Origin of the sequence: Denitromonas ohlonensis (genome assembly GCF_007625205.1) — a bacterium.
Lineage (GTDB): Bacteria > Pseudomonadota > Gammaproteobacteria > Burkholderiales > Rhodocyclaceae > Nitrogeniibacter > Nitrogeniibacter ohlonensis.
In genome coordinates this window covers 114665-169827 of the sequence record NZ_VMNI01000006.1, presented here as the reverse complement: position 1 = coordinate 169827, position 55163 = coordinate 114665, and the positions used below count along the sequence as shown (strand labels likewise).

Below are 55163 nucleotides of genomic sequence, written 5' to 3'. Positions count from 1 at the left end.
GCTCGAGCAGCCTGCCAGCAGGGCAAGAGCGAGCATGGAGGCGGCGAGGGGGTAACGCATTGAACAGACTCCTTGAGTCATAAAATACTAGCGATCCGCTAGCGGGGCAAAGGTCCCCAGGCGGGTTCACGCACGTCGGCGGCCTGGACCGAGAGACGTTGCTTGATTCGCCCGTCGGACGAAACAGCGGCAAGCACCCCCCGACCACCGATCTCCGTTGCGTAGAGAATCATGCGGCTGTTGGGCGCAAAGCTGGGTGATTCATCCCGACCGGTGTCGGTCAGGACGGCAAACTGGCGGGTGGCGACATCCATGATCGCGATCTGGAAGCCGTTGGCCGTCCGCGCGATGTAGCTCATGGTCTGGCCATCGGGCGAGGGGCGCGGCGTGACGTTGTAGCTGCCCTCGAAGGTGACGCGCTCCGCGCGACCGCCCTGGGTGGAGATCCGGTAGATCTGCGGGCTGCCGCCGCGGTCGGAGGTGAAGTAGATCCATTGACCATCGTGGCTGAAGGCCGGTTCGGTGTCGATGCTCGACGAGCTGGCCAGGCGGGTGACGCCCGAGCCGTCGGGATTGACGGTGTACATCTGCGACAGCCCGTCCTTGGTCAGCACCACCGCGAGGCGGCTGCCGTCCGGCGACCATGACGGCGCCGAGTTCGACCCCTTGAAGTTGGCCGCCACCGCGCGCAGGCCGGTGGCCAGGGTGTGCACATACACGACCGGTTTCTTGGCCTCGAAGGAAACATAGGCCAGGCGGGAGCCGTCGGGCGACCACGACGGCGAAATGATCGGCTCGTTGGAGGCCAGCGCGGTCTGCGGGTTGGCGCCGTCGGAGTCGGCGATCTGCAGTTTGTATTGCTTGCCGGACTTCACCACATAGGCGATCTGCGTGGAGAACACGCCTTTGAGCCCGGTGATGCGCTCATAAATGATGTCCGCAATCTTGTGGCCGGTGATCCGGTACTGGGCGGGCGTCATGGTCAGCGTGAGGGCGTCGAGCTGGGCTTCCTGGCGCGTGTCGTAGAGGCGCATGCGCAACTCGTACTTGCCGCTTTGGGCGGGCACTACGGTGCCGACCGCGATCGCGTCAGCGCCGCGGGTGCGCAGGTAGGCAAAATCGGGGGTGACCGTTTCGCCGACGGGCTTGGGCCCCATCTCGACCAGCGAAAACAGGCCGCTGCGCTCCAGATCGCTGCGCACCACATCGGTCACGCCGCGGGGCAGCTGAGACTCGCCTTCCATGACCGCAATGGCCACCGGAAAGCGGTTGGCGCCGGCGCCGGTAATCTCGATCGACAGCTGTGCCCGCGCCGACAGGGCGGTGGCGGCGAGTAGTGTGATCAGCAAATATCGAAACAAATCAGTCAGTTTCATCGTCTCTGGTTCCCGGGCGGATTATACCGAACCCTTTTTATTGTTCGAGCGGGCGAAATGTGAACGCTAGTGTACGGTTAAACAAAGATTGATCGTCGGGTTTCGGTAACGGACTCGACTTGCGGATGGCGCGTTCGATGGCTTCATCCAGCGCGGCATGCCCCGTGCTCTTCTTCAAACGCACCTCAATCACCGTACCATCGGGCAGTTGGTCCACGATGAAGGTGGCTTCCGGGTTGCCGCTGACCGCTGGCGGCAGCACGATGTTGCCCCGGACCTTGACCCGAATTGCGTTGATATAGCCGTCCAGCGCCCGGCCGCGGGCGGCCGACTGCATTTCCTGCTTGAGGATCTCCGATTCGCGGGCGCGCTGCGCGTCCAGCGCCAGCAACTCCTGTATGCGTTGGTCCTCGATCGCTTTGGAGCGGTCGATCTTGGGTTCGGGCTTTGGCGTGGGCTTGGGCTCCGGCTTTTTCGGTTCCGGTTTCTTTGGCTCGGGCTTCGGCTCAGGTTTCTTTGGCTCGGGCTTTTTCGGTTCGGGCTTGGGCTCCGGCTTCTTGGGCTCGGGCTTTTTCTCCGGAATCTTGATCTCGGGCGGCTTGGGCTCTGGCTTCGGCTCCGGTTTGGGTTCGGGCTTCGGCTCGGGTTTTGGCTCAGGCTTTGGCTCGGGTTGGGGGGCCGGCGGCGCTGGCTTGGGCGGCGGTGCGGCGCGCGTGGGCATGGACGGCATCGCGACCAGCGCGACCTGAACGGCCGCCGGCGGTTCGCTCTGCCAGCGAACGCCAAAAAACAGAAATGCCGCCAGCGCCAGATGTACCAGTGCCGCAAGCACAAATGAAATGCGTTTGCCCGGCTCCGGGCGGTCCTGCATCGGGTTCATCGTTTGGCGGTCGGTTCGCGTTCGCCGCGCTGCACGAGCAGGCCGATCTTGTCGACGCCCTTCTTTTGCAGCTCCGACATGACATTCAATACGGCATCGTAACGGGCGTCGCGATCGCCTGCGATCAGTACGGCACGGGCCGGATTGTCCTGCTGCATCTGCTGCAGCTGTGCAACGACGGCCTCGAGCGCCATGGGCACCGGCTCCTGCGCCGCATCGCGGAAGGCCACGCTGCCATCCGCTTTGACGACGATATACAGCGGCTCGACGGGCGTCTGCGAGGCCTTGCCGACGCTGGGCAATTCGACGCTGCCGGTCTGGATCATTGGCGCGGTGACCATGAAGATGACGAGCAGCACCAGCATCACGTCGATGTACGGCACGACGTTGATCTGGTTCATCAGGCGGCGCTCACGCATGGGAGGTCCTCGGCCCGATCAACGCAGCTGACGCTGCAGGATGTTGGAGAACTCTTCCATGAAGCTCTCGAGGCGGATCGACAGGCGGTCGATGTCGTGGGCAAAGCGGTTGTAGGCGACCACGGCGGGGATCGCCGCAAACAGGCCAATGGCGGTCGCCACCAGCGCTTCGGCAATGCCGGGGGCCACATGGGCGAGCGTGGCCGAGGTGACGTTGGACAGGCCGCGGAAGGCGTTCATGATGCCCCACACGGTGCCGAACAGGCCCACATACGGCGACACGGAGCCGACCGAGGCGAGGAAGGCCAGGTGGGCTTCGAGTTCATCGACCTCGCGCTGGTAGGTGGCGCGCATGGCGCGGCGGGCGCCGTCGACCACGGTGGCGTGATCGGCGTTTTTTGCGCGCAGCTTGGAGAACTCGCGGTAGCCCGATTCGAAAATGCGCTCCATCGGGCCGGTGTTGTGGCGGTCGTTACCGGCGCTCTGGTACAGCGCGTTCAGATCGCCGCCGCTCCAGAAGTTGCGTTCGAAGTCCATCGACTTTCGTCGCGCACTGCCGATGGAAAACCACTTGCGGAAAATCCAGTACCACGACATGAAGGAGAGGCCCGCGAGCAGGGCCATCACCAACTTGACCAGCAGGCTGGCTTCGGCGATGAGGGAGAGTATCGACAGATCTTGTGTGATTGGCATGGTCAGCCCGGTTGGCCCGGGGTCAGTGTTTTTCGAATGGTGTCGGGAATGGCGACGGCCCGGTTGCGCTTGGTGTCCAGGCAGGCCACAGAGACTGTGGCTTCAAACAAGAGTTCCGCATCGCGCCAAATTTTCTGCGAGAAACTGAGGCTGGCGCGCTTGAGTGTCGACACCGTGGTGACGACCTGAAGCGTGTCGTCGAGGCGGGCCGGACGCAGATACTCGCCCGCCACCCGGCGTACCACGAAGGCAATGCCGGTGTCGTCCATGAGTTGCTGCTGGTCGAAGCCCTGTTGGCGAAGCCACTCCGTGCGCCCGCGTTCGCAGAAGCGCCAGTAGTTGGCATAGTAAACAACGCCGGCTGCGTCGGTGTCTTCGTAATAGACGCGGACCATCAAGGATTCTGGGGCGATAGCGGCGGCCGGGTCGGTAGGGAGCATGCGCGCCATTTTAGCTGAGAGCGGGCTCGCTGTTGCGATGCAACTTGGTGCAATGCTTAACAAAACTTTTCGTAGTGAAGGCGCACAATAGCCAAAAGTTGCCGTGTCGCATGGCGGTGTCGCGATGTTATTCTGCGGGTCTGGCGCGTTCAGCGCCCAGGCGATGCGCCCGGTCTGCCGCGATGGAGAAGGCGGCGATGGACCGATGTCCGATAACGCGTTCGTCGTGTTGTCGAGGACTGTGCTTACGCAATCGCCGAGATGGAGGAAGGGATCTTGGTAGGGTCTTCACAAAAGAACAAATCTGCCGGGGCTGCCAGCAAGGGGCCGCGCTCAGAATTGTCGACGCTGGATTTCGGCTCGGCGGGCGGCGACGTCGCGCGCGCGCTGGCCGAGTGTGCCGGCAAGATCGAAGTGCAAGAAGGCGGCGATGCCTTTGCCGGTGTGGCTGAAGACGCTGCTGTGCTCTATGCCAATGGTCAGAACGACCTCGCCGCCCAGGTGCTCAGCGAATTTGTGACCGGCCTGACGCCGGGGCAAGGCGAGCCCGTGTGGCTGATGTTGATTGATCTCTACAAATTGACAGGCAAGCGCGCCGAGTTTGACGAACGGGTCATCGCCTATGCCCGCAGTTTTGAAAAATCTCCGCCGCCCTGGGATGGGGCCGACACGCCCGTCGCGGCAGGCAAGACCGCTGCGCCTGCGGTCGCGTTGGGCACCGCGCTGACCGACCAGGTGACCAAGCAGTTTGAGCGGGTTCGCGAAGCCGCCAAAAAGAACGGCGCGGTGAAGATTGATTTGTCGCGTCTGCGCTCGGCGGATGAATCCGGCTGTGCGCTGTTGCGCACCTTGATGTCCGACCTCAATGCGGCGTCGGTCACTATCCGTCTGTCCGGCGCGAGCACGGTCGCCAATATGTTGCGTGGGCAGGTGCTGGCGGGCCGTCGAGAAAATCAACAGATGTGGTTGCTGCTGCTCGACATGTTGCAACAGACTGACGACATTGACACCTTTGAAGAAGTCGCGCTCGACTACGCCATCACCTTCGAAGAGTCGCCGCCGTCCTGGGAGCCGAAAGCCGTCTCCGAGATGGCCTCGACCACCGCTGAACTGGTGACTGCGGTGCAGATGGATGATGGTTTCGTGCTCGAAGGCGATGTGCTGGGCACTAACGCCGAGCCGGTGCGTCAGTTGGCTGCGTTCGCCGCCGAGCGCTCGCGGGTGGATGTCGATTGTGCGCGGCTGCGGCGCATCGATTTTGTGTCGGCCGGCGCCATGTTCAACGTATTGGCGCAGCTTCAGGGGCAAGGCAAGCTGATCGTCCTCAAGGACGTCAATGCGATGGTGGCCGCCTTGCTGCGCGTGATGGGGATCGATCAGGTCGCCCGCTTGCAATTGCGCAACTAGCCCCCAGATGACCGGGATGGCGGGCGCGCGATGATCTCGTGCGCCTGTGGCGCACTCAACACGCCCCCAGGCGGGCGAATCGGATCAGGCATGGAACAGTATCACGGCACCACCATCCTCTCGGTGCGACGGGGCAGGCGCGTCGCGCTTGGCGGCGATGGTCAGGTGACGCTGGGCAACATCGTCATCAAAGGCAGCGCCCGCAAGGTGCGCCGCATTCATCATGACCGCATTCTCGCGGGCTTTGCCGGCGGCACGGCGGACGCCTTTACCCTCTTTGAGCGCTTTGAATCCAAGCTCGAAAAGCACCACGGCAACCTGCTGCGCAGTGCGGTGGAACTGGCCAAGGACTGGCGCACCGACCGTATGTTGCGCCGGCTCGAAGCCATGCTTGCGGTGGCCGATGAAGAAAACTCATTGGTGATTACCGGCAACGGCGATGTGCTCGAGCCCGAGCAAGGCATCGTCGCGATCGGCAGCGGTGGCGCCTATGCCCAGGCGGCTGCGCGGGCGCTGCTCGAAAACACCGACCTGGCGCCCGAAGAGATCGTCAGCAAATCGCTGAGCATTGCCGGCGACCTGTGCATCTACACCAACCAACATCACACCATCGAGGTGCTGGGCTGAGCCCCGGCACCCGAGTCGAGCAGACCATGACGCAAATGACCCCGCCGGAGATCGTCTCCGAACTGGACAAGCACATTGTCGGCCAGGCGCGCGCCAAGCGCGCCGTGGCCATCGCCCTGCGCAACCGCTGGCGTCGCGCCCAGGTGGCCGAACCGCTGCGCAGCGAAATCACCCCCAAGAACATTCTCATGATCGGCCCCACCGGCGTCGGCAAGACCGAAATCGCCCGCCGGCTGGCCCGGCTGGCGAACGCGCCCTTCATCAAGATCGAGGCGACCAAGTTCACCGAAGTGGGTTATGTCGGCCGCGATGTCGACACCATCATCCGCGACCTCGCCGAAATCGCGGTCAAGGACGGCCGTGAGCGCGCCATGGTCTCCGTGCGTGACCGCGCCTCCGACGCCGCCGAAGACCGGGTGCTCGACATCCTGCTGCCGCCGGCCCGCGCGGTCGGCTTCAATGCCGACGAAGCGCCCACGGCCGATTCCGGCACACGGCAGAAATTCCGCAAGAAGCTGCGCGAAGGCGAACTCGACGAGAAGGAAATCGAGGTCGAAGTGGCGGCGTCGGCCATGAGCGCCGAAATCTTCGCCCCGCCGGGCATGGAAGAGATGACCCAGCAATTGCAGGGCATGTTCCAGAACCTTGGAGGCGCGCGCAAAAAGAGCCGCAAGCTGCCGATCAAGGAAGCGCTGCGCCTGCTCGCCGACGAAGAAGCCGCGCGCTTGATCAACGACGAAGAGGTCAAGGCCGAGGCCGTGCGCGCCGTGGAGCAGAACGGCATCGTCTTCCTCGATGAACTTGACAAGGTCGCCTCGCGCTCGGAAATGCAGGGCGCCGACGTCTCGCGCCAGGGCGTTCAGCGCGATCTGCTGCCGCTGGTCGAAGGCACGACGGTGAGCACCAAGTACGGCATGATCAAAACCGATCACATCCTGTTCATCGCCAGCGGCGCCTTCCATCTGGCCAAACCCAGCGACCTGATCCCCGAGTTGCAGGGCCGTTTTCCGATTCGCGTCGAGCTCGATTCGCTCGGCGTGGATGACTTCGAATGCATCCTCACCAGCACCGACGCCTGCCTGACCCGTCAGTATCAGGCACTGCTCGAAACCGAAGGCGTGAAGATCGACTTCCAGCCCGAGGGCATCCGCCGCCTCGCCGAGATCGCCTTCCAGGTGAACGAGAAAACCGAAAACATCGGCGCGCGGCGCTTGTACACGGTGATGGAAAAGCTGCTCGAGGAAATCTCCTTCAACGCCGGCAAACCCGGCGTGGGCGATCTGGTGGTGAATGCCGCCTATGTGGATGACTGCCTGGAGGCCGTGGCCGAGCGCGAGGACTTGGCGCGCTACGTGCTGTAGTCACCGTGTTTGCCAGAAAGACAAAAGGCCTCGCAAAACGCGAGGCCTTTTTTGGGTTGAATCCGCCGCGATTCAGCGGGGTTTGCGCCGCGCAAGCTGTGCAATGAGACCGAGGCCGACGAGCATCATCGCCCAGGTCTCGGGTTCGGGGACCGGGGCAGCGAGATCGTAGAAGGTGCGCGAAGTGTTCAGGATGTTGCTGCCGTTCATGCCGAGTTGCGGATCGCGGAAATCCATAAGGCGAACTTCGACCGTGTAGTCGGCGGCGCTTTTTCCGTTCTCGAATAGTGTTGGCGATAGCTGGTAGCTGGTCATCGGCGGGATATAGGGGCTGAGCGCAGCGAGGTCGGGCGCGTCAGGATCGTTCAACAGGCCAAGTGTCCGGTCCCACACTAAGACGCGCACACCTTCAATGGTCGGGCCGGTGGAGGGGAGTTCCCAGCTGAGCATGCTGCTCGTAGTGTCGAACTGCACGTTTTGAGCGAAATCCAGCACCTGGGCACCGGCGGTGCCTCGTGTCAGGGCCATGCTGATGTCACCAGCGTTGTTGGCGATGATGGTCCACGGATCGCTGGTACCGATGTTGGTCGGCAGGATGCTGTAATACTCGTTTGGCGAAACGTGCGAGCTCCACCAGTTCATCGGGAGCTCAATCCCGTTTTGCTCGATGCTGACTTGGGTGCCAAAACCGCTGTTGGGGGTTACGCCCGCACCAATGTAATGGACGACGCCTTCGATGATACCGAGGGTGTTGCTACTGCGGTTGTCCAGCCGGTCCATCACGAACTGAAAGCTGGGCGTGATGGCGAGAGCCGAGGCGCTGACACTGGCGAGTAGTGCGCCGGCTAGTAGCGAATGGGTCAGAGTGCGCGTCGAAGACATGTCGAAGTCCTGTCATTAAGAGAATATCTATCGGGATTTTGACATGGAAAATGGGTATCCGTTATGGAATATTTATCAACCCCTTGAGGGTTTTGTGAGGCGCCTGCGGATTGTGCGCCAAGCATGAACGGCTCAGCCGCGGATGCGAGTGCGCTCTTTGGCCGGCGTGTCGCGCAGGTAGGCGGTCTGGCGCCACAGTTCGCCGGTTAGAATCGATGCTTCTGTTCCTCGGCAAAAATTCATGCTCCTTCGCATCATCGCCATCCTGTTCCCACTGTTTGCCATCGTGGCAGTCGGCTTCGTGGTGGGGCGTCGAACGCGTCCGGATCTGTCGCACGCCAACAAATTGAACATGGATGTGTTCGTGCCGGCGCTGGTGTTTGCGGCCTTGGCGAGCAAGCCGTTTCGGCCGGAAAACGACATCCCGCTGCTGCTGGCGACGGTGGTGATGGTGGTCGCGTCCGGCCTCGCGGCCTGGGCGCTGGCGCGTGCGGTGGGGGTTGCGCCCAAGACACTGGTGCCGCCGGTGATGTTCAATAATTCGGGCAACCTCGGCCTGCCGCTGGCGGTGCTGGCCTTTGGTGAGCAGGCGCTGGCGCCGTTTGTGGTGATGTTCATGGCCTCCAATCTGCTGCATTTTTCATTCGGCGCCTGGTTGCTGGACCACAGAGTCCGGCTGATGACGATCTGGAAAGTGCCCTCGGTGCTGGCGACCTTTGCCGGGCTGGCGGTTGGGATGAGCGGTGTCGTGGTGTGGGAGCCGCTGTTGATGTCGATCCGGATGCTCGGTGAGATTTCGATCCCGCTGATGTTGTTCGCGCTTGGGGTGCGCCTGAGCGACTCGCGGATCACATCGATTGGCCTTGGGGTGTTCGGGGCGATCGCGCGGCCGCTGATCGGCATGGCGATCGCGGGTCTTTTGCTGATGCTTGTCGACTTTCCGCCGCAGCAGCAAGCCTTGATACTGATCTTTGGTGCGCTGCCGCCGGCCGTGCTGAACTATATCTTCGCCGAGCGCTATCATCAGGAGCCCGAAAAGGTGGCCTCGATGGTGCTGATCGGCAATCTGGCGGCGGTGGTGTTTTTACCGATCGCCCTGGCCTTTGTCTTACCTTGATCGAACAAGAGGATGCTGATGACCGAACTGGTGTTTCGTGATGACGCGTATGCCCGCGAGTGTGATGCCGTGGTGGTGTCGACTGCGCTGGGCCGGATCGTGCTCGACCGCAGTGTGTTTTACCCCACCGGCGGCGGCCAACCGGGCGACACGGGCGCGCTGGTTCAGGCCGGCGGAACGGTGATCGACGTGCTCGGCACGGTCAAGGGCGAGGACGACACGATTGTTCACCTGGTGGATGAGGCGGCGAAGCTGCCGGCCGTCGGCACGCATGTCACCGCCCGCATCGACTGGGATCGGCGCCATCGGGTGATGCGCTTTCACACGGCCTTGCATCTGCTGTGCGCCGTGGTCGCGGCGCCAGTCACGGGCGGCCGGATGAGCGAAGACAAGGCGCATCTCGACTTTGATATCGATATGGATCAGCTCGTCGCCGAAGACATCGAGTCGCGCCTCAATGCCTTGGTGGCCGCGGATACCGCCGTCGAATGCGGTGCGATCTCCGATGCCGAACTCGACGCCAATCCGGGCTTGGTCAAGACCATGTCGGTGCAGCCGCCGCGCGGTCAGGGCAGTGTGCGCACCATTGAAATTCCGGGCGTGGACTTGCAGCCTTGTGGCGGCACGCATGTGCGACAGACGGCCGAAATCGGCGCGCTCAAGGTGGTGAAGATCCGTAGCGAGGGCAAGCGCAACCGACGGGTCACCATCGCCTTTGCCGAGTAAGGCGGCGGTACGTGTGACCATGTTTAACCTCATCGCCTTGTGACTCGCCGGGCGAGCAGGGATAGTGAATTGCCCGGGCCGTGAATCGGCCCGACGTTTTTGCCATCCCCAAGGAGGTTTGCATGAGTGTTGCACGTGTTACTGAAGTGATCGCCGAGTCGAAGAAGAGTTTTGACGATGCCATGAGCAGCGGCATCGCGCGCGCCAACAAGACATTGAAGAACGTCAGCGGCGCCTGGATTCAGGACCAGAAGCTGGTGATTGAAAAAGGCAAGATCAAAGCCTATCGCGTGACCATGAAAGTCACCTTTGTGCTGGCCGACTGATCGTCCGCTTCAGCAATATAAAACGGCCGGCGGCATGCCGCGGCCGTTTTTTTTATGGTGTGCTCAGGCGCGCGGCGTGCGCAGCAGCACCAGTTCTTCGGCGCTGGTCGGGTGCACCGCCAGTGTGCGGTCGAGGTCGGCCTTGGTCGCGCCCATGGTGATGGCGATGGCCAGCGCCTGAATGATTTCGCCCGAGTCCGCGCCGATCAGATGCGCGCCCAGCACCTTGTCGCTGCCAGCGTCGACGATCACCTTCATGTAGGCGCGTTCGGTGCGACCGGCCAGGGTGTGCTTCATGGGCCGGAAATCGGCCTCGAACACCGTGACCTGATGGCCGGCGGCGATGGCGTCGGGCTCCGACAAGCCGATGGTGCCGATGGATGGCTGGCTGAACACCGCCGTGGCGATGAGCCGGTGGTCGACCACGCGCGGCGTATTGGCAAACACCGTGTCGGCAAACGCCCGGCCTTCGGCGATGGCGACCGGCGTGAGGGCGGCGCGGTCGGTGACGTCGCCGACCGCGTAGATGGAATCGACCGTGGTGCGTGAGTCGGGGCTGACCCGAATCGCCCCGCTCTTGGCATCGACGTCGACGCCGACCTCCGCCAGGCCGAGGCCGTCGGTGTTGGGGCGGCGGCCGAGGGCGGAGAGCACCACGTCAGCCTCGATCACCTCGCCGTTTTTCGCTGTGCAGCGGATGCCGTTGGCGCTGCGTTCGAGCTTGACCGGCGCGAAGCCGGGTCGCAGTGCAACGCCGCGCTCGCTCATGGCGGTGGCCAGGCGGGTGCGGATATCGTCATCGAAGCCGCGCAGCGGCAGGTCGGCACGGTAAGCCTGGATCACCTCGCTGCCAAAGCCGGCAAAGATGCCGGCGAACTCGACCGCGATGTAGCCGGCGCCCAGCACCAGCAGACGGCGCGGCAACTCGGTGAGATCGAGCAGTTCGTTAGAGCTGATGGCCAGATCCAGGCCGTCGATGGCCGGTGCGCTGGGCGTGCCGCCGGTGGCGATGAGGATGTGCCCGGCGCTGACGTGACGCCCGCCGATGTCGACGGTGTGCGCATCAACCAGGCGGGCCTGGCCTTCGAGCAGGGTGACCTTGGCGTCGGCCAGCATCTTGCGGTAGATGGTTTCGAGGCGGGCCGTTTCGCGGTCTTTGGCGGCGGTCAGCGCGGCGAGGTCGAAGCTGGGCGGGACGATCTCCCAGCCAAAACCGGGTGCGTCGGCAAAGGCGTCGGCAAACTGCGAGGCGTACATCAGCAATTTTTTGGGCACACAGCCGCGAATCACACAGGTGCCACCGACGCGGTCGCCCTCGCAGATGGCGACACGTGCGCCATGCACGGCCGCGCGCCGGCTGGCGGCGACGCCACCCGAGCCTGCGCCGATGGTGATGAGGTCAAAATCGTAGTCGGACATGGCATTCCCCGTGCTGATGGTTTTGCCGGGGAGTGTAGCAGTCGGTCGGAAAACGGGGCTTCGTGCGTGGCGCTAGCGGGGAATCAGCGACTGGTCGGCCAGATCGAAGGCATACACGGTGGTGCGGCCGTGGCGCTTGACCACGGCGGCGCCGAGTCCGCCCATGGTTCGGCGCTCGCCATTGGGCTTGCCCTTTTTGTAATAGCGGGTCAGCCCCAGGCGCAGCACCGTTTGTGTGGTGTAGGCCGCGTCGCGGTAGAAGGTGGCGCTGGTGCCGTTCTCGATGCTGCTGCGCACTTCGCGGCGGATGCGAAGCATGCGGATATCGTAGAGCAGGCGCGAACTTGAGGCGCTGGCCTGGCTCACCACGTGCCCGGCGTGAAGGCGCTGCCAGGCGTCGGGGCTATCAATATAGGTGTAGCCCGATTTGCTGCCCTTCTGGCCTTTGATGTGACCAATCAGCCGGAATCCGACGCCGACGTCACCGAAGCCGGCAATCAGGTCGTCGGTGTCGAAGGCGTCGAGCGGAAAGTCTTTAGCGGGCCGAATGTTGCCCTTACCCCCGGCCTGGCGGATCAATCGCGCGCCGATACGCTCGCGCAGGCGTTGCTGCGCGATGGTGGCCTCGGGGCCGGCGGGCTGTTGTTCAAGGAAGGCGATCAGCTCCGGAATGCTGGCGTCGATCTTCAGTTCGTCTTCGTCGGTGGTGCCCACGGGAGCGGCGGCGGAGGCGTCCGCGGCAGAGACCGCCGGGGCCGGTGCGGGCGCCGGCGTGCTTGCGGCAGGCGCGCTGGCGGGCGGCAGCGGTGGCGAGGGGCGGGTTTCGACACGGCTCGTGGCGCAGCCGACGAGCGACAGGCTGATCAGAGCAATCAAAGCGAGGGGCAGGGCGCGCGGATGCATGGCGTGCGGACTCGTTCAAGTAGGTATGGCGGGAGTCTAGCAGGCCGGGCGCGCGCTGTCGGCCCCGATGCCAAGCGTGTTGCGATCGTTTACGCTTCTGCGTTTTCCTCACATCGAGACACTGCCATGTCGACGCTTGCCCCCGCCGCTGATCTGGAATCCAACCCGCGCGTGAAAGCGGTGTTTGATGACATCCGCGCCACTCGCCAGACCGAGTTCATCAACAACATGTGGCGCTACCTGGCCTTCGACGCCGGCCTGCTGGAGCAGACCTGGGCGGAGGTGAAAGCGGTGATGGCCACCCCATCGGAAATCGACCCGCTGACCAAGGAAATGCTCTACATCGCGGTGTCGATCGCCAACAACTGCGGCTACTGCGTGCATTCGCACACCGCCGCGGCGCGCGCCAAGGGCATGGGCGAGGGGCAGTATGCCGAGCTGTTGAAGATCGTCGCGCTGGCCGCCAAGACCAATCACCTGGCCACGGCCTTGCAGGTGCCGGTGGACGCCTGCTTCGACGCCGGGGCGCCGGGTGCCTGAGCTGTCACTTGTGGGGCTTGTCGGGCTGACGATGGCGGCCTTCGCTGCCGGCTTCATCAGCTCGATCGCCGGCGCTGGCGGCATGATCGTGCTGCCCTGCCTGCTGTGGGCCGGCGTGCCGCCGGTGCAGGCGCTGGCCACCAACAAGTGTCAGAGCGTGTTTGGCACCTTGTCATCCACGCTCAACTTTTTCCGCAAAGGCCATCTGCAATTGCGGCCCTTGCGCTGGGCCTTGCTCTACGCCTTGACCGGTGCCGCGATCGGCACGTTATGGGTGCAGCGGATCGACGCCGCCGTGCTCGACCAAGTGCTGCCCTACGTGTTGATTGTGCTCGCCGGCTACTTCGCGCTGTCGCCGCGTATTGCCGATGAAGACACCCCGCCGAGGGTGTCGTCGGCGGTGTTCGACCCGCTCGTCGGCGGCGGACTCGGCATCTACGGTGGCGCGTTCGGTCCCGGCATGGGCTCGTTCTCGGCCGCGGCGTTTGCCGGCTTGCGCGGTTTCAACATGCGCAAGGCGACCGCCTCCACCAAGCCGCTGGTGCTGGTCGCCAATGTGAGCTCGCTGGTGATCTTCATCGCTGGCGGCCATGTGGTGTGGTCGCTGGCGCTGAGCATGGCCGTAGCGCAGATAGTCGGCGCCCGGCTCGGCTCGAATCTGGTTATCACGCGGGGTGCCGCGCTGGTGCGGCCGGTGATTGTGGTCACGACGGCAGCGATTGCGCTACGTTTGCTGCTGCGCTAGTCAGCTGGAATGTTGACCGTGCGGCTTGGGCCTGGCGGTTCAGGTTGCTATGCTGCGGCTATGGCAAGCATCTTCATCAGCTACCGTCGGGACGACAGCCAGGGGTTTGCCGGGCGGCTGGATGACGATCTGTCGGAGCGTTTTGGCGACGCGCAGGTCTTCCGTGACCGCGAAATCCCCGCCGGCAGCGATTTTGCACGCCATCTCGAAGACCGCCTGAATGCCGCCGAAGTGGTGCTGGTGGTGATCGGTCGTGGCTGGATTGATCAGCGTGACGCGGAAGGCCGGCTGCGGCTCGACTCGCCCGACGATTGGGTGCGGATGGAGATCGAGCGCGCGCTGGCGCGCGATGTGCCGATTGTGCCGGTGCTGGTGGGGGGCGCGGCCATGCCCTGGCCGGATCAGCTGCCCGACAGCCTAGCGCCGCTGGCCGGGCGGCAAGCCTTCAGTGTGTCGGATCAACGTTGGTCGGAGGACATCGATGCGCTGGCGATGCAGCTATCGCGCGTGTCGCCCGAACTCACGCGCCAGCTCAAATCGCGCAGCGGCTATGGCGAGCGGGATCTGTTCGATGTGCTGCGCGAGCGTGTGAATGACGCGGCGCGGGCGGCAGCCAATGGTGAGCATGGCGGCAACGGCGGGTTTGCGCGCTGGGCCGCTGGCCGGCTGGGCAAGCTGTTTGGGGCGACGGTGAGCCTGGCGGTGATCTATATCCTGGTTCGCGCGCTCGGCGGCAATGAGGTCAACCGGATGATGGACCGGGTGATCGCCACCACCGTGGAGCAGATCAAAGCCTTGTTTTAAACCGCTTTCAGAAGTGCCAGCGGGCCTGCAGTGTCGGCGTATTGGTATCGACGCCTGGCATATCCTGGTTGCCGAATTTGTTGCGCCACATCTCGTAGCCGATGCCCATGAAGAAGCGATTCGGCGTGCTGCCCACGGCCGCGCCGACGTCGGCCATCAGGGCCGTGCGCATCAGGAATTCTTCGCCGACCTTGCGGCCGGTGTAGTCCTCGCCGGTGCGAAAGGCGTGCGCGAAGAAGCCCTCAAAGCGCACCGGCACGCCGCCCAGCGCAAAGGGCACGCGCCAGGCGGCATGCAGCATGGGGTAGGCGTCGAAGCCGATGTCTTCGTCATTGCCCGGCGCCTTGCACGGCGGCAGACCGCAGTGATTCCATTCCTTGGCCATCAGCAGCGACACATCCAGAAAACCCGGCGGGGCAATCTTGAAGCGCAGCGTCGGGCCGAGCACCAGCAGGCGCTTGCGTGGGGCAAAGCGGTTGTCCTTGCTGTTCCAGTCGAAACCGGCGGTGAGCGCCACATCGCGGATCGGGCCGACGGCCAGCGACTGGTCGAAGACCTTGCCCAGCGACAGCAGGTGGCGATAAACGATATAGAACTCAGTGGCGCCGTGCTTGCTGTCTTTGGCGGGGTCAATGTCGTCGGAGCGCAGCATTTTGATGCTGGCCAGGTTCATGCCGTGGCTGTAGCCGCTGACATGCACGAACTCCAGGATGTCCTTGCGCACCGGCGAGCGATTGGCGGGCTCGGTGAAGCGGTTGCCGGTGGTGTAGGTGAGCGAGTTGTCCTGCCAGTCGATGGCGTGGGCGGGCAAGGCGACGAGGCCGCCAGCGACAAGCGCGGTGGCCGTAATCAGGGTGCGCAGCATGGAATTCTCCGGATTTTTCGTCGCGGAGTATGCCTGCGGCTGCACCGGCTGGCTTTGATCTGAGTCGGACTTAGCCGTGTTTGCCGATTCGGCGTTCGAGATCGGCCACTACCACGGACAGCGCCTGGGTGGAGATCACCACTTCAACCAGCGAGAGCACCAGTGACACCGCCAGCGTGATGATCGACAGGCCAAACAGCCAGTGGCCGAGCGTGCTGTGCACCAGAAAGATCGCCAGCATGGCCAGTGCGCAGAGCAAGAAGCTGATGACCGCGAAGGTCTGCATGGAGCGGATCAGGCTGATGCGTCGCTTGAGGCCGGGGATCTGCGCCCGTGCCAGCGCCATGTCGCCGCCTTCGTCGCTGGCCAACTGGCGGATCACCTGCGCCAGCGTGAGAAAGCGGTTGGTGTAGGCCAGCAGCAACAGCGAGATGGCGGGAAACAGCAGGGCGGGGGTGGTGATGTCCATTTTGGTGATTGGTGATTGGTGATTGGTGATGGAGGCGGCTTTCAATAACCCATCACCAAACTACACCTTATGGGTCGACAGCAGGATGCTGGTTTCGGTGTTGGCAATGCCGTCGATGCTGCGCACCCGGCCGAGCGCCCGGTCAAAGGCTTCGAGCGTGTCGGCGCGGATCTCGGCGACAAAGTCCCAGCGGCCGTTGGTTGAGTGCAGGGTTTGCACCGCCGGCTCGCCGCGCAAGGCTTTGAGGACCGCGGCCGTGGTATTGCCTTCGACCGCAATGCCCATCCAGGCGCGGATGCGATGCGCTTCGGCGGCCGGCTTGAGGCGCACCGAGTAGCCCGCAATCACGCCGCTGGTTTCGAGTTTGCGCAGACGATTGAGCACCGTGCCCCGCGCCACCCGCAGCGTGCGTGCGAGGGTCGCCACCGGCAGACGGGCATCGTCGCGCAGCAAGGCGATGAGCTGGCGGTCGGTGTCGTCGATGTCGTGCATTACGTCAGACATGGCTGACATTATGGCAGTAATGCTGGCGACAATGATCAATTGCGTGTCTTTATGTTGATGCGTGGACCATCCATGCTTGGAGTGACTCTGGAAGGGCCAGCGTCGCTGACGAGAGGCTTTGACATGAACGCACAGGCGCACATCCTGCTGGTGGCTCCGACGCACTACACGGTGAGCTATGCGATCAACCCGTGGATGCAGCCCGAACGCTGGCTGCAGGACACCGCGGGTTTTGCCGCGCAGGCGCGACGCAGTTTCAATGCGCTTTCGGAGGCCTTGCGAGCGGCCGGTTGCCGCTTGACCGTCATCGAGGGTGAGCCCGGCCTGCCCGACATGGTGTTTCCCGCCAATGCGGGCATCGTGCTCGATCGCCGCTTGCTGCTTGCCCGATTTCGTCATGCCGAACGCCAGGGCGAAGAGGCGCCGTTTGCCCGCGCCTTTGCCGCCTTGCGTGTGGCCGGTGTGCTGAGCGAGGTGGCGACGCTGCCCGAGGGGGTCTTCCAGGAAGGCGCCGGCGACTGCCTGTGGGACGCCAAGCGCGGGCTGTTCTGGGTGGGCTGGGGGCAGCGTTCGAACCAGGCCTCGGTCAAAGCGGTGGCGGACTATTTTGGTCAGCCCGTGGTGCCGCTGGAGTTGATCACCGAGCGCTCGTATCACCTGGATGTGTGTTTTTGCTCGCTCGCCGGTGGTGAGATTCTGTACTACCCGCCGGCCTTGTCGGTCGATTCGCTGGCGCGTCTGCGCGAGCGCGTGCCGGCCGAGCAACTTATCGAAGCCACCGAAGACGATCTGGCGCATTTCAGTGTGAACGCGGTCAGCGTGGGGCGGCAGGTGGTGATGAGCCGCACCACCGACCGGCTGCGCGGCGTGCTCACCGAGCGCGGCTACCAGCTGCGGGAGGTGGATCTGTCGCCCTTCATGATGTCCGGCGGCGGCGCGTTCTGCATGACCTTGCGCCTGGACCGCCATCGCGCAGCGGCCCGCCATGCCGACCCGGTCGTGGCGGTCGCCTGAGGAGAAAATCATGACGCATTTCATCGATGTACCCGATCTTCAGCGCTGGCTGCGCCGGCGTGGCGTGGCATCGGTGCTGGTCGAGATGGCGGAGGCGATCCGCCAGGATTACCTGCGCTGGGAGGCTTTTGAGAAAGCGCCGCGGGTGGCCAGTCATTCGCCGGTGGGCGTGATCGAGTTGATGCCGGCCTGCGATGGGGTGCTGTACGGCTTCAAATACGTGAACGGTCACCCCAAGAACGCCAGCGAGGGCAAGCTGACGGTGATGGCTTTTGGTCTGCTGGCGGAGGTCGACACCGGCTATCCGCTGCTGCTGTCCGAAATGACGCTGACCACCGCCTTGCGCACCGCGGCCACCTCGGCGCTGGCTGCGCAGGCCATGGCCCGGCCCGATGCGCGCTGCATGGCGCTGATCGGCAATGGCGCGCAAAGCGAGTTCCAGTCGCTGGCGTTTCATGCCTTGCTGGGCATTGAGCGCATTCAAGCCTATGACGTGGACCCCGCCGCGACCGCGCGTTTGCAGCGCAACCTGGCGCAGGTGCCCGGCCTGCGGATCGAGGCGATGCCGAGCGTCGCGGCGGCCCTGGCCGGGGCGGACATCATCACCACCGTGACCGCTGACAAGCGACAGGCGACGATTCTGACGGATGCGATGGTGCCGGCGGGCGTGCATCTGAACGCCGTGGGCGGGGACTGCCCGGGCAAGACGGAGCTCGATCCGGCCATTCTCAAGCGCGCCCGCGTGGTGGTGGAGCTGGAGGCGCAGACGCGCGACGAAGGCGAAATCCAGCAGATGCCCGCCGATTTTCCGGTGCTCGAATTGTGGCAGGTGCTCGCCGGCAAGGTGCCGGGGCGAGCCGACGCCCGGGAGGTGACGGTGTTCGATTCGGTCGGTTTTGCGCTCGAAGACTTTGCGGCGCTGCGTTATTTGCATACCCGGGCGGTGCCCGATGGTGTGGGGCGCCCGCTGGCGCTGGTGCCTGCGCTCGACGACCCGCGTGATCTGTTCTCGCTGGTGGCGCCGGTCGGCGCCATGACGGCGGATGTGATCTGAGCGATCAAACGAAAAATCCCCCGCCTGGCATGTGCCGGGCGGGGGATTTTTCTTGTGGCTGACGCCAGTCAGATCAGGCGACCTTCTTGGCGGCCTTGGTGGCGGATTTGACCGCTGCGTCGGTGGCCTTGTTGATGTTCGACTCGGTCATTTCGACGACTTTGCGCGTGGTCTTGGCCGCGTCTTCAATGGCCGAGTTTGTTGCCGACATGGCCGACTTCAGCGCCTTGGCAATCACCTCGCCGCCGACCGGGGTGCTGACCGACAGTGCGTCGATCGCCTTGTCCAGGTCCTTGTTGATCGAGGCGTACTTCGGTGCCAGCACGGCGTTGATGGACTCGCCCGCTTCCGAGGCAATCGCATAGCTGGTGCGCAGATAACCCACGCTGCGGCTCAGGGCCGGGGCGACGGCACTGGCGCCAAGCGCCAGCAGGGCTTTCGGCTCGCGAACGGCCGCCAGATCGGACGCCAGCTTGAAGCCGTCTTCCAGCCCAGCGCGGCCGAAGTCGAGGCTCAGCGTGCCGGAGCGCTCGATGGTGTCGAAGCCGATCCCGACGAGTGCGGACAAGGTGTCCAGTGCGTCGGCGTGGGAAGCGATGAGGGTGTCTTTGGTCATCATGATGAACTCTCCTGTCAGGTTGGGTGATTGCTAAGCGCCTGATTTCATGGAAATGGTGCGGCGCACAATTCAATAATAGCAGGCGAGAAAAGAAAGTAAAGATCAATTTGTTGCGGCGCAACATACTCCCTGTCCGCTCCGCGCCTTCGGTAACGCCTCGCGCACCTGATGACGGGACTGCCGACGGATTTCGTAAGGATGGGTAAATGCGTCGTGACTGCGCTTGTGACGTCCCGAGTGGGCTGATAGCCTGAGTCGCACGGCATTCCGCTCAAGAAATGGATACTCGATGAAATCTGCGTTGCGCATTGTGGTGGGCCTCGGCCTGTTGGTAGTGGTGCTCATGGCCGCCTTGGCGGCGTACCTGGCCTTTGTGTTTGATGCCAATGACTACCGCGACCGGCTCAGCGAACTGGTGGCCGAGCAGACCGGTCGTCAGCTGACCCTGTCTGGCGAGATGAAATTGTCGGTGTTTCCCTGGCTTGGCTTCGAACTGGGGGCGGCCGAACTCGGCAATGCCCCGGGGTTTTCGGATCGGCCGTTCGCCGCGCTGACCGCGGCCGAGGCGCGGGTCAAGCTGCTGCCCTTGCTGCGCAAGGAAGTCGCCGTCGATCGCGTGGTGCTCAAAGGTCTGCAACTGAGCCTTGAGCGCCGGGCTGACGGAAAAACCAACTGGGACGATCTGGTCGAGCCGGAGGCGGCTCGCGACGCGAACGGCGCAGGGCCGGGTGAGGCGTCAGGGGGACATCCGTCTGCGCTCGCGGTGGGCGGCGTGGATATCCAGGATGCGGTGATCCGCTGGGAAGACGAAGCGACACAGGCAAAGCACAGCCTCAGCGATGTGGACATCCAGACCGGCGAAATCGCGCCCGGCGTGCCCTTCAATATCGACCTGGGCGCCAGCTTTTCGGCGAGTGAGCCGGCGATACAAGGGCGGTTTTCGCTCAGCGCAAAGGCCTCGCTCGATCTGGCCGCCAAGCGCTACAGCCTGGCTGGCCTGCGGGCGGGGTTCAAAGCCGATGGCGCAGGCATCCCCGGCGGGCGCGTGGATGCGGGGCTGATGGCGGATGTGGTGGCGGACCTGGGTCAGGGCACCCTGTCCGTCAAGGGGCTCTCCTTGAAAGCCTATGATGTGGCGCTCACCGGCGCGCTCGAAGGCACGGGCCTGATGGACGCCATGGCATTGACCGGGCCGGTGGTGCTCGAGGGCCTGAATCCTCGCGAGTTACTGGCGCGCTTGAATATCGAGGCGCCGCGCACCGCGAACCCGGAGCGTCTCAAGCGCGCTGCGATCAAGGCGGTACTTACCGCCACGCCCACGCGCATCGCCCTGAGCGATCTGAATGCCACCTTGGACGACAGCAAGATGACTGGCCGGCTTGAAGTCGCCGATCTGGCGAAAAGTGCCTTGCGCTTTGACGTGTCGCTCGATGCGCTGGATGTCGACAGCTACCTGCCGCCCACTGCGGCCAATGGCAGTGCGGCCGCGACGGGCAGCGCACCTGCCAATGATCCGGCCGCCGCGCCCGCGGCGACCGGGGGGCTGCGTACCCTGGATGCGGCGGGCCGTGTCCGGATTGGAAAGCTTAAGCTGAGCGGATTGCAGGCCAGTGCGGTGGATGTGGGGATCAAGGCCGCGGGCGGGCGAATCGAAGTCACCCCCAAGGCCGCGCTATATGACGGCCGGCTCGACAGCCAGGTGAGTGTCGACGTTCGTCCCAAAACGCCGGCCCTGACGGTCGGTGGTGGCGTGACCGACGTACAGATCGGTCCGCTGCTGCGTGACCTGACCGGCAAGCCGGAGAAACTGACCGGGCGCGCACGCGTGGGCTTCGACCTGAAAGGCAGCGGGCTGGATGCGCCCACGCTCAAGCGCAGCCTCGCCGGCACCACGACGCTGGCCGTGCTCGATGGCGCGGTCAAAGGCGTCAATGTGGCTCAGTTTTTGCGCGAAGCGCAGGCGCAATTGACGGGGCAGAAGGCGGAGCAAGCCAGCGGCCCGGCCCAGACCGACTTTTCGGATCTCAAAGCGAGCGTCGTGCTCGGCGGCGGCGTGGCTCGCAACGATGACCTGGCAATGCGCTCGCCGCTGTTGCGTGTGGGTGGCGCCGGGACGGCCAATCTGCTCAGCGAAGCGATCGACTACCGGATAGAAACCTCGCTCGTTGGCACCCTGACCGGGCAAGGCGGCAAGTCGTTGGACAAGGTCAGGAACGTGACGGTGCCGGTGCATATCACCGGCAGCTTTTCCGAGCCCAAGTACGCGCTCGACACCGAGGCCTTGCTGGCCGGTGCGCTGCAGGGCCGGCTCGAACAGGAAAAGGCCGCAGTCAAAGAGAAGGTGGAGGCGGTGCGCGAAAAGGCGAAGGATCAGATCAAGGAAGAGTTGAAGAAAGGTCTGGGCGGCTTGTTTCGATAAACGCGAAACGCTGAATTTGGGTAATTTTGTCAAGAATGCCATGTTGGCTGGGTTGCGTGCGCCATTCGGCGCAGGATCATGTTAGTTTTGGAGCGCTTAGTAGTGCATTCATGACAAGGAGGTTGGACGATGAGCGATTATTTGGCTGACGTACAGAAATTTGCACCCAAGGCGGATGCTGCGGTTGTGGACAAGATCGTGAAGTACTGCGGCATTGCGCTGCGTAACAAGGATTCTTCTCTCGTGTCGGCGTCCGACAAGGCAGAGCTGGATCGGGTGCGTGACGGATTCGCCAAGAAAAAACTGGAACTCGAGCCGGATGCCGCCGATGCCGGCATCGCCAAGGTATGCGAGAAGATGAAGGGCGTGAATCAAAAGAGCCGCGTCACCTTCTACTACCTGCTGGCCGAAGCTACCGGTACGCTGGGCAAGCTGGCCTGAGCCAGCCCGTCGGCCGCGCTGGCGCGGCGACGGCGAAGCAAAGAAAAACGCACCTTTCGGGGTGCGTTTTTTTGTCGACCTTATCGAGGCGCGTCAGAGGATGACCGTGATCTCTTCGCGCCGTACGAGTTCTTGCTGAAGTTCAACCGCCTCAAGGCTGAGCGCGTCCTTGCTGCTGACCATGCCGACGGGTTTGCGGTTGGCGTCCACGATCGGAAGATGGCGGAAGCCGCCCTCGTACATCATGTGCAGCGCATGCCCGAAGGGCTGGTGAGGCGTGCTTGTGATCGGGTTGTGAGTCATCGCATCCGACACCGGCGTGGTCTTGGCGTCGAGGCCGGCGCCAAGCACCCGGAAGGTGGCGTCCTGTTCGGTGAAGATGCCGGTCAAGACGCCATGCTCGGCGATCAGCGCCGCGCTGAGCCTGGCTTTGGCCATCTGGCAGACAACCTCAAGCACCGGGGTGTCGGGTGCCACCACGAGGAAGCCGTGTGTGTGCATCACTTGGTGAATGGGACGTGCGTGCATGTGTCTCTCCTTGTCGATCATGAATGACGATATGTCGAGCTGAATACCCGTGCCGGCAGGCTGTCAGGTCTTTGCTACCGCCTGTGAAAGTCTTGGGGCAGGGAAAACTAAGCGTCTTTCGTGCCAGTCGACGAGAGAAAATCATGTTGCGCCGCACAGGTTGAATGATCCCTGTTCAGGCAGGAAATGCCGACGTTGTCGCGGAAAAGTACATTGCAGTGCAGCGACTGACGCGGGTGAAAAGGATGCGTCATGGTGGTGCTTTCAAGGCGTGTCGCACCGTCATGGGGCGCTTTTCGGGCAAGAAAAAGGCCATGCGGGGCATGGCCTTTTGTGTCCATCGCGAGCTGCGATCAGACGATCATGCCGGCGCCGACCGTGTTGTTGGTCGATTCATCGATGATGATGAAGGCGCCGGTCGCGCGGTTGCTGCGATAGGGGTCGGCGAAGATCGGTTGGGCGAGCTTGAGGGTGAGGCGGGCGATGTCGTTCATTGCCAGGGTGTCGACCGACTCGTGTTCCATGGTGTTGATGTCGAGGCGGTAATCGATTTTGGCGATCTTGGCCTTCACTTCGCGCGAGGTGTGGCGAATGAGGTAGGTGCGCGCCGGCGACATCGGGGCTTCGGCCATCCAGCACACGTTGGCGTCGATCTGTTTGACGGCCTCGGGGGCTTCGGCGCTTTTGACGATCATGTCGCCGCGCGAGGTGTCGATCTCGTCGTCGAGCAGCAGGGTGACCGATTGCTCGTGGATCGCGCGTTCGATTTTCTGGCCGCCGATTTCGATGGCCTTGACCCGGCTGGTGAGCCCGTTAGGCAACACGGTGACCGCGTCGCCGACGGCGATCTCGCCGGACTCGACCCGGCCCATGAAGCCGCGGTAGTCGTGCAGTGCCGGGTTGGCGGAGTCTTGCGGGCGGCACACGTATTGCACCGGGAAGCGGAAGGCTTCGGGGCGCTCGGTGTGGGCGGCGGGCGCGGTTTCGAGGATGTTGATGAGCGTCGGGCCTTCGTACCAGGGCATGCGCTCGCCGCGGTCGACCACCATGTCGCCGGACAGCGCCGACAGCGGAATGAAGCGCACATCCTTGAGGCCCATCTTGTGGGCGAACTTGAGATATTCGGCCTTGATGTTCTCGTAGGTGGCCTGGTCGTAATCAACCAGATCCATCTTGTTGATCGCCACCAGCAGGTGCGGAATGCCAAGCAGGTGGGCGAGCGTCGAGTGGCGTCGGGTCTGGTTGAGCATGCCTTTGCGCGCGTCGATCAGGATGATCGCCAGGTTGGCGGTCGAGGCGGCGGTGACCATGTTGCGGGTGTACTGCTCGTGGCCCGGCGCGTCGGCGATGATGTATTTGCGCGTGCCGGTGGAGAAGTAGCGGTAGGCCACGTCGATGGTGATGCCTTGCTCGCGCTCGGCTTGCAGGCCGTCGGTGAGCAGGGAGAGGTCGACGGCGGTCATGCCGCGCTTGGCCGAGGTCTTTTCCATGGCGTTGAGCGTGTCGGCGAGGATGGTCTTGCTGTCGAACAGCAGACGGCCGATCAGGGTGCTCTTGCCGTCATCGACGCTGCCGCAGGTCAGAAAGCGCAGCAGGCCGTTGTCGATTCCGGGCAGGTGTTCGAGTGCGGACATGTCTTTTCCGTAATTCGTGATGAGTGATGGGTGATTCGAAGGGGGCGACGGCGTTGGCGATCGGTCCAATGACCCATCCCCAATAACCAATCACTCGCCCTTCAGAAGTAGCCTTCTTTCTTGCGCTGCTCCATGGACGCCTCGGAGGTCTGGTCGTCCATGCGCGTGGCGCCGCGCTCGGTGATGGTGGTGGTCGCGGTTTCGGCGAGGATCTTGTCGACCGTGTCGGCGTCCGATTCAACCGGTGCGGTGCAGCTCACATCGCCGACGGTGCGGAAGCGCACCATCACGTCTTCGACTGTGTCACCCGGTTTGGCCGGGGTGAGATCGGTGACAGGCATCAGCAGGTCGCCCTTGCGCACCACGGGGCGGGTGTGGGCAAAGTAGATTGACGGCAGTTCAAGCTGCTCGCGCTGGATGTACTGCCACACGTCGAGCTCGGTCCAATTGCTGATCGGGAACGAGCGGATGTTCTCGCCCTTGTGCGAGCGCGCGTTGTAGAGGTTCCACAGTTCGGGGCGCTGGTTCTTCGGGTCCCACTGACCGAACTCGTCGCGGAAGCTCATGATCCGCTCTTTGGCGCGCGCCTTTTCTTCGTCGCGGCGGGCGCCGCCGATGCACGCGTCGAAGCCGAATTCTTCGATGGCCTCCAGCAAGGTTACCGACTGGTGCTTGTTGCGCGATTCGTGCTCATGCTTGAGCACGATGCTGCCGCGGGCCATGGAGTCTTCGAGTGAACGCACGATCAGGCGCTCGCCCAGCTCGGCGGCGCGCTTGTCGCGAAAGGCGATGACTTCCGGGTAGTTGTGGCCGGTGTCGATGTGCATCAGCGGGAAGGGAAAGCGCCCCGGGCGGAACGCCTTTTCGGCGATGCGCAGCATGCATACCGAATCCTTGCCGCCGGAGAACAGCAGCACCGGGCTGCTGCACTGGCCGGCCACCTCACGCATGATGTGGATGGCTTCGGCTTCGAGCCAGTCGAGATGAGAGAGCGTTTGTTGGGTGAGCGTGGTCATGAAGAGTCTCAGTGGTGCGTGTTTCGGGCGAGCAGGGCGCGGATCGCGGCACGCAGGCCGGCGCGCAGCGCGGCGAGGCGCAGCACAAGCGTGTGGCTCAGTGAGGGGTTCAGATGATGTGCCTTGGGCATGGGGTCATCCTCCTGTGAGTGGGCTCAGGACTTCTTGACGTGCAGGCCGCATTCCTTGGCGGTGGGGTCTTCCCACCACCAGCGACCGGCGCGGACGTCTTCGCCGAGGGCGACGGCGCGGGTACAGGGCGCGCAGCCAATGCTCGGGTAGAACTGATCGTGCAGGGCGTTGTAGGGCACGTTCTCGATACGGATGTAGGCCCACACATCGCTTTCCGACCAGGCGGCCAGCGGGTTGAGCTTTTCGAGGCCATTGTTGGCGTCAAAGGCGCGGGTTGGCAGATCGGTGCGCGTGGCGGCCTGGGCGGCCCGCAGGCCGGTGATCCAGGCCTTTTTGCCAGCCAGTGCGCGGCCCAGCGGCTCGACCTTGCGGATGTGGCAGCAGCGCTTGCGCAAGTCCATCGAGTCGTAAAAGGCGTTGATGCCCTCGCCGCGCACATAGGCTTCCACGGCGGCGGTGTCGGGGAAGAACACCTTCAACTTGGTGTGGTAGCGCGACTCCACCTCGCCCATCAGGGCGTAGGTTTCGGCGGGCAGGCGGCCGGTGTCGAGCGAGAAGATCTCGATCGGCAGACTGTTTTTCAGGATCAGGTCGGTCAGCACCATGTCTTCTGCGCCGAAGCTGTTGGCGAAGGTCAGCTGGCCCTCGGCGCCGAACTCGGCGACGGCGGCCTGCAGCAGCGCCAGCGCTTCGTCAGACTTAGTGGCCACGGCGGTCCGCTGCGCATCGGTCAGCGCCGGCCGGGTTGCCGGGTTGCCGGCGGCGGGGCGAAGGGGCGACACGGTGCTCATGCGGCGCGCCTCGCGTGGCGACGGAACAGCGGATCGCGGAAGGTGGCGGAGGCCTGATAGGGGTCGGTGAAGTCCTTCAGGCTGGCCAGCGCGGCGTCGAGCTGGGCGTCGGTGTACTTGCCGACCGGCGGCTGCAGGGCATCGAAACCGCAGCGGGTGAAGTAGTTGAACTGATCGCGCAACACGTCACCGATCGCCCGCAACTCGCCGGTGTAGCCGTAGCGGCTGCGCAGCAAGGTGGCGATCGAGTAGCCGCGACCATCGGCAAAGCGCGGGAAGTTCACCGCCACCAGCGACAGCGTGCCGAGCTGATCGGCGAGGTCGGCCGGGTCGTCGGCGCCATCGAGCAGGGGGGCGACATCGCCGCGCGCGGCAAGTGCCGGCTGGGCCTGCCACACGGCGAGCGGGACGATCCATTGGCCGGCGGGCACGGCAACGGTCGCCGCATCGGCGCCGTCGTCCAGCGTCAGCACCTGCCAGGTGTCGTCGAGGATCTGCTGGTTCTTGATGAGCTTAGCCATTGGCTACCTTCCTTTGTGCCGGCGTCTTGTCGCCATACACGGCTTGCTTGAACGGGTCGGCACCGATGCGATGCACGGTGTCGATAAAGCGCTCGCCCTCGTGGCGATGCGCAACGTAGGTGTTGACGAGGGTCTCGATCACGTCGGGCACGTCGGCGGCGGCGAAGGACGGGCCGATCACTTTGCCGAGATGGGTCAGGTTGCCCTGACGCCCGCCGATGGTGATCTGGTACCACTCCTCGCCGTTCTTATCGACGCCGAGAATGCCGATGTGGCCGACGTGGTGGTGGCCACAGGCGTTCATGCAGCCGGAGATGTTGAGCTCCAGTTCGCCGATGTCGTGCAGGTAGTCGAGGTCGTCGAAGCGGCGCTGCACGGCCTCGGCGATGGGGATCGACTTGGCGTTGGCGAGGCTGCAGAAATCGCCGCCCGGGCAGCAGATCATGTCGGTCAGCAGACCGATGTTCGGCGTCGCCAGGCCGCCGGCGCGGGCCTGTTCCCAGAGGGCGAACAGGGCGGACTGCTCGACGTCGGCGAGGACCACGTTCTGCTCGTGGGTGATGCGCACTTCGCCGAAGCTGTAGCGGTCGGCCAGATCGGCGATCAGGTCGAGCTGGGTGTCAGTGACATCGCCCGGCGGCACGCCGGTTTTTTTCAGCGACAGCACCACGCTGGCGTAGCCCGGCCGCTTGTGGCCGCGCACATTGCGCTTGACCCAGGCCGCAAAGGGCTTGCTGTCGGCCTGTGCCTGCACATAGCCGGCGTCGGTTTTCGGCAGCATCTTGTAGTCGGGGTCGACAAAACAGGCGGCGACGCGGTCGAGTTCTTGCTGGGTCAGCGTGCTCGGGCCGTCTTTGAAGTGGGCCCAATCGGCCTCGACGCGCCGGCGGAACTCGTCGACGCCCAGCGATTTGACGATGATCTTGATGCGCGCCTTGAACTTGTTGTCTCGGCGGCCGAAGCGGTTGTACACCCGCAGGATCGATTCGCAATAGGTGAGCAGATGCTGCCAGGGCACAAAGCTGGCAATCTCTTCACCGATGATCGGAGTGCGGCCGAGGCCGCCGCCGACAAAAATGCGGAAGCCCGTCTCGCCGGCCTCGTTCTTGACCAGCTCGAGGCCGATGTCATGGCAGCGGATGACGGCGCGGTCTTCTTCGGCACCATTGACGGCGATCTTGAACTTGCGCGGCAGGTAGGCGAACTCGGGGTGGAAGGTGCTCCACTGGCGGATCAGCTCGCACCACGGGCGCGGGTCGATGCGCTCGTCTTCGGCGACGCCGGCGAAGGGGTCGGTCGAGGTGTTGCGGATGCAGTTGCCCGAGGTCTGGATGGCGTGCAGTTGCACGGTGGCCAGTTTGGCGAGGATCTCGGGCATTTTCTCCAGCTCGCACCAGTTGAACTGCATGTTGTGGCGCGTGGTGAAGTGGCCGTAGCCGCGGTCGTAGGTGCGGGCGATGTGGCCGTACATGCGGACCTGGTCGGCGCGCAGGTTGCCGTACGGGATCGCCAGACGCAGCATCGGTGCGTGCCGCTGGATGTAGATGCCGTTCTGCAGGCGCAGCGGCAGGAACTCTTCTTCGGTCAGTTCGCCGGCGAAGTAGCGGCGCGTCTGGTCGGTGAATTGCGCGACGCGCTCATCCACCAACTGCTGATCGTAATCGTCGTAGCGATACATATTGTTTTCTCTCAGTGAGTAATCATTTTTGCGCCCACCAGCACCAGAGTGCTGGCCAGGATCGGACGCAGAACGCGGTCGGGGACCCGCGCTGAAACATGGCTGCCAAGCCAGATACCGGGCAAGGAACCGATCAACAGGCTGCCGAGCAATGCCCAGTCAACCGTGCCCAGCGCCCAGTGGCCCATGCCGGCCACGGCCGTGAGCGGCACCGCATGCGCGATGTCGGAGCCGACGATGCGCAGCGAAGGCAGCGCAGGATACAGAAAGAACAAGGCCGTCACACCCAGCGCACCGGCGCCGACCGATGAAATCGATACCAGCACGCCAAGCACGGCGCCGGTGGCAATGGTGAGATTGCGGGTGCGCACCGGGTTCGGGGTGTTGCCCATCACCCGCGACGAAAACGCTTGAATGCGAGTCCGGAACACGATGGCCACGGCGGTCAGCACCAGCGCCACGCCGAGCGCAAAGGTGATCACATGCGTGGCGCCGCCCATGCCGCCGGGGGCGTAACGATGCACCGCCCACAGGGTGATCAGCGCCGCCGGGATGCTGCCGGTTGCCAGGGTTCGGGTGATCTGCCAATCCACCGAGCCCTTCAGGCTATGGGCCAGCGTGCCACCGGCCTTGGTGATGGCGGCGTAGAGCAGGTCGGTGCCCACGGCCACCGAGGGGTGAATGCCGAACATCAGCACCAGCAAGGGCGTCATCAGCGAACCGCCGCCCACGCCGGTGAGTCCGACGACGGCGCCAACGGCAAATCCGGCGATGGTGTAGGCAAAGTCCATGGAATCCAACCTGTAATGTTGCATTGCATCGTACGGATTGCGGATAGATCGGAACAGGGGCAGTGGGTTAAACTTAAATAATCAAAAGTTATTTAGACTGCCGTGCGACTGAGGCATCTGGACGGCAAACCGGAGCGGTGATCGTGAATTTCCAGCAATTGCGCTACATCGTTGAAGTCGATCGCAACGGACTGAACGTGTCGGAAGCGGCCGAGACCTTGTTTACCTCGCAGCCGGGGGTATCCAAGCAGATCCGGGCGCTGGAGGAGGAGCTGGGCGTGGCGATCTTTGTGCGCCACGGCAAGCGGATTGTCGATGTGACCGAGCCGGGCCGCGAGATGCTGAACATCGCGCGCCGGGTACTGGCCGATGCCGACAACCTGCACCGGGTGGGCGAGGAGTTTCGCAACGAGGGGCAGGGGCGGCTGTCGATTGCCACCACCCACACCCAGGCGCGCTACAAGCTGCCCAAGGTGATTGCCGAGTTTACCCGCCGCTATCCCAAGGTGCGCCTGGAGTTGCACCAGGGCAGCCCGAGTCAGGTTTGCGACATGGTGCTGTCGGGCGATGCGGATCTGGTGATTGCCACCGAAGCGATCTCGGACTATCCCGATCTGGTGATGCTGCCGTGCTACCAGTGGAATCGCGGCGTGGTCGCCCCGTCCGATCACCCCATTCTCAAGGCCAGGCCGCTGAGTCTGGAAGAGATCGCGCGCTGGCCGATCATCACCTACGACTCGGCGTTTACCGGGCGCGGCCAGATGAACAAGGCGTTTCTGGGCCGTGGGCTGAAGCCGAATGTGGTGCTCACCGCCATCGACTCGGACGTGATCAAGACTTATGTGCGCATGGGCCTGGGCATCGGCATCGTGGCCAGCATGGCCTTTGATCCGCTGATGGACAAAGGGTTGGGCATGAACGACGCGGGCCATTTGTTCGAGTCGAGCACCACGCGCATCGGCATTCGCCGCAATGTGTGGTTGCGCGGCTATATCTATGCGTTTGTCGAGCTGTTTGCGCCGGCGCTGAACCGGCATGTGGTGGAGGCTGCGCGGGCTGGCGGCGGGACCGACCCCGGGCTGTAAGCGCTGGCGTCGCTCAGGTGAAGAGACGCGCGCTGAGCTCGGGCGTGCCGATGGCGAGCGCCAGCATCAGCGCGATACGCGCCTTGGCCGGGTTGAGCGCTCCGCTGGCCGCGGGCACGGCGGCGTCGGCCGCGTGGGCGACCCGGCCATGGGCGACGCGGGTCGAGCGAATGACCGCCACGCCCAGCGTCTGGGCGGCGAGCGCGGCGCGTGCCCAGTTCACAGGCAGGCTGCCATTGCCGGGCAGGGCGAGGACGATGCCTTGGGCGCCGCGTTCGATGGCGGCGGTGAGCAGGTCCGGGTCGCAGCCAGCGGCGACGTAAAGAATGTCGACGCGGGGCAGCCCGGTCTGACCCGCCAGCGCATCGGCGCTCACGCAACCGGCCTGTGTGAGCGCAGCCGGATGGTAGAACTGCACCGGTTGTGCCGCACCGAGCGGGCCGCGCGCGGGCGCGGCGATGGCGTCGAGGGCCTGGGTGTCGGTCTTGACGATGTCGGCGGCGGCGAAGATGTGTCCGTTCACCACCACCAGAACGCCTTGATTCGCACTGGATGCGTGCGCGGCGACAGCGACGGCCTGATACAGATTCATCGGCCCGTCAGCCGACAGCGCGCTGGCCGGACGCATGGCGGCGGTCAGGACGATCGGTTTGCCGGGCGGGGTCGTCAGGTGCAGGAAAAAGGCGGTTTCTTCGAGCGTGTCGGTGCCGTGGGTGATGACCACACCGTCGCATTCTGCCTGCGCCAGGTGATGCCGCACGCGAGCGAGCAGTGTCAGCCAGTGCGCCGGGCTCATGTCTTTGCTATCGATGGAGAACAGCGCGTCGGCTCGCAGTTGAGCGAGGTCAGTCAAGCCGGGCACGGCGGCAATGAGCGCGGACGGATCCAGCGCGCCCGCCGTGTAGCCCGTGGTGTCGGCCGCACTGGCCGCCTGGCCGGCGATGGTGCCGCCGGTGGTGATCAGGGTTAGTCGCGGCGTCGTGGACATCACTGGAAGGGCCTGTCGTTGGGCTCGAGAAACAGCGCGCGCATGCTGTCGGAGAGCGGAAAGTTGAGGTTCAGCTGCTTGGGCGGAATGGGCGCCATGAACCAGCGCGTGTAGATGCGCTCGGCCTCGCCGGAGGTCATGAGCTGGGTGAGCGTGTCGTCGATCAGTTTCTTCATGGCTTGATCGCCCTTGCGAAGCATGCAGCCGTAGGCCTCGAAGGAGCGCGGCGTGCCGGTCACCACCCAGTCGGCCGGGCGAAGCGATTTGGCGCGCTCGCCATAGAGCAGGGCATCGTCGAGCATGAAGGCGTCGGCGCGACCGGTCTCCAGCGTGAGAAAGCTCTCGCCGTGATCGCGCGCGGTGATCAGGGTCAGGTCGATCTGACGCTCTTCCTTCATTTGCCGCAGCAGGTGCTCGGAGGTGGTGCTGGCCGTGGTGACCACGCGCTTGGCGTTGAGATCGTTGAAGTCGGCAATGCCCGAGTCGCGGCGGGTCAGCAGGCGGGTGCCGATGACGAAGATGGTGTTGGAAAAGCTCACCCGCTTGGCGCGCTCGGAGTTGTGCGTGGTCGAGCCACACTCGAAATCGATCTCGCCCTTGTGGATCAGGCGGAAGCGGTTGCCGGAGGTGATCGGCACCAGTTCGACCGGCAGCTTGGGGTTGCCGAGGCGCTGACGGATGGCGTCGACGATCTTCAGTGCCAGCTCGTGCGAATAGCCGACCACCTGACCCTTTTCGTCGAGATAGGAGAAGGGGATGGACGACAGGCGATGGCCCAGCCGGACGGCGCCATGCTCGCGGATGGCGGTCAGCGTGTCATCGACGCTGGGCGAGGTGTCGGCGTGGGCGCCAACTGCGGCAAAAGCGGTGAGGAGAATCAGCAGGCCTTGTCGGATCACAGGTGGCTCTCGCGAACTGGCAAAGGCGGTATTGTGCCCTGAGTCGCCGTCACTGACGACCGCGCTGGGCACGGTGTACGCGATGGAAAGGTCATGAAGTGTTGCGTAGCGGGTGGGTGCGATTGTCACGCACGCGGTCGAGCATCATGCGCGCCGCCTCGTCAGGCACGCCCAGCCGGGCCAGGGCCCCGGCGGCCAGTTGCAGGCTGGACTCCAGTGTTTCAGGGATGACCACGTTGGCGCCGGCCTCGCGCAAGGCCAGCGCGTGCTTCTCGTCGCGGGCCCGGGCAAGCACCGGAATGTCCGGTGACATGGAGCGCAAGCCGCGAACGGCGTGGATGGCGGGCGCGGTCTGATCCATGGTCAGGATCACCGCCCCGGCACGGTCCAGATGCAGGCGCCGCAGCATCTCCGGATTGCTCGCGTCGCCAAACACCACCGGCAGCCCGCGGGCGCGATAGCGGGCGACCAGGGTGGGATTGGACTCGATGGCGCAATACGCAACGCCAAGCTCCGACAGCATCTCGCCCACCAACTGACCGACCCGGCCGAAGCCGGCAAGAATGACATGGTTGCGCATTGCCTCGGGGTCGCTGATCTGCATCGCCGACGCGTGCTGGCCGCTGCGCCGGTCAATGGCGTTGCCCAGGGTTTGGCCAAGGCGCGCGAGTAACGGCGTGGCCAGCATGCTCAAACCGACCACCAGCAACATGAACTGCGCGACGTCACGCGGCAGCAGCTGAAAGCTCAAGGCCATGCCAATGACGATGAACGCGAATTCACCGCCGGCACCGAGCAGAAAGCCGCCTTCGAGCGAGCGACCCGTCGACAGACCAAAGATCCGGAACAGCGCCGCGATGATCAGGCCCTTGGCCAGCACCAGCCCGATCACCGACAGCGGCAGCCACACCGGCCGGCTGAGCAACTCGGTGAGGTCAATGCCCATACCCACCGACATGAAGAACAAGCCCATCAGCAAGCCCTTGAAGGGCTCGATGGTCACTTCGACCGCGTGGCGGAATTCGGTTTCAGCGATGATCAGCCCGGCCAGTAGCGCGCCCATCGCCATCGACAGGCCCGCTGCCCAGGTCAGCGCCGCCACCCCGAGTGACACCAGCAGGGTCAGCGCCATGAAGGTGTCGGATTGCTGGTTGGCGGCGAGGTGGTGAAACACCGGCTGCACCACGCGCCGGCCAATCAGATAGATCGCTCCGATGGTGAACACGCCTTTGAGCGCGGCCTGGCCCATCTGCAGGGCAAAGCTGCCGTCGCCATGCTGACCCAGCAGGCCGACCAGCACCAGCAGCGGCACCACGGCCAGATCCTGAAACAGCAGCAGCGAAAAGCTCGCCTGCCCCAGTGGGGTGCCCAGCTCGCGCCGAAAACTCAGCAACTGCATCACCACGGCGGTCGACGAGAACGCCAGTACCAGACCGAGGATGACCGATGCCTCGACCGGATTGCCGAACACATAGGCCAGGCCGCCGATCACCGCCGCCGACAGCCCCACCTGCAAGGCGCCCACGCCAAACACCCATCGCCGCAAGGCCCAGAGCCGGTCGATGGACATCTCGAGACCGATCATGAACATCAGGAAGATCACGCCCAGTTCGGCGAACACCGCCACGTCTTCCACGCGCGGGAAGGTCAGCGGCTCCAGCCATGGCCAGTATTCCACCAGACGCCCCAGGCCATACGGCCCCACCAGCGTGCCCATGGCCAGAAAGCCCAGCACCGGGTTGATGTTGCGCCGCTGCAGCAGCGGAATCAGCACGCCGGACAGACACAGGAAAAGGATCAGCTCGCGAAGATGCGGCAAGCCTTCATGGGCGGTCATACGTGGGGAGGCTCCTGGAAAACGCGACTCCAGTTTAACGGATTTCCGCGCCGCACCTGAGCCGCCGAGTCAGCCAATCGGTCCGCACCCAAAAGATGTCACAGTCCTCGTGCGAAGCTGCGCTCTATACTCGCGGGATGACCGACAAAGCTGACTTCTCATCGGGCGGCTTCATGCCAAACGCTTCTCGCGCCCACACCTTGCGCCACGGCCTCGCCGTGATCGCTTTCGCCTTCTCGCTGCCCGTCCTGGCTGATGCCGGGAAAGCGGCCGCCTTCTACGAAGACGGTCTCGCCCGTTTCGAAAAGGGCGACACGGCCGGCGCCGTCATCCAGCTCAAGAACGCGCTACAGCAAAACAATAGGCTGCTGTCGGCGCATGTGCTGCTGGGGCGGGCGCTGCTCAAACAGACCGAGTTGCCGGCGGCGGAGGCGGCCTTGAGCGAGGCCCTGAAGCTGGGAGTGAGTCCCAGTGAAATCGCCGTGCCACGTGGCGAGCTGCTGCTCGCGCTTGGGCGGACCAAAGAGTTGCTGCGCGATGTTCAGCCCGATGGGCTGCGCCGCGACGCTTTGGTCGAGGTGCTTTCCATGCGCGGCACGGCTCACGCCGATGAGGGCGATGCTGACGCCGCACGCCGCAGCTTCAAGGCGGCCACCGATGCCGATCCCAACTCGGTTCGACCCTATTTGTCTCTCGTGCCTTTTCTGCTTCTGCAGCGCGACTTCACGGCCGCGCAGGATGGTGTGGAGCGCGCCATCAGTCTGGCGCCGAAGGATGCCCGGGCCTGGAATTTGCGGGCTTCACTCCACCATGCGCGGGGTAACCTGGAGGCCGCGCTGAGCGACTATCAACAGGCGCTGGCGGTGGAGGAGACCTATGTCGACGCACGTGTCGCACGCGCGGCGCTGCTGGTTGATCTTCAGCGCAATGCTGAGGCGCAAAAGGATCTGGATTACCTGGCTGAGCATGTCCAGGTGGAGCCGCGGTCGGCCTATCTGCGCGCCGTGCTTGCGGGACGCCGCGGTGATGCCGAGGGGGTACACAAGGCGCTCACCGAAGTGACTCGTCTGGTCGACACCTTGCCGACCGAATATGTGAACGCCCGCGAACAGTTACTCATGCTTGGCGCCTTGGCGCACCACGGACTGGGGGTGCCGGAGAAGGCGAAGAGCTATCTGGACAGCCTGATCAACCGGTACTCGCGCAATCTCGGCGCCCGCAAGCTGCTGGCCAGTATCTATATGGGCGAGAACGACAGCGCGCGGACCTTGAGCACCATTGAGCCGGTACTCAGGCTGCGCCCGGACGATCCGCAGGCCTTGTTGCTGGCGGGGCGGGCCAACCTGTCGGACAAACGCTATCGTCGCGCGACCGAGTATCTGGAGCGCGCGGCCGACGTGCTCAAAGATGATGCACAGATTCAGGCGGCGCTGGGCTATAGCCTGATTGGCGGTGGTCAGGCCGAAGAAGGGGCGACCAGCCTGGAGCGTGCTTTCGCGGCCGATCCGCGCAATGGTGCGGTTGGCATGGTGCTGACCTCCATCTATATGCGGCAGGGCATGACCGACAAGGCGATCCAGGTCGCCGAAACCCTGGTCAAGAATGGCCGCGACAATCTGTCGGCGCTCAATCTGCTGGGCGCCATTCGTGCCGCGTCGGGTGATGTTGCTGGCGCACGCAAGGCCTATGAAGAAGTGTTGGCACGCGACCCCGAGTTTGTACCGGCATTGCTCAATCTGGCGCGGGTCGATGCGCAGGAAGGCAAGCTCGACGCCGCCAAACAACGTTTGACTACGCTATTGAAGCAGCGCAAGGATGATGCGCGGGTCATGTACGAGCTGGGGATGCTCGCCCAGCGGGGCGGGCAGATGAAAGAGGCGATTGAATGGTTGCGGACGGCGACCGCCAAGAACCCTGATGACCCACGCGCCGGTCTGGCGCTGGTCGAAGCCTTGTCGGCGACACGACAGCCCAGCCTGGCCCTGTCTGCAGCCAAGGAAGTCGGCTTGCGCCATCCGCAAGACCTCAGTGTTCAGGCCGTGCTGGGTCAGGCCTATCTGGCCGCGGGCGACGCCAACGCCGCGCGCCTGACCTTTCGCGACATGACGCGTCTGGCGGAGTTCGAGCCAGAAGCCCAGGTGCGTATCGGGCGGCTGCAACTGGAGGCGGGTTTCCCGGACGAAGCGAGCTACAACGTGCAAAAGGCGCTCACCGTCGTCACCGACTACCGCCCTGCGCAAACGCTGGCGGTGGAGATCGCGCTGATGCAGAAGGATGTCGCCCAGGCGCGCAAGCTGCTTGATGCGCTGCGCAAAGCCGACCCGGAGGCGGCGGACGTGGCGAGCCTCGAAGCGGCCACGGCACTGGCATCTGGTGACACCAGGCAGGCGATTTCGGCCTATCAGCGCGCCTATCGCAAAGCGCCGTCTGCGTCGTCAGCCTTGAATCTGGCCCGCGCCCTTTTCAGTGCGGGGCAGGCGGGTGCGGCCCGGAAAGCGTTGCAAGCGGAAGTCGGGCGCGCGCCGTCGATGGATGTTCGCCGTGCATTGACCGAACTGCAAATGCAGGCCGGACTGTGGGCGGATGCGCGCGGCAACCTGGTTGCCATGCTGGGTAGCGACGCTGCCAGTGTTGACCTGCTCAACAATCTTGCCATTGTTCAGCTGGCGCTAAAGGACCCCGCCGCGCTCGCCACTGCCGAGAAGGCCCGCGCCCTCGCGCCCCAGGATCCGCTGGTGATTGATACCGTCGGCTGGATCAAGCTGAATACGGGCGATGTCGACGGCGCGCTGGGCCTGCTTCGCGAAGCGCGGTTGCGCGCCCCCCAGAATCGTGAGGTTCGCTACCATCTCGCGCAAGCGCTGCACCAGAGCGGCCGGACGGCCGAAGCGCGCAAGGAGTTGCTCGACGCCCTGGCCGATGGCGGACGCTTTCCTGGTGTTGAAGACGCACGCGCCTTGCAACAAAAAATTGGTCAGTAAAAGTGTCGACAAATCTGACGCTTTTTTGCGGAGCGATTTCTGAAATATTTATAGTTCATTGATTGGTAAGGAAAATTGTTGTCTGGCACGTGGATTGCTATATGTACCTCGACAACAGATTTAGCCGGGAGAGACACATGAACAAGACTTTCAAGCACATGTTGGTGGCTGCAGGCCTGATGGCCGCCCTGCCGGCGATGGCCGCAACGACCTGGACATTCAGCGACCAGTCTGGTGATGCTGATTACAGCTCCCTGACCTATAGCAGCGGCGGCGTCAATGTCACCGCTTCGGCATGGGCCAACACGGTCGGCAGCGCAAACACCCAGATCGAGAGTGCCTACCTGAAGTCTTACGGCGGTGGCCTGGGCGTCAAGAACTACGATGCGGGTAATGGTGATGCTGGTGAGGGAAGCAACCCCGAGCACGCCATGGACAACGACGATCGTTACGACTCGATCCTGCTGTCTTTCAGCAAAGCCATCAATCTGACGAATGTCCGCAACGACTGGTATAGCGGCGATTCCGACATGTCGATACTCGCCTATGTCGGCTCCGGTACGCCGACGCTGACGGGCGGCACCTACGCCAGCTTGGTATCCAATGGCTGGACGAGCATTTCCGATCTGTACAATCCTGGCACGAACTGGGCAAGCACTGGCACCGCGGTGTATTCGTCTCATTGGCTGGTTGGCGCCTTCAACCCGGCGTTCAACGGCGGTGGCTCCAACTACGCCGGCAATGACTACATGAAGCTTTACGCCGCAAAAGGCACGATCTGCACTGCTGCGGGCGGCGCAAACGGTGGTGTCTGCGGCGGTACGCCGGGCACCGGCGTCCCCGAACCGGGTTCTTTGGCACTGGCCGGTCTTGGCCTGCTGGGTGTCATCGGACTGCGTCGCCGTCGTAAGTAATCTGGCGACTCAACTCCGTCCTTTGAACGGCGCCTTCGGGCGCCGTCTTTGTATTTGAGGGGCGGATCGCGGCGACGAGGCTTTTCCGCGCGTGCGCGTCTGAGCCTTTGGCGCGCGCACAAATCCGCAATGTGCCGACCCATCCGAAGCGCGTACGGGTGGCCGTAGGGTGGTCAGCTTCGCTGCCCACCAACAATAGCCACCGCTTGGTGGGCAGCGAAGCTGACCACCCTACCAAACCTCACCGGAAGCGTTCTGAGACAGGCGTTGAACGCCCGCTATTTCGCGCTATCCGCTTCGCTGGCTTCCTGTTGCTGCAGCCGCCACATTTGCGCATAGGCGCCGTTGGCGGCGAGCAGGGCGTGGTGTCGGCCGCGTTCGACGATGTGGCCCTGGTCAAGGACCAGGATTTCGTCAGCGTGAGCGATGGTGGACAGGCGGTGCGCGATGATCAGCGCGGTGCGGCCGCGGGCAGCGAGGTCGATCTGAGCCTGGATGGCTTTTTCGGTGCGTGAGTCGAGCGCCGAGGTGGCTTCGTCGAAGATCAGTATGGCAGGGTCTTTGAGCAGCGCGCGGGCAATCGCCACGCGCTGCTTTTCGCCACCCGAGAGTTTGAGGCCGCGTTCGCCGACGCGGGCTTCGTAGCCATTGGGCAGACGACCGATGAAGTCGGTGAGCTGGGCCGCCGCGGCGGCGGTGTCGATCAGGCCGTCGGCGGCCTCGGGGCGGCCGTACTGGATGTTGTAGCGCAGCGTGTCGTTGAACAGCACGGTGTCCTGCGGCACGATACCGATGGCCTGACGCAGGCTGTCTTGTTGCAGGTCACGGATGTCGGTGCCATTGATGGTGATGCGCCCGCCGGTCACATCATAGAAGCGGAACAGCAGCCGGCCGAGGGTGGACTTGCCCGAGCCGGAGTGCCCGACCACGGCAACCGTCTTGCCCGCCGGGATCTCGAAGTCCACCTCAAACAGAATCTGCCGGGCCGGATCGTAGGCGAAGCTGACTTTTTCGAAGCGCACCGTGGCGTTGTCAGCGGCGAGGCTGCTGGCGTTGGGCTTGTCGGCGATTTCGCGGGGCTGGTTGAGCAGGCCGAACATGCGCTCGATGTCGGTGAGGGCCTGGCGGATTTCGCGGTAGATCACGCCGAGGAAGTTGAGCGGGATGTAGAGCTGCAGCATGTAGGCATTGACCAGCACGATGTCGCCGAGCGTCATGCTGCCATCGACGACACGGATGGAGGCCTGCCACAGCATGCTGGTGACCGCGATGGCGATGATCGCGGCCTGGCCGATGTTGAGCCCCGACAGCGAGAGCTGGTTCTTGATTTGCGCGTCGGCCCATTGGCGCAGCTGGTCGTCGTAGCGGCGGGCTTCGAACTCTTCATTGTTGAAGTACTTCACCGTTTCGAAGTTGAGCAGGCTGTCGATGGCGCGGGCGTTGGCGGCCGAGTCGAGCTCGTTGGCCTTGCGGCGCAAGGCGGTGCGCCAGTTGGTGATCTTGACCGTGAAGCTGATGTAGAGCGTGAGCGCAACGGCGGTGATGATTGAGAAGATTGGATCGTAGTTCACATACAGAATGCCGATCACCAGCCCGACTTCGACCAGCGTGGGCAGGATGCTGTACAGCGTGTAGCTGATCAGCGAGCCGATCGAGCGGGTGCCGCGTTCGATGTCGCGGGTCAGCCCGCCGGTCTGGCGTTCGAGGTGGAAGCGCAGCGATAGTGCGTGCAGGTGGCGGAAGACCTGAAGCGAGATGTTACGCACCGCCTGCTGGGTGACGCGGGCGAAGATCAGCTCGCGCAGTTCGGTCAGCATCGAGGTCATGAAGCGCAGCGCGCCGTAGGCCATGACCAAGGCCGCGGGCACCACGATGAAAGCCTGCTCCGGCGTGATCGACAGCGCATCGACCATGTGCTTGAAGACGATGGGCACGCCGACGTTGGCGACCTTGGCGCCGAGCAGGCAGGCCAGCGCGAGAAACACGCGCCCCTTGTAGCTCCACAGGTAGGGGAGCAGCGTTTTGATGGTGGTCAGATCATGGCGCTGGCCGGTGGCCGGCTCGGGCAGGGCGCCTTGCGGGTGTCGTCGCATGTGGCTCAGCCCTGTGTGTCGTCAAGGACCAGGCGCAGCGCCAGGCCGAGAAAGATCACGCCGGCGATGCGGTCGAGCCAGGGCGCAACGCCGGGGCGGCGCTTGAGCAGCCGGCCGATTCCGCCAGCCAGGTAGGCCACGGCGCCGAACACCAGCACCGTCTGCAGCATGAACACCAAGCCGAGCACCAGCATCTGCAGCGTGGCGCTGCCGGCTTCGGCATGGACGAACTGCGGCATGAAGGCGAGGAAGAACAGGCCGACCTTGGGGTTGATGGCATTGGCCACAAAGCCGCGCCCCACATCCTTGCGCCATGGTCGTGCGGGCGCTGCTTGTGCATTCACCGCCAATTGCCCGCCGCTGCGGATGGCTTGAATGCCTAGCCAGGCGAGATAGGCCGCGCCGGCCAGCTTGAGTGCAGTGAAGGCCATGGGCGAGGCGGCCAGCACGGCGCTGACGCCCAGCGTGGCCCACAGCACATGGGTGAAACACCCCAGCGCGCAGCCAACGGCGATGCCGAAGCCGGCCATGCGCCCTCGGGCGAGGCTCTGGCCGAGCACCATGAGGTTGTCGGGGCCGGGCGCAAAGGTGATGATCAGGGCGATGCCAAGAAAGGCGATGAGGGTGTCGGGGGTGGGCATGTCGGGGGCTCTTGGTGGCCAGCAATCGGCCAGTGTACCGGGCTGCCGGGTCGGCGTCATGCGTGCTACCGTGCGCGCTGGAAAAGTGATGGGAGGGCGCAACATGGCAGATCGGGGGGCGCGCTTCGAGTGGGCGCTGGTGGCCATCGTGCTTGTCGCGCTGGCGGTGTCGGGTATTTCGCCGCACGACCGGCTGACCTGGTGGATGGAAGTGGCGCCGGTGCTGATGGCGCTGCCGTTGTTGATGGCGACGCACCGCCGCTATCCGCTCACCCGGCTGGTGCTGGCCTTGATTGCGGTGCATGCGCTGATCCTGATCCTCGGCGCGACCTACACCTATGCGCGCGTGCCACTGGGCTTCTGGCTGCAGGACGTATTTGATTTCGCGCGCAACCCCTATGACCGCATTGGCCATTTTGCGCAGGGTTTTGTCCCGGCCATGGTGGCTCGCGAGTTGCTGCTGCGACTCCAGGTGCTGCGCCGGCCGCGCTGGTTGTTCTTCCTGGTGTGCTGCATCTGTCTGGCGATCTCGGCCACTTATGAGCTGATCGAATGGTTGGCGGCGGTGGTGATGGGCGGGCAGGCTGAAGATTTTCTGGGCACTCAGGGCGACCCGTGGGACACCCAGTCCGACATGGCGCTGGCGCTGCTCGGGGCCGTGTTCGCCCAAATGCTGCTCGGGCGGCGGCATGATCGCTGGCTGGCCCGGCTGCGTTGAGCCGGGCCGGCGCGCGCGCGTTAGCTGGCGCCCTGAGGGGCCTGCGCCCGCCGCGGTAAAACCATTTCAACCACCAGCCCGCCGCCTTCGCGCGATTGGGCGTGGATCTGGCCGCCATGCGCCGCCAGTGCGCGGCGGGCAATGGCTAGCCCGAGGCCGAAGCCCGGGGCGTCGGTGCCGGCGTCGCTGCGATGGAAGGGCTCAAAGATGGCTTCAAGTTCGTCGGCCGGTACGCCCGGGCCACGATCGGCGACCACCACCTGAACATGATCGGCGGATAGCTGAACCGTGACGTCGACCTGCGTGCCCTCGGCGGTGTATTTGACCGCATTGCGGATCACGTTTTCGAAGGCACGGTGAATCAGTTCGGACTGTGCCCAGGTCCAGCATTCGCCTTCGCCACTGAAGACGAGGCTGCGGCCCCGGGCTTCGGCTTCGAACTGCGCGTCGTCGGCGATGCCGGCAATCAGCTCCACCAGTTCGAGATGCTCCGCGCGACCGCTGGCGCCGGCTTCGAGGCGGGACAGGGTGAGCAGCTCGCCCACCAGGGTGTCGAGTCGGGCCGATTCGCGTTCGATGCGCTCGAGCATGGTGTCTTGCTTGTCGGGACTCTGGCGACCCAGACCGATGGCGGCCTGCATGCGCGCCAGCGGCGAGCGCAGCTCGTGCGAGACGTCATGCAGCAGTCGGCGCTGGGCGGCGATCTGCGCCTGGAGCTGAGCGGCCATGCGATCGAAGTCGTGGCCGAGGTCGGCGATCTCGTCACGCCGGCCGCCCATCAGCGGCGCGACCCGTGTGTCGAGCTGTCCATCGGCGGCGGCGTCGAAGGCGCGCTTCAGGACACGAATGGGCTTGGCGACGTACCACGCCAGCAAGGCACTGAACACCAGGCTGGCCAGCAAGATGGTGGAGACCGGCACCCACAGCGGCGGCGGGGTGCGGCGTGCGCCAAAGCCGTGATTGCGCGCCGGGGGCGGTACGGCAATGAGTTGGAGCGACGCGCCATCGGCGGTTTGAATCTGGCGCGTGTGATCGTGCTGGTCGGGGGGGACCGGGCGCCCGAGGAGTTCGTGGCCGTTCGCGTCCACAACCAGCACGGAGGGCCCGCCGCGGGGCGGTCGGCGCATCAGAAACTGGTGGGCTGCTTGCGGCCCACCGTGCTGAAGCACGGACTCGACGGTATCGAGGGCTATGTTTGAGCGGTAGGTGGCCACTTCGAGTCGTGCAGCGTCTTCGTTCGTGCCCCGATACAGCCACACCGCGGCGCCGACCGCGAGCACCGACAAGGTCAGTGTCAGCCACAGGGCGATGAAGGATTTCCAGAACAGGCGGCCCATGGTGTTACTCCCGCACGAACTGGTAGCCCTGACCGCGTACGGTCTGGATCCACGAGCGGCCATCGTCGCGCGGTGCCAGTTTGTGGCGCAAGCTACTGACATGGACATCGATGCTGCGGTCGAAGCGGGCCAGCGGCCGGCCGAGTGCTTTTTCGGACAAGGTGTTTTTGCTCACGACATGCCCAGCCGCGGCGACCAGTACTTCTAATAAGGTGAATTCGGTGCTGGTGAGCGTCAGCGCCTCGCCGGCCCACTGCGCTTCGCGTCGCGCGGGCCAAAGCCGCAGCGGCCCGACGGTGAATTCGTCGGCATCGGTGGTGGGCTCGGGCATGGCGGTCCGGCGCAAGATGGCGCGCAGGCGAGCCACCAGTTCGCGGGGGCTGCAGGGCTTGGGCACGTAGTCGTCGGCGCCCAGCTCCAGGCCGACGATGCGATCCACGTCGTCACCGCGCGCGGTGAGCATGAGGACCGGCATCCGGCTCTCCTGGCGAATGCGGCGCAAGGCATCAACGCCATTGAGGCGCGGCATCATCACGTCCAGCACGGCGATGGCGTAGTTGCCCGACAGTGCCTCGGCGACGCCGGCCTCGCCATCGGCCACTGTGGTGGCCTCGAAGCCTTCCTGCGCCAGGTACTCCTTGAGCATGGCGGAGAGTTCCAGGTCGTCATCGACCAGCAGCACGCGCGTCATCTCGACTCCACGATTCTTTCGTTCATGGCGCCAATGATACGGCGGCTAAAAGGACTGGCGAGCGCCTTTACGCCGCTTTACCTGTCTTTACCCCGGGTTAACCGTGCTTTACGGGGCGCAGCGCGACACTGCAGCTGTCGGTGGAGGGGGACTCGCCCCGGACCGGATAGACGACGAATCAAGGAGAGCATGATGAACAAGCGTAAATCGATTATTGGTGCCTTTCTGTTGGCCAGCAGCATTGCGTTGGCAGTGCCCCTGGCCGCACAAGCCGCGCCTGGCATGGGTGGCGGCAAGGGCGGGTGCGAGGCATCCATGCACATGGGGCCGGGTATGGATGGCCCCGGCCGTGGCGGCATGATGCGGATGCTCAAGGGGCTGGATCTGACCGAAGCGCAGCGCGACCAGATCTTTGAACTCAAGCACGCCGAGATGCCGAAAATGCGTGAGCAGATGAAGCTTATGCGTGATCTCAAGAATCAGCTGCGTGAAGCCGCCACCGCTGAAAACTACGATGCAGCGCGCGTCAAGGCATTGACCGAGCAGCAGTCGGTCGCCATGGCCACGATGATGCAGTCGCGCATTGCTGGCGAACGTGCCGTTTATGAGGTGCTGACACCCGAGCAGCGCAAGCAGCTTCAAGAGAAGCGTGCATGGCGGGGCGACAAGCGCGAGGGCATGGGGCGCGGCATGATGCGCGGCGGACCGAGTCCGGACGCTTGATGTAAGCGAGAGTGCACATGGCAAAAGGGGCGCGAAGGCGCCCCTTTTGTCGTCCACTGCGGCATCATGAGTCTGCGGCGCGGCAAAAATGTTGCATTGCATCAAGTATTTATGTTGCACCGCCGATTGATCTTTTTGGGCGGGAGACCTAGAAATCAGTTGACATCGTTTTAGCAGAACGTATGATTCAAACGAACGTTTGAACAGGATTGCGTCTTTTGCTATTGCGATGATCTGCCCCAATACAAAACAAGAACGAAGGAGCGTGATCCCCATGAGCGAGGCAACGGCAAAGCAGGGTCCAGATACCCGGGCGCGGATTTTGAATGCAGCGGAATCGCTGTTTATGACGCATGGCTTCGAAGCCACGTCGATGCGAATGATTACGGGCCAGGCAGAGGTGAATCTGGCGGCGGTGAATTATCACTTTGGCAGCAAGGATGCGCTGATTCAGGAGGTGTTTCGGCGGCGTCTGACCGAGTTGAACCGCGACCGCTTGGGCGCGCTCGAGGCCGAGGAGTCGCTGGCAAACGGTGCGCCGCTCAAGCCGAGCAAGATCGTGGCCGCCTTTTTTGGTGTGTCGTTGAAGATGGCGGCCGATACCGAGCACGGCGGGGCGACCTTCATGCGCTTGCTGGGTCGTACTTACACCGAGCCGAACGAGTTTGTGCGCCAGTTTCTGGCCGAAGAATATGCAGAGGTGGTGCAGCGTTTCATGAATGCGCTGTATCGGGCGCTGCCAGATGTGCCACGCGAGGAAATTCTGTGGCGCTTCCATTTCATGATGGGGGCGATGTCCTACGCCATTGCCGGGACGGATGCATTGAAGTTGTTTGCCGGGGACTTTGATGATGAGGACCCCACGCGGTTGATGCCGCGACTGATGTCTTTCTTGCTGGGGGGCTTGCGGGCGCCCTTGCCGGAAGAGGTCATTGAATCAAGAGCAATCCGCCGCGACGCGGCGTGATGGTCAAGGTGTGAGCGCGCAATAGAACGCGCCGCACCCAGCGAGGAGATGTAGCACATGATCTGGTTTTTTCTGTCCCTCCCTCCCTTGGCAGGTGCGCTCGCCTACGGGCGAGCGCCATTTTTTGCCTGGTTTGTGGCGGGCTTGGTATGGCTGTCCGGGTTGGCCTGGGTGGGTGTGTGGCCGATCGGCGCCGTAGTGCTGACGCTACTGGCGTATGTGGCGATCATGGGCGTTTTTCTGGTGCCGTCGCTGCGCAAGTCGCTGATCAGCGCGCCGACGCTCAGTGCTTTTCGCAAGGCGCTGCCCTCGATGTCGCAGACCGAGAAGGACGCGCTTGAAGCCGGCACCGTGTGGTGGGAGGGCGACCTGTTCGCCGGCGCGCCCGACTGGCGCAAGCTGCTGGCCTATCCGTGGCCCAAGCTGTCCGACGAGGAGCAGCAGTTTCTCGATGTGCAAACCAGCGAGCTGTGCCGCCTGACCGACGAATGGGAGAGCGCCCAGAAGCAGGATCTGCCGCAGGTGGTGTGGGACTACATCAAGACCCAGGGCTTTTTGGGCATGATCATCCCCAAGGAATACGGTGGTAAGGGCTTCTCGGCCTACATGCACTCGCAGGTAGTGACCAAGCTGTCGACGCGCTCGTCCGCCGCCGCGGTGACGGTGATGGTGCCCAATTCCCTCGGTCCGGCCGAGTTGCTGCTGCATTACGGCACGCCGGAACAGAAAAACCACTACCTGCCGCGCCTGGCGAAAGGGCAGGAGATTCCCGCCTTTGCGCTGACCAGCCCCTGGGCCGGTTCCGATGCGGCCTCGATTCCTGACGCCGGCGTGGTCTGCAAGGGCATGTGGCAGGGCGAAGAAGTGCTCGGTGTGCGCGTGTCTTTCGACAAGCGCTACATCACGCTGGCGCCGGTGTGTACCGTGTTTGGCCTGGCTTTCCGCATGTTCGACCCCGACCATCTGCTGAGCGACACCGAAGATGTCGGCATCACCTGCGCGCTGGTGCCGTGGAACCACCCGGGCGTGGATATCGGTCGCCGTCACTTCCCGCTCAACGCGGTGTGGATGAATGGCCCGATTCGTGGTGAGGATGTCTTCATGCCGCTCGACTTCATCATCGGCGGCCCGGCCATGGCCGGTCAGGGCTGGCGCATGCTGATGGAGTGTCTCGCGGCCGGCCGTTCGATCTCGTTGCCGGGCTCGAACACCGGCATGCAGAAACTCACCGCGCGCACCGTGGGTGCCTACGCTCGCGTGCGCTACCAGTTCAAGACGGCCATCGGCCGCTTCGAGGGCGTCGAAGAAGCGCTGACCCGGATCGGTGCCAACACCTATCTGTCCGACGCGGCGCGGGTGCTGACCGCCAGCTCGATCGATCTCGGCGAGAAGCCCTCGGTGGTGTCGGCCATCGTCAAATACCATGTTACCGAGCGCGCCCGCCAGACCGTCAATGACGGCATGGACGTGATCGGCGGCAAGGGCATCTGCCTCGGCCCGCAGAACTTCCTCGGCCGCGCTTACCAGCAGATCCCGGTCGGCATCACCGTCGAAGGCGCGAACATCCTGACGCGCAGCCTGATCCTCTTCGGTCAGGGCGCGATCCGCTGCCATCCGTATGTGCTGAAGGAAATGCATGCGGCGCAGGACAACGATCTCGAGACCTTCGACAAAGCCTTCTGGGGCCACATCGGCTACACCGTCAGCAATATTTCACGGGCGCTGGTGATGGGCCTCACCGGTTCGCACTTCGTCAAAGTTCCGGCCGACATCGCACCCGAAACCAAGCGCTATTACCAGCAGCTCACCCGTTACTCGGCCGCTTTCGCCTTCCTGTCCGACATTTCGATGGGCACCATGGGCGGCGCGCTCAAGCGCAAGGAAAAGCTGTCGGCCCGCCTGGGCGATATTCTTTCGCTGATGTATCTGGTATCTGCCACGCTCAAGCGCTACGAGGCCGAAGGCCGTCAGGCAGACGATGCACCGCTGATGCACTGGGCGGTGTGGGATGCGATGTTCAAGATCCAGAACGCCTTCGAAGGCGTGATCGCCAACTTCCCGAACAAGCTCTTCGCCGCTTTCCTGCGTCATGTGGTGGTGTTCCCGATCGGTCGCCCCTATGTGGTGCCATCCGACCGCCTCGGTCACGACGTGGCCAAGCTGCTGATCACGCCGTCCGCCACGCGCGATCGCCTGGTGGCCGATTCCTACGTCGGCACCGATCTCGAAGATCCGGTCGCCGCGCTGGAGGCTGCCTTGCTGGCCACGGTCGAGGCCGAGCCGATCGAGCAGAAGGTCAAGCGCGCGATCAAGGGCGGCCAGTTTTCCCCCGGCCTGCTTATTGGCGGTGGCGTCGATGCGCTCTACGCCAAGGCACTCGAGGCCCGCGTGATCACCGACGTGGAATACGCGGTGATGCGTCGTCGTGGCGAGTTGCGCGACAAAGTGATCCGGGTCGATGACTTCGAGTACGACTTTGGCCTGCGCGCCGCGCTCGAAGATGTCACCCCCGACGACCAGAACGCACGGCGCAAAGTCGCGTAAGGGGGCTCGCCATGAACAAGCCGGTGTACATCATCGATGGGGCGCGTACGCCCTTCCTCAAGTCGCGCAACACGCCGGGGCCGTTCGCGGCCTCCGATCTGGCCACTGCGGCTGGCTCTGCCTTGCTGTCGCGCCAGCGCTTTGCGCCCGACCAGCTCGACGAGGTCATCCTCGGTTGCGCCAGCCCCTCGCCGGATGAAGTGAACATCGGCCGGGTGGTGGCGCTGCGCATGGGCTGTGGGCTCAAGGTGCCGGGATGGACGGTGATGCGCAACTGCGCCAGCGGCATGCAGGCGCTGGATTCTGCGCTGGTCAACATTCAGGCCGGGCGTTCCGATCTGGTGCTGGCCGGTGGGTCCGATGCGCTGTCGCGGGCGCCGCTGCTGCTGTCCGACGCCATGGTGCGCTGGCTGTCGGGCTGGTACGCGACCAAAACCGCTGGGCAAAAAGTCGCCGCGCTGCGCCAGTTCAAGCTCGGCTATCTGGCACCGGTGATCGGCATCATGAAAGGCCTGACCGATCCGATCGTCGGCCAGCTGATGGGCCAGACCGCCGAAAACCTGGCCTGGAAGTTCGGCATCAGTCGTGAGGAGATGGATGAATTCTCCGCACGCAGCCACCAGCGCGTGATCGCCGCGCAGGCCGCCGGGTATTTCGACGAAATCATTCCGCTGATCGACCGCGACGGAAAAGTGTATGCGCAGGACGACGGCATGCGTGCCGACTCCACGGCCGCCAATCTCGCCAAGTTGCGCCCCTTCTTCGATAAGCGTTACGGCAAGGTGACTGCCGGCAACAGCTCGCAGATTACCGATGGCGCCGCATGGCTGATCCTCGCCTCCGAAGCGGCGGTCGACAAGCACGGCCTCGAACCCATCGGCAAGATCGCCGACAGCCAGTGGGCCGGCCTCGCGCCCGATCAGATGGGCCTGGGTCCGGTGCATGCGGCGTCGCCGATTTTGCAACGCCACGGGCTCGCGCTGAACGATCTGGATGCGTGGGAAATCAACGAAGCCTTTGCCGCCCAGGTGATCGCCTGCTTGCGCGCTTGGGACGACGAAGACTACTGCCGCAACGAGCTCGGTCTCGACGCCGCCATGGGCGTGCTCGACGAAAGTCGTCTGAATATCGATGGCGGCGCCGTCGCGCAAGGCCATCCGGTCGGCGCCAGCGGCGCGCGCATCGTGCTGCATCTGTTGAATGTGCTTCGCCGCAACGGCGGCAAGCGCGGCATTGCCAGTATCTGCATTGGTGGCGGACAAGGCGGTGCCATGTTGGTTGAAGCCCTGTGAGGGCGACAGGTTACGGTCGGGCGCGGGAGGCGGTGATGCCCCCCTGCATATTGCCAAGCCCCGCGTCCGCCGTAGCCTTCGGGCCTGTCTCTACAGGTGTTGAAACCCGTTTTCGCTGGATTGGCGAGGTGCGTCGATGAGGATCGGGTTGGTGGTGGACGCGGCCTGCGATCTGCCGGGTGACTTCCTGGCGGACAAGGGCATCCATGTGCTGCCGATCGGCTTGCGTGTGGGGGATCGCCATCTGGTCGACACCCGCGACCCGGTCAGCACCGCGGCCTTCTATCGCGAGCGCCAGGACAGGCGTGCCGAACTGCATGCCGAGTCGGCGCCCTTGTCGGCCGGCGAGATAGAAGCCCTGTTTTTGGAAAGCTGGGTGAGCACCTATGACCACCTGGTGTGCATGACCATCACCAGCGGACGCAGCCCGATTTTTGCGCATGCCACGCAGGCGGCACTCACGGCCGGGCGAAGCGCGCGCGAAGTGCGTCGCGCGGCGGGCCTGAGCCTGAGCTGGGGCGCGACGGTGATCAACTCGCGCACCCTGTTTGCCGGGCAAGGCGTGCTGGCCTATGAGGCGGTACGACTACGCGACGCGGGCACGGCACTGGACGCGATGAGCCCGCGGCTGTCGCATGTTGCCGATGGGCTGCATGCCTTCATGGTGGCTGACGACCTGTACTACATCATGCGGCGCGCGGCCAAGAAGGGCGACCACAGCGTGAACTGGGCCGCCTATACGGTGGGCTCGCTGCTCAACCTCAAGCCGGTGCTCTATGCCCACCGGGACAACACCCGCCCGGTCGACAAGGTGCGCGGGTTTGAAAGCGGCGTGAAGTCACTGTTTGCGCGTGTCGAGCGGCAAATTGTGCAAGGGCTGGATGTGCCCTGCATTTGTGTGAGTTACGGCGGCCCGGTGGATCGCGTCGGCGCGATGCCAGGGTTTGAACCAATGGAAAAGGCGGCGCATGCCGCGGGTGTCGAGGTGCTGGTTTCGCACATGAGTCAGACCGCGGCCATCAATGTGGGCGCCGGCGCCTTGTGCGTGGCTTTTGCCGCCCATGGACATCAAGTGTGATGCGCCCCGGAGATCCCGGGCGCGAACGACGCGAGCGAATGGAATGACCTATAAACATTGGCAATTGCGCCGTGAAGACGGTGGCCTGGCCTGGCTGGACTTTGACGCGGCCGAGAGCAGCACCAACACGCTCTCGTCCGAGGCGATGAGCGAACTCTCGCGCGTGTTGTCGGCGTTGTCCAGCCAGCCGCCCAATGCGCTGGTGATTGCCTCGGCCAAGCCGGCCGGGTTTATTGCCGGCGCCAATATCGAAGAGTTCACGCAGGTAGACTCGGCCGAGGCGGCGCGTGCGCTGGTCAAGCGCGGCTGGGATCTGATGAATCAGCTCGCCGCGGTGAGCTTCCCGACGCTGGCCCTGATTCGCGGCCACTGCATGGGCGGCGGTCTGGAGTTGGCGCTGGCCTGCCGGTATCGCATCGTGGTGGATGAACCCGGCACCCGGCTGGCGCTGCCCGAAGTCATGCTCGGTATTGTGCCGGGCTGGGGCGGCATGCTGCGACTGCCCGAGCTGATCGGCCCGGGCGCGGCGCTGGACCTGATGCTCACCGGCAAGGGCCTGGACGCCAGGCGTGCCTATCGGCTTGGTATGGCCGACGCCTGCGTTGCGCCGCGGGTGATGGACAACGCCGCACGTGTGCTGGCACTATCCGGCCAGCCGGCGCGGAAACTGCCCCTCATGCAGCGCTTGTTGAACGGCTCGCTCAAGTCGATCGTGGCCAGCAAGGCGCGCAAGCAGGTGGCCACCAAGGCCCGCCCTGAGCACTATCCCGCGCCTTACGCGATTATCGATATCTGGGCCAACTACGGCGGCAATGCGCTGGATGTGCCGAGCAGCAGTGCCTCGTCGATGGATGCGATCTTCCGTTCATCCACCGCCAAGAATCTGGTGCGCGTGTTTTTCCTGCAGGAGCGCCTCAAGGGCTTTGGCAAGGACAGTGACTTCGCGCCCCAGCGGGTGCATGTGGTCGGCGCCGGCGTGATGGGCGGTGACATCGCCGCGTGGTGTGCGCTGCGCGGCATGACCGTGACCTTGCAAGACCAGTCCGCCGAGCGCATCGCACCGGCCGTGGCGCGCGCCGCCAAGCTTTACGACAAGAAATTCCGTAGTGACAAGCGTCAGGCGCGCTTCGCACTCGACCGCCTGATTCCCGATCCGCAGGGTCATGGCGTGGCGCATGCCGACGTGATCATCGAGGCGATCTACGAAAACCTCGAGGCCAAGCGCGCGCTGTTTGCCGATATCGAACGCCGCGCCAAGCCGGAGGCCGTGCTGGCCACCAACACCTCCAGTCTGCGGCTCGAAGACATTGCCACGGCGCTGAGCGCACCCGAGCGACTGGTCGGCATCCACTTTTTCAACCCGGTGGCCATGCTGCCGCTGGTCGAAGTGGTCACCGGCGAGCAGTCCGATACCGACGCGGTCAAGCGCGCCGCCACCTTCGTGCGCAAGATCGACAAGCTGCCGCTGCCGGTCAAGAGTGCGCCGGGCTTCCTGGTCAACGCCGTGCTCGGCCCCTACATGCTCGAAGCCCTGCGCTGCGTGGATGAGGGCATTGCGCCCGAAACCATCGACGCCGCGCTGGTCGCCTGGGGTATGCCGATCGGGCCGGTCGAGCTGGTCGATACCGTCGGCCTCGACATTGCCGTGGCGGCAGGTCAGGCGCTCACCGGTAGCGATGCCGGTGCCGCGCCGCGCGGTCTGATGCAGCGGGTCGAGGCGGGCAAGCTGGGCAAGAAATCCGGTGAAGGTTTCTATGTATGGGCGGGCGGCAAGGCACAAAAAGCCACATCTGGATCAATCCCTGCCGGTTTGGCTGACCGTATCATCGAACCACTTTTGCAGGCTACGAAGCGCTGTGTACGCGCTGGCGTGGTGGCCGATGGCGACCTTGCCGACGCCGGCGTGATCTTCGGAACCGGTTTTGCGCCATTCCGCGGCGGGCCGATCCAGACCTTGCAGACGCGGGGCGACGGGCCAGTCATTGATGACCCGGTTTCGCCTTTGGTGCCGGAAGGCGCCTGACGGACACGGAGTAAAGCACATGACTCACGACACCCAGATTTGCAGCCTGCCCGATGACCGGGATCTCGCCTTGCGCGTGATGCCCATGCCGGCCGACACCAACCCGACCGGCGACGTTTTCGGCGGCTGGATCGCCGCGCAGGTCGATATTGCCGGTGCCATTCCCGCACGGCGGCGGGCCTGCGGTCGGGTCGCGACGATCAGCATCGACTCCTTCCTGTTCAAACAGCCGGTGTCGGTGGGCGACCTGCTCAGCTTCTACGCCACCATCGTCAAGGAAGGGCGCACCTCGATCACCATCGCGGTCGAGGTCTATGCCGAGCGGCATCCGGAAGACCCGGTGGTGGTCAAGGTGACCGAGGCCAAGCTGACCTATGTGTCGGTGGACAACGAAGGAAAAAAGCGGCCGTTGCCGCCGCTGAATCAGTGATTTGGTAGGGCGTTACGGGGTGTGACGGCCTGTATTGAGTGACCGGTCAGCAGTGGCCGGGAGAAAGACCCGCAAGGGCATTATTTGGCGCAGTGAGGAGACTAAAAAATGAAAACGAAACACATCGCACGTCTGGTACCGCTGGCGGTATTGGCTTTGGGCAGCGCGCATGTCGCAGCGGCCGGCTTCCAGTTGTTGGAGCAAAACGCCAGCGGCCTGGGCAATGCGTATGCGGGTTCAGCCGCGGTGGCCGACAACGCCAGCACGATCTTCTTTAACCCGGCGGGTATGACGCAATTGAAAGAGCGTGAGGTGTCCGGCGGTATGAATGCGGTTCTGCCGTCCTTCAAGTTCAAGGACGAAGGTTCGAGCGTTGGCGCGCTGGCGGGGTCGGGCGACGGCGACGATGCCGGCTCATGGGCATTCATCCCCAACGCGTATCTGTCCTGGGCCTTGACCAAAGACCTGTACGTTGGCGTCGGCATGAGCGGCCCCTTTGGTCTGGTGACCGAGTATGACGAGGCATGGGTCGGTGCCGCTCAGGCACAGAAGTTCGACATCAAGACCGTCAACATCAACCCGTCGATCGCGTATCGCGTCAACGACAAAGTGTCGGTTGGTTTTGGTTTGAACTGGCAGCGGATGGAGGCTGAGTATGTGCGTACAGCTGCGGTAGCCAGTGCCGCCCTCGCTTCGACCAATGTCACGCTGGATGCATCCGACGACAGCTGGGGCTGGAACGTTGGTGCGTTGTTTACCTTGTCCGATACGACCCGTTTGGGCGTGTCGTATCGCTCCAAGGTCAAGCACACGCTGACGGGTGATCTGAAGGTCGACGGTACGCTGGCCGGCGCAGCCGCTTCGCTCACCACGGGCAAGGCCGAGGCCGATGTCGAACTGCCTGACACCTTTATTCTGAGCTTGACCCAACAGCTGAACGATCGCTGGGAAATGCTCGGTGATCTGTCCTGGACCGGTTGGAGCAGCATCAAGAAAATCGACATCGTCCGCACCTCCGGCACGCTGTCGGGCCAAACCGTGCAGACGCTGGACGCAGAGTTTCGCGATACCTGGCGTGTCGCACTCGGTGCCAACTACAAGCTGAATGACGACTGGAAGCTGAAGTTCGGCGTGGCCTACGATCAGACGCCGGTGCGCAGTGCGCAACTGCGTCTCGTGTCGTTGCCGGATAGCAACCGGACCTGGCTAAGTGCTGGTGCGCAGTGGGCGGTGACGCCGACGTCGAAGCTTGATTTCGGTATCGCTTACCTGATCGTGCCCGAAACCAAAATCGACAACGACCAGAGCGCACTTGGCCGTGGTCGTGTGACGGGTACCTACGACTCCAGCGTGTTGATCCTCGGCGCCCAGTACTCCATGGCGTTCTGATCCTCACCGGATCGAGCGGCGCGGCGATAGCCGCGCCGTTTTTCTTTGCCTTGATACGAACATGACCCGCAGCGATACCACTGACGCCAAAACCCGCCTGCTCGACGCGGCTGAGCATCTGTTCACCGAACACGGCTTTGCTGCGACGTCGCTACGCAAGATCACCACCGAAGCCGGCGTGCCGCTGGCGATGGTGAGCTATCACTTCGGCTCCAAGAAGGGCTTGATGGAGGCTGTGTATGCTCGGGCGTTGGGCCAGCGTGATACCAGCCGGGTGGGCTATCTCGATCGCCTGGAGGCGCAGGCGGGTGGTGCGCCGGTTCCGGTGGACGTGCTGGTTGAGGCGTTCATCTCGTCTGCACTGCGCCTGACCCGTAAGGGCACTATCTCCGGCGCGGTGTTCAAGCAGATGATCGGCCGGGCTTTTTATGAGCCCGAGGCCGGGGTGGAGGATTTCTTTCCCACCGAATATGCCGAGGCGGTGGAGCGCTACAAGTGCGCTTTCATGCGCGCCTTGCCGGCATTGTCCGAGGCGGACGTGGTCTGGCGGATGTACTTCTTTGTCGGCATGGTCGCCTACGCAATGGCGGGCAAGGACGTGATGCGCATGACCGAGATCTATGCGCTGGAGGAAGCGGGGTGTCCCGAGGCGATGTTGCGTCGGCTGATGCCTTTTATCGTGGCGGGCTTCAATGCGCCATCGGCTGATGTGTCGCCTGCGGCGGGGGCTTTGGCAGTCGCCCTGGGCACATGATGTTCGAGAGGTCTTGCCAAACCATTTTTTTTAGTTAAAATTCAAACGAACGTTCGATCTATTTTATTGAGTCGGGAATGAACTGCCTGAACAGGTGTCTTTCAGGCAGGTGGAAAAGACCGCCGAAGCGGACCATATTGAACGCCTCGGCAAAAGAATAGTGCGGGTTGGTGATGCACCTCGGCAGCCGCCGCGGAGCCTCGCGACAACACCGCCCTGCTGCCGGCAAAGCCGGCCAACGTACTCACGGAAGTGACAGGAGGAGCATGTGAGCAAACTGATCATTCGCAAGGTGGCGGTGCTGGGCGCCGGCGTGATGGGGGCGCAGATCGCCGCCCACTGCGCCAATGCCGATGTGCCCGTCGTGCTGTTTGACCTGCCGGCCAAGGACGGCAAGCCCAACGGCATCGTGGACAAGGCCATCGCCAGCCTCAAGAAGCTCGACCCCAAGCCGCTGGGCAGCAAGGACCGCGCGCAGTACATCGAGGCCGCCAACTACGGCTCGGATCTAGAAAAGCTGCGCGAGTGCGATCTGATCATCGAGGCCATCGCCGAGAAGATGGAGTGGAAGCTTGATCTCTACGCCAAGGTCGCCCCCTACGTCCGGCCCGATGCCATCTTCGCCTCCAACACCTCGG

Annotated in this window: 55 protein-coding genes (2 of these 55 running past the window's edge); 27 read left to right on the top strand and 28 right to left on the bottom strand. The window is 64.0% G+C overall.

Going from position 1 to position 55163, the window contains the following annotated elements:
• The 6 genes in view from pal to ybgC are tightly spaced (at most 38 nt apart) and all read right to left on the bottom strand, a layout consistent with a single transcriptional unit that may run on beyond the window.
• Nucleotides 1-60: the start of a peptidoglycan-associated lipoprotein Pal gene (gene pal / locus FHP89_RS06265; protein WP_144175225.1), read on the bottom strand. The gene continues 471 nt to the left of window position 1, outside the view; the window shows 60 of its 531 coding nt (coding positions 1-60); it begins with the start codon at nucleotides 58-60; its stop codon lies off the left edge, out of view.
• A gap of 38 nt (nucleotides 61-98) precedes the next feature.
• Complete coding sequence (gene tolB / locus FHP89_RS06260) at nucleotides 99-1376, bottom strand: Tol-Pal system beta propeller repeat protein TolB (RefSeq protein ID WP_144175227.1); 1278 nt, start codon at nucleotides 1374-1376, stop codon at nucleotides 99-101.
• 37 nt (nucleotides 1377-1413) lie between these two features.
• Nucleotides 1414-2247: an energy transducer TonB gene (locus FHP89_RS06255; RefSeq protein ID WP_260851512.1), complete on the bottom strand. Its 834-nt coding sequence runs from the start codon at nucleotides 2245-2247 to the stop codon at nucleotides 1414-1416.
• A gap of 5 nt (nucleotides 2248-2252) precedes the next feature.
• Nucleotides 2253-2675 (bottom strand): protein TolR, encoded by a 423-nt coding sequence (gene tolR, locus FHP89_RS06250; protein ID WP_144175231.1) that lies wholly within the window; start codon nucleotides 2673-2675, stop codon nucleotides 2253-2255.
• Nucleotides 2676-2693: 18 nt separating this feature from the next.
• Nucleotides 2694-3368 carry a protein TolQ gene (tolQ, locus tag FHP89_RS06245; RefSeq protein ID WP_144175233.1) on the bottom strand — a complete coding sequence of 225 codons (675 nt, stop codon included), beginning with the start codon at nucleotides 3366-3368 and terminating at the stop codon, nucleotides 2694-2696.
• Between the two features lie 2 nt (nucleotides 3369-3370).
• Complete coding sequence (gene ybgC, locus FHP89_RS06240) at nucleotides 3371-3808, bottom strand: tol-pal system-associated acyl-CoA thioesterase (protein ID WP_144175235.1); 438 nt, start codon at nucleotides 3806-3808, stop codon at nucleotides 3371-3373.
• Between the two features lie 339 nt (nucleotides 3809-4147).
• Here ybgC and FHP89_RS06235 point away from each other — a divergent pair, with 339 nt between their 5' ends.
• From FHP89_RS06235 to hslU, 3 genes are all read left to right on the top strand, one after another.
• Nucleotides 4148-5215 (top strand): STAS domain-containing protein, encoded by a 1068-nt coding sequence (locus FHP89_RS06235; protein WP_260851500.1) that lies wholly within the window; start codon nucleotides 4148-4150, stop codon nucleotides 5213-5215.
• A gap of 90 nt (nucleotides 5216-5305) precedes the next feature.
• Entirely contained in the window at nucleotides 5306-5842 is a 537-nt protein-coding gene (gene hslV / locus FHP89_RS06230) for an ATP-dependent protease subunit HslV (RefSeq protein ID WP_144175239.1), read from the top strand.
• A gap of 26 nt (nucleotides 5843-5868) precedes the next feature.
• A complete protein-coding gene (gene hslU / locus FHP89_RS06225; protein ID WP_144175242.1) occupies nucleotides 5869-7203 on the top strand; it encodes an ATP-dependent protease ATPase subunit HslU in 1335 nt (444 codons plus the stop codon).
• A gap of 72 nt (nucleotides 7204-7275) precedes the next feature.
• On the opposite strand, the gene FHP89_RS06220 is transcribed toward hslU, so the two are convergent.
• Nucleotides 7276-8085, bottom strand: coding sequence for a PEPxxWA-CTERM sorting domain-containing protein (locus FHP89_RS06220; RefSeq protein ID WP_222105326.1), 810 nt, complete (start codon nucleotides 8083-8085; stop codon nucleotides 7276-7278).
• A gap of 241 nt (nucleotides 8086-8326) precedes the next feature.
• Here FHP89_RS06220 and FHP89_RS06215 point away from each other — a divergent pair, with 241 nt between their 5' ends.
• From FHP89_RS06215 to FHP89_RS06205, 3 genes are all read left to right on the top strand, one after another.
• Nucleotides 8327-9202 (top strand): AEC family transporter, encoded by an 876-nt coding sequence (locus FHP89_RS06215; protein ID WP_144175244.1) that lies wholly within the window; start codon nucleotides 8327-8329, stop codon nucleotides 9200-9202.
• Between the two features lie 18 nt (nucleotides 9203-9220).
• Entirely contained in the window at nucleotides 9221-9928 is a 708-nt protein-coding gene (locus FHP89_RS06210; RefSeq protein ID WP_144175561.1) for an alanyl-tRNA editing protein, read from the top strand.
• Between the two features lie 122 nt (nucleotides 9929-10050).
• Complete coding sequence (locus tag FHP89_RS06205; RefSeq protein ID WP_144175246.1) at nucleotides 10051-10254, top strand: dodecin family protein; 204 nt, start codon at nucleotides 10051-10053, stop codon at nucleotides 10252-10254.
• Nucleotides 10255-10317: 63 nt separating this feature from the next.
• Here FHP89_RS06205 and gorA read toward each other — a convergent pair whose 3' ends face one another.
• Together gorA and FHP89_RS06195 are read right to left on the bottom strand one after the other, a co-directional pair.
• Nucleotides 10318-11673, bottom strand: a complete 1356-nt coding sequence (gene gorA, locus FHP89_RS06200) for a glutathione-disulfide reductase (protein WP_144175247.1) — start codon at nucleotides 11671-11673, stop codon at nucleotides 10318-10320.
• A 72-nt stretch (nucleotides 11674-11745) separates the two neighbouring features.
• Nucleotides 11746-12576: a hypothetical protein gene (locus tag FHP89_RS06195; protein ID WP_186300224.1), complete on the bottom strand. Its 831-nt coding sequence runs from the start codon at nucleotides 12574-12576 to the stop codon at nucleotides 11746-11748.
• Nucleotides 12577-12702: 126 nt separating this feature from the next.
• On the opposite strand from FHP89_RS06195, the gene FHP89_RS06185 reads away from it, so the two are divergent.
• The 3 genes from FHP89_RS06185 to FHP89_RS06175 are packed head-to-tail and all read left to right on the top strand — an operon-like array spanning nucleotide 12703 to nucleotide 14665.
• Nucleotides 12703-13116, top strand: a complete 414-nt coding sequence (locus FHP89_RS06185; protein WP_144175253.1) for a carboxymuconolactone decarboxylase family protein — start codon at nucleotides 12703-12705, stop codon at nucleotides 13114-13116.
• Complete coding sequence (locus tag FHP89_RS06180; protein ID WP_222105325.1) at nucleotides 13109-13861, top strand: TSUP family transporter; 753 nt, start codon at nucleotides 13109-13111, stop codon at nucleotides 13859-13861. The genes FHP89_RS06185 and FHP89_RS06180 overlap by 8 nt, the downstream gene beginning before the upstream one ends.
• A gap of 60 nt (nucleotides 13862-13921) precedes the next feature.
• Nucleotides 13922-14665 (top strand): toll/interleukin-1 receptor domain-containing protein, encoded by a 744-nt coding sequence (locus FHP89_RS06175; protein WP_186300225.1) that lies wholly within the window; start codon nucleotides 13922-13924, stop codon nucleotides 14663-14665.
• 7 nt (nucleotides 14666-14672) lie between these two features.
• Here the strand turns inward: FHP89_RS06175 and FHP89_RS06170 are convergent, their stop codons facing one another.
• From FHP89_RS06170 to FHP89_RS06160, 3 genes are all read right to left on the bottom strand, one after another.
• Nucleotides 14673-15530, bottom strand: coding sequence for a hypothetical protein (locus tag FHP89_RS06170; protein ID WP_144175258.1), 858 nt, complete (start codon nucleotides 15528-15530; stop codon nucleotides 14673-14675).
• Between the two features lie 70 nt (nucleotides 15531-15600).
• The gene (locus FHP89_RS06165) at nucleotides 15601-15999 is read right to left on the bottom strand and encodes a DUF2721 domain-containing protein (protein WP_144175260.1); all 399 of its coding nucleotides are present in this window, start codon (nucleotides 15997-15999) and stop codon (nucleotides 15601-15603) included.
• Between the two features lie 60 nt (nucleotides 16000-16059).
• Nucleotides 16060-16503, bottom strand: a complete 444-nt coding sequence (locus tag FHP89_RS06160) for an Lrp/AsnC family transcriptional regulator (RefSeq protein ID WP_260851499.1) — start codon at nucleotides 16501-16503, stop codon at nucleotides 16060-16062.
• A 123-nt stretch (nucleotides 16504-16626) separates the two neighbouring features.
• Here FHP89_RS06160 and FHP89_RS06155 point away from each other — a divergent pair, with 123 nt between their 5' ends.
• Together FHP89_RS06155 and FHP89_RS06150 are read left to right on the top strand one after the other, a co-directional pair.
• Nucleotides 16627-17517 (top strand): dimethylarginine dimethylaminohydrolase family protein, encoded by an 891-nt coding sequence (locus FHP89_RS06155; protein WP_144175263.1) that lies wholly within the window; start codon nucleotides 16627-16629, stop codon nucleotides 17515-17517.
• Between the two features lie 10 nt (nucleotides 17518-17527).
• Nucleotides 17528-18571 carry an ornithine cyclodeaminase gene (locus FHP89_RS06150; protein ID WP_144175265.1) on the top strand — a complete coding sequence of 348 codons (1044 nt, stop codon included), beginning with the start codon at nucleotides 17528-17530 and terminating at the stop codon, nucleotides 18569-18571.
• Nucleotides 18572-18644: 73 nt separating this feature from the next.
• Here the strand turns inward: FHP89_RS06150 and FHP89_RS06145 are convergent, their stop codons facing one another.
• Nucleotides 18645-19190: a phasin family protein gene (locus FHP89_RS06145; RefSeq protein WP_144175267.1), complete on the bottom strand. Its 546-nt coding sequence runs from the start codon at nucleotides 19188-19190 to the stop codon at nucleotides 18645-18647.
• Between the two features lie 289 nt (nucleotides 19191-19479).
• On the opposite strand from FHP89_RS06145, the gene FHP89_RS06140 reads away from it, so the two are divergent.
• A complete protein-coding gene (locus FHP89_RS06140; RefSeq protein ID WP_144175269.1) occupies nucleotides 19480-21609 on the top strand; it encodes an AsmA family protein in 2130 nt (709 codons plus the stop codon).
• Nucleotides 21610-21738: 129 nt separating this feature from the next.
• On the top strand, nucleotides 21739-22050 hold the full coding sequence (locus tag FHP89_RS06135; protein WP_144175273.1) for a DUF2853 family protein: 312 nt from the start codon (nucleotides 21739-21741) through the stop codon (nucleotides 22048-22050).
• A 93-nt stretch (nucleotides 22051-22143) separates the two neighbouring features.
• Here FHP89_RS06135 and FHP89_RS06130 read toward each other — a convergent pair whose 3' ends face one another.
• The 8 genes from FHP89_RS06130 to FHP89_RS06100 all read right to left on the bottom strand — a co-directional run bounded on the left by FHP89_RS06130 (nucleotide 22144) and on the right by FHP89_RS06100 (nucleotide 29141).
• Nucleotides 22144-22578, bottom strand: coding sequence for a CBS domain-containing protein (locus tag FHP89_RS06130; protein ID WP_144175280.1), 435 nt, complete (start codon nucleotides 22576-22578; stop codon nucleotides 22144-22146).
• Nucleotides 22579-22931: 353 nt separating this feature from the next.
• Nucleotides 22932-24212 (bottom strand): sulfate adenylyltransferase subunit CysN, encoded by a 1281-nt coding sequence (gene cysN / locus FHP89_RS06125; protein WP_144175282.1) that lies wholly within the window; start codon nucleotides 24210-24212, stop codon nucleotides 22932-22934.
• 101 nt (nucleotides 24213-24313) lie between these two features.
• On the bottom strand, nucleotides 24314-25228 hold the full coding sequence (gene cysD, locus FHP89_RS06120; protein WP_144175284.1) for a sulfate adenylyltransferase subunit CysD: 915 nt from the start codon (nucleotides 25226-25228) through the stop codon (nucleotides 24314-24316).
• 8 nt (nucleotides 25229-25236) lie between these two features.
• A complete protein-coding gene (locus FHP89_RS21160; RefSeq protein ID WP_260851498.1) occupies nucleotides 25237-25359 on the bottom strand; it encodes a hypothetical protein in 123 nt (40 codons plus the stop codon).
• Nucleotides 25360-25383: 24 nt separating this feature from the next.
• The gene (locus FHP89_RS06115; RefSeq protein ID WP_144175286.1) at nucleotides 25384-26151 is read right to left on the bottom strand and encodes a phosphoadenylyl-sulfate reductase; all 768 of its coding nucleotides are present in this window, start codon (nucleotides 26149-26151) and stop codon (nucleotides 25384-25386) included.
• Nucleotides 26148-26672, bottom strand: a complete 525-nt coding sequence (locus tag FHP89_RS06110) for a DUF934 domain-containing protein (protein WP_144175288.1) — start codon at nucleotides 26670-26672, stop codon at nucleotides 26148-26150. The genes FHP89_RS06115 and FHP89_RS06110 overlap by 4 nt, the downstream gene beginning before the upstream one ends.
• Nucleotides 26665-28350: a nitrite/sulfite reductase gene (locus FHP89_RS06105; RefSeq protein ID WP_144175290.1), complete on the bottom strand. Its 1686-nt coding sequence runs from the start codon at nucleotides 28348-28350 to the stop codon at nucleotides 26665-26667. The genes FHP89_RS06110 and FHP89_RS06105 overlap by 8 nt, the downstream gene beginning before the upstream one ends.
• A gap of 11 nt (nucleotides 28351-28361) precedes the next feature.
• A complete protein-coding gene (locus FHP89_RS06100; RefSeq protein WP_144175292.1) occupies nucleotides 28362-29141 on the bottom strand; it encodes a sulfite exporter TauE/SafE family protein in 780 nt (259 codons plus the stop codon).
• Nucleotides 29142-29284: 143 nt separating this feature from the next.
• On the opposite strand from FHP89_RS06100, the gene cysB reads away from it, so the two are divergent.
• Nucleotides 29285-30226, top strand: a complete 942-nt coding sequence (gene cysB / locus FHP89_RS06095) for an HTH-type transcriptional regulator CysB (protein ID WP_144175294.1) — start codon at nucleotides 29285-29287, stop codon at nucleotides 30224-30226.
• Between the two features lie 13 nt (nucleotides 30227-30239).
• On the opposite strand, the gene FHP89_RS06090 is transcribed toward cysB, so the two are convergent.
• The 3 genes from FHP89_RS06090 to FHP89_RS06080 all read right to left on the bottom strand — a co-directional run bounded on the left by FHP89_RS06090 (nucleotide 30240) and on the right by FHP89_RS06080 (nucleotide 33950).
• A complete protein-coding gene (locus FHP89_RS06090; protein ID WP_144175298.1) occupies nucleotides 30240-31214 on the bottom strand; it encodes an asparaginase in 975 nt (324 codons plus the stop codon).
• Nucleotides 31214-32113, bottom strand: coding sequence for a glutamate/aspartate ABC transporter substrate-binding protein (locus FHP89_RS06085; protein ID WP_222105324.1), 900 nt, complete (start codon nucleotides 32111-32113; stop codon nucleotides 31214-31216). The genes FHP89_RS06090 and FHP89_RS06085 overlap by 1 nt, the downstream gene beginning before the upstream one ends.
• Nucleotides 32114-32204: 91 nt before the next feature.
• Nucleotides 32205-33950 carry a cation:proton antiporter domain-containing protein gene (locus FHP89_RS06080; protein WP_144175300.1) on the bottom strand — a complete coding sequence of 582 codons (1746 nt, stop codon included), beginning with the start codon at nucleotides 33948-33950 and terminating at the stop codon, nucleotides 32205-32207.
• Between the two features lie 173 nt (nucleotides 33951-34123).
• Between FHP89_RS06080 and prsT the strand changes: the two genes are divergently transcribed.
• Nucleotides 34124-36931: an XrtA/PEP-CTERM system TPR-repeat protein PrsT gene (prsT, locus tag FHP89_RS06075; protein ID WP_186300226.1), complete on the top strand. Its 2808-nt coding sequence runs from the start codon at nucleotides 34124-34126 to the stop codon at nucleotides 36929-36931.
• A gap of 137 nt (nucleotides 36932-37068) precedes the next feature.
• Complete coding sequence (xdp1, locus tag FHP89_RS06070; RefSeq protein WP_186300227.1) at nucleotides 37069-37845, top strand: exosortase-dependent surface protein XDP1; 777 nt, start codon at nucleotides 37069-37071, stop codon at nucleotides 37843-37845.
• Between the two features lie 278 nt (nucleotides 37846-38123).
• Here the strand turns inward: xdp1 and FHP89_RS06065 are convergent, their stop codons facing one another.
• A complete protein-coding gene (locus tag FHP89_RS06065; protein ID WP_144175306.1) occupies nucleotides 38124-39938 on the bottom strand; it encodes an ABCB family ABC transporter ATP-binding protein/permease in 1815 nt (604 codons plus the stop codon).
• A 5-nt stretch (nucleotides 39939-39943) separates the two neighbouring features.
• On the bottom strand, nucleotides 39944-40579 hold the full coding sequence (locus FHP89_RS06060; protein ID WP_144175308.1) for a LysE family translocator: 636 nt from the start codon (nucleotides 40577-40579) through the stop codon (nucleotides 39944-39946).
• Between the two features lie 103 nt (nucleotides 40580-40682).
• Between FHP89_RS06060 and FHP89_RS06055 the strand changes: the two genes are divergently transcribed.
• Nucleotides 40683-41297 carry a DUF2238 domain-containing protein gene (locus FHP89_RS06055; protein WP_144175311.1) on the top strand — a complete coding sequence of 205 codons (615 nt, stop codon included), beginning with the start codon at nucleotides 40683-40685 and terminating at the stop codon, nucleotides 41295-41297.
• Nucleotides 41298-41317: 20 nt separating this feature from the next.
• On the opposite strand, the gene FHP89_RS06050 is transcribed toward FHP89_RS06055, so the two are convergent.
• Both FHP89_RS06050 and FHP89_RS06045 read right to left on the bottom strand, forming a co-directional pair.
• The gene (locus tag FHP89_RS06050) at nucleotides 41318-42634 is read right to left on the bottom strand and encodes a HAMP domain-containing sensor histidine kinase (protein WP_144175313.1); all 1317 of its coding nucleotides are present in this window, start codon (nucleotides 42632-42634) and stop codon (nucleotides 41318-41320) included.
• Between the two features lie 4 nt (nucleotides 42635-42638).
• On the bottom strand, nucleotides 42639-43325 hold the full coding sequence (locus tag FHP89_RS06045; protein WP_144175315.1) for a response regulator transcription factor: 687 nt from the start codon (nucleotides 43323-43325) through the stop codon (nucleotides 42639-42641).
• Nucleotides 43326-43517: 192 nt separating this feature from the next.
• On the opposite strand from FHP89_RS06045, the gene FHP89_RS06040 reads away from it, so the two are divergent.
• The 10 genes from FHP89_RS06040 to FHP89_RS05995 form a co-directional block, all read left to right on the top strand.
• The gene (locus FHP89_RS06040; RefSeq protein WP_186300228.1) at nucleotides 43518-44048 is read left to right on the top strand and encodes a Spy/CpxP family protein refolding chaperone; all 531 of its coding nucleotides are present in this window, start codon (nucleotides 43518-43520) and stop codon (nucleotides 44046-44048) included.
• Between the two features lie 274 nt (nucleotides 44049-44322).
• Entirely contained in the window at nucleotides 44323-45015 is a 693-nt protein-coding gene (locus tag FHP89_RS06035; RefSeq protein WP_144175570.1) for a TetR/AcrR family transcriptional regulator, read from the top strand.
• Nucleotides 45016-45072: 57 nt separating this feature from the next.
• Nucleotides 45073-47559: an acyl-CoA dehydrogenase gene (locus FHP89_RS06030; protein WP_144175319.1), complete on the top strand. Its 2487-nt coding sequence runs from the start codon at nucleotides 45073-45075 to the stop codon at nucleotides 47557-47559.
• Nucleotides 47560-47570: 11 nt separating this feature from the next.
• The gene (locus tag FHP89_RS06025; protein ID WP_144175321.1) at nucleotides 47571-48851 is read left to right on the top strand and encodes an acetyl-CoA C-acetyltransferase; all 1281 of its coding nucleotides are present in this window, start codon (nucleotides 47571-47573) and stop codon (nucleotides 48849-48851) included.
• A gap of 136 nt (nucleotides 48852-48987) precedes the next feature.
• Entirely contained in the window at nucleotides 48988-49929 is a 942-nt protein-coding gene (locus tag FHP89_RS06020; protein WP_144175323.1) for a DegV family protein, read from the top strand.
• A 43-nt stretch (nucleotides 49930-49972) separates the two neighbouring features.
• Nucleotides 49973-51952, top strand: coding sequence for a 3-hydroxyacyl-CoA dehydrogenase NAD-binding domain-containing protein (locus FHP89_RS06015; protein ID WP_144175325.1), 1980 nt, complete (start codon nucleotides 49973-49975; stop codon nucleotides 51950-51952).
• Between the two features lie 19 nt (nucleotides 51953-51971).
• A complete protein-coding gene (locus FHP89_RS06010) occupies nucleotides 51972-52382 on the top strand; it encodes an acyl-CoA thioesterase (protein WP_144175327.1) in 411 nt (136 codons plus the stop codon).
• A 108-nt stretch (nucleotides 52383-52490) separates the two neighbouring features.
• A complete protein-coding gene (locus tag FHP89_RS06005; RefSeq protein WP_144175329.1) occupies nucleotides 52491-53771 on the top strand; it encodes an OmpP1/FadL family transporter in 1281 nt (426 codons plus the stop codon).
• A gap of 61 nt (nucleotides 53772-53832) precedes the next feature.
• A complete protein-coding gene (locus FHP89_RS06000) occupies nucleotides 53833-54525 on the top strand; it encodes a TetR/AcrR family transcriptional regulator (protein WP_144175331.1) in 693 nt (230 codons plus the stop codon).
• 268 nt (nucleotides 54526-54793) lie between these two features.
• A protein-coding gene (locus FHP89_RS05995) for a 3-hydroxyacyl-CoA dehydrogenase/enoyl-CoA hydratase family protein (RefSeq protein ID WP_144175332.1) crosses the window boundary here: on the top strand, nucleotides 54794-55163 show its 5' end (the start). The gene runs 2012 nt beyond the window's last position; 370 of the gene's 2382 nt are visible here — the first part of the coding sequence; it begins with the start codon at nucleotides 54794-54796; its stop codon lies beyond the right edge, outside the window.

Excerpts from the sequence above, each read along its gene's own strand:
- xdp1 (WP_186300227.1), top strand. The coding sequence starts at position 37,069 with ATGAACAAGACTTTCAAGCACATGTTGGTGGCTGCAGGCCTGATGGCC.
- FHP89_RS06185 (WP_144175253.1), top strand. The coding sequence starts at position 12,703 with ATGTCGACGCTTGCCCCCGCCGCTGATCTGGAATCCAACCCGCGCGTG.
- tolB (WP_144175227.1), bottom strand. The coding sequence starts at position 1,376 with ATGAAACTGACTGATTTGTTTCGATATTTGCTGATCACACTACTCGCC.
- FHP89_RS06135 (WP_144175273.1), top strand. The coding sequence starts at position 21,739 with ATGAGCGATTATTTGGCTGACGTACAGAAATTTGCACCCAAGGCGGAT.
- tolQ (WP_144175233.1), bottom strand. The coding sequence starts at position 3,368 with ATGCCAATCACACAAGATCTGTCGATACTCTCCCTCATCGCCGAAGCC.
- FHP89_RS06065 (WP_144175306.1), bottom strand. The coding sequence starts at position 39,938 with ATGCGACGACACCCGCAAGGCGCCCTGCCCGAGCCGGCCACCGGCCAG.
- hslV (WP_144175239.1), top strand. The coding sequence starts at position 5,306 with ATGGAACAGTATCACGGCACCACCATCCTCTCGGTGCGACGGGGCAGG.
- FHP89_RS06105 (WP_144175290.1), bottom strand. The coding sequence starts at position 28,350 with ATGTATCGCTACGACGATTACGATCAGCAGTTGGTGGATGAGCGCGTC.
- FHP89_RS06205 (WP_144175246.1), top strand. The coding sequence starts at position 10,051 with ATGAGTGTTGCACGTGTTACTGAAGTGATCGCCGAGTCGAAGAAGAGT.
- FHP89_RS21160 (WP_260851498.1), bottom strand. The coding sequence starts at position 25,359 with ATGCCCAAGGCACATCATCTGAACCCCTCACTGAGCCACACGCTTGTG.
- prsT (WP_186300226.1), top strand. The coding sequence starts at position 34,124 with ATGCCAAACGCTTCTCGCGCCCACACCTTGCGCCACGGCCTCGCCGTG.
- hslU (WP_144175242.1), top strand. The coding sequence starts at position 5,869 with ATGACGCAAATGACCCCGCCGGAGATCGTCTCCGAACTGGACAAGCAC.
- FHP89_RS06130 (WP_144175280.1), bottom strand. The coding sequence starts at position 22,578 with ATGCACGCACGTCCCATTCACCAAGTGATGCACACACACGGCTTCCTC.
- FHP89_RS06080 (WP_144175300.1), bottom strand. The coding sequence starts at position 33,950 with ATGACCGCCCATGAAGGCTTGCCGCATCTTCGCGAGCTGATCCTTTTC.
- FHP89_RS06010 (WP_144175327.1), top strand. The coding sequence starts at position 51,972 with ATGACTCACGACACCCAGATTTGCAGCCTGCCCGATGACCGGGATCTC.
- tolR (WP_144175231.1), bottom strand. The coding sequence starts at position 2,675 with ATGCGTGAGCGCCGCCTGATGAACCAGATCAACGTCGTGCCGTACATC.
- FHP89_RS06050 (WP_144175313.1), bottom strand. The coding sequence starts at position 42,634 with ATGGGCCGCCTGTTCTGGAAATCCTTCATCGCCCTGTGGCTGACACTG.
- cysN (WP_144175282.1), bottom strand. The coding sequence starts at position 24,212 with ATGTCCGCACTCGAACACCTGCCCGGAATCGACAACGGCCTGCTGCGC.
- cysD (WP_144175284.1), bottom strand. The coding sequence starts at position 25,228 with ATGACCACGCTCACCCAACAAACGCTCTCTCATCTCGACTGGCTCGAA.
- FHP89_RS06100 (WP_144175292.1), bottom strand. The coding sequence starts at position 29,141 with ATGGACTTTGCCTACACCATCGCCGGATTTGCCGTTGGCGCCGTCGTC.
- FHP89_RS06035 (WP_144175570.1), top strand. The coding sequence starts at position 44,323 with ATGAGCGAGGCAACGGCAAAGCAGGGTCCAGATACCCGGGCGCGGATT.
- FHP89_RS06215 (WP_144175244.1), top strand. The coding sequence starts at position 8,327 with ATGCTCCTTCGCATCATCGCCATCCTGTTCCCACTGTTTGCCATCGTG.
- FHP89_RS06255 (WP_260851512.1), bottom strand. The coding sequence starts at position 2,247 with ATGCAGGACCGCCCGGAGCCGGGCAAACGCATTTCATTTGTGCTTGCG.
- FHP89_RS06115 (WP_144175286.1), bottom strand. The coding sequence starts at position 26,151 with ATGAGCACCGTGTCGCCCCTTCGCCCCGCCGCCGGCAACCCGGCAACC.
- FHP89_RS06210 (WP_144175561.1), top strand. The coding sequence starts at position 9,221 with ATGACCGAACTGGTGTTTCGTGATGACGCGTATGCCCGCGAGTGTGAT.
- FHP89_RS06160 (WP_260851499.1), bottom strand. The coding sequence starts at position 16,503 with ATGTCTGACGTAATGCACGACATCGACGACACCGACCGCCAGCTCATC.
- FHP89_RS06175 (WP_186300225.1), top strand. The coding sequence starts at position 13,922 with ATGGCAAGCATCTTCATCAGCTACCGTCGGGACGACAGCCAGGGGTTT.
- FHP89_RS06025 (WP_144175321.1), top strand. The coding sequence starts at position 47,571 with ATGAACAAGCCGGTGTACATCATCGATGGGGCGCGTACGCCCTTCCTC.
- FHP89_RS06040 (WP_186300228.1), top strand. The coding sequence starts at position 43,518 with ATGAACAAGCGTAAATCGATTATTGGTGCCTTTCTGTTGGCCAGCAGC.
- FHP89_RS06000 (WP_144175331.1), top strand. The coding sequence starts at position 53,833 with ATGACCCGCAGCGATACCACTGACGCCAAAACCCGCCTGCTCGACGCG.
- FHP89_RS06045 (WP_144175315.1), bottom strand. The coding sequence starts at position 43,325 with ATGACGCGCGTGCTGCTGGTCGATGACGACCTGGAACTCTCCGCCATG.
- FHP89_RS06055 (WP_144175311.1), top strand. The coding sequence starts at position 40,683 with ATGGCAGATCGGGGGGCGCGCTTCGAGTGGGCGCTGGTGGCCATCGTG.
- FHP89_RS06005 (WP_144175329.1), top strand. The coding sequence starts at position 52,491 with ATGAAAACGAAACACATCGCACGTCTGGTACCGCTGGCGGTATTGGCT.
- gorA (WP_144175247.1), bottom strand. The coding sequence starts at position 11,673 with ATGTCCGACTACGATTTTGACCTCATCACCATCGGCGCAGGCTCGGGT.
- FHP89_RS06165 (WP_144175260.1), bottom strand. The coding sequence starts at position 15,999 with ATGGACATCACCACCCCCGCCCTGCTGTTTCCCGCCATCTCGCTGTTG.
- FHP89_RS06110 (WP_144175288.1), bottom strand. The coding sequence starts at position 26,672 with ATGGCTAAGCTCATCAAGAACCAGCAGATCCTCGACGACACCTGGCAG.
- FHP89_RS06060 (WP_144175308.1), bottom strand. The coding sequence starts at position 40,579 with ATGCCCACCCCCGACACCCTCATCGCCTTTCTTGGCATCGCCCTGATC.
- FHP89_RS06145 (WP_144175267.1), bottom strand. The coding sequence starts at position 19,190 with ATGATGACCAAAGACACCCTCATCGCTTCCCACGCCGACGCACTGGAC.
- FHP89_RS06015 (WP_144175325.1), top strand. The coding sequence starts at position 49,973 with ATGACCTATAAACATTGGCAATTGCGCCGTGAAGACGGTGGCCTGGCC.
- ybgC (WP_144175235.1), bottom strand. The coding sequence starts at position 3,808 with ATGCTCCCTACCGACCCGGCCGCCGCTATCGCCCCAGAATCCTTGATG.
- FHP89_RS06020 (WP_144175323.1), top strand. The coding sequence starts at position 48,988 with ATGAGGATCGGGTTGGTGGTGGACGCGGCCTGCGATCTGCCGGGTGAC.
- FHP89_RS06150 (WP_144175265.1), top strand. The coding sequence starts at position 17,528 with ATGACGCATTTCATCGATGTACCCGATCTTCAGCGCTGGCTGCGCCGG.
- FHP89_RS06170 (WP_144175258.1), bottom strand. The coding sequence starts at position 15,530 with ATGCTGCGCACCCTGATTACGGCCACCGCGCTTGTCGCTGGCGGCCTC.
- FHP89_RS06220 (WP_222105326.1), bottom strand. The coding sequence starts at position 8,085 with ATGTCTTCGACGCGCACTCTGACCCATTCGCTACTAGCCGGCGCACTA.
- FHP89_RS06030 (WP_144175319.1), top strand. The coding sequence starts at position 45,073 with ATGATCTGGTTTTTTCTGTCCCTCCCTCCCTTGGCAGGTGCGCTCGCC.
- FHP89_RS06155 (WP_144175263.1), top strand. The coding sequence starts at position 16,627 with ATGAACGCACAGGCGCACATCCTGCTGGTGGCTCCGACGCACTACACG.
- FHP89_RS06195 (WP_186300224.1), bottom strand. The coding sequence starts at position 12,576 with ATGCATCCGCGCGCCCTGCCCCTCGCTTTGATTGCTCTGATCAGCCTG.
- FHP89_RS06090 (WP_144175298.1), bottom strand. The coding sequence starts at position 31,214 with ATGTCCACGACGCCGCGACTAACCCTGATCACCACCGGCGGCACCATC.
- FHP89_RS06140 (WP_144175269.1), top strand. The coding sequence starts at position 19,480 with ATGAAATCTGCGTTGCGCATTGTGGTGGGCCTCGGCCTGTTGGTAGTG.